Raw genomic sequence first — 57,671 nt, forward strand, 5'->3', positions numbered from 1 at the left:
AAGTTTGCTGGCTAAAATCGAACTTCGATCCGCCTGTATTATCCACAAATCCGTTTCTATGGCTGTACCTGCCGCTCAAAATAGTTGCCCGCGAAGGGCCGCAAATCGAGTTGGTAACCATGCACTGGTTGAACAGCATTCCCCCGCTGGCCAAACGATCAATGTTGGGCGTAGGAGCCAACTCCGCCAGCGGACCGCCATAAGCACTTATGGCCTGAAACGCGTGATCGTCACTCATGATAAAAACGATATTGGGGCGTTGCGCTGACTGCTTTTCGGTCACCGGATTACAGGCAGTAAAAACAACACTGATCAGCAACACGAAATAGCTTGACTTCAATGACAATAAAACAGACTTCATTTGATTAAATTTTTTGGATTCAACTTTATTGGCACTTTCCAATAAGGTTCCATTCTTATAAAATATTTCTTTTCTCCATTCGGGTAAATGATCCAATCATTTACAAAAGACAATCCTTGATGCGTTACAAATTTATTACTTATTCTAATCCGGCGGTTTCTTTGCTGATCTTATTTTGAATCGATTCGTACCGCTGCCTTACTTCTTCCGGCACGGTTTTATATTCCGAAATACCCACCGGGTTCTCCAATTCTTCAGGGTCGTTCGCGTGTTCGTTATGGAACATGACACTTCGTTTATTGAAATATTTTAACCGATCGTGTCCGGAAATAATTTAAATTCAATACTTTTATGTAAAGCAACAGAAATGAAACAAGCATGTAATTCATGCCCAAGAGGATGATTATCCGTCAACTGACGGGTTATCTTAGATAATTTACAATTATAAACAGATGAAAGTAGGAATTTTAAGAGAAGGTAAAACTCCCCCCGATAAAAGAGTACCCTTAACCCCGGAACAATGCCTGGAAGTAATGGAGAAATTTCCATCGGTAAAAGTGGTGGTTCAACCCAGTCCTATCCGTAGTTTTAAGGATGATAACTATACCAGCATCGGCATTGAACTACAGGAAGATTTGAGCGACTGCGACGTCCTGCTAGGTGTGAAAGAAGTGCGTATCCAGGATTTTATTCCCGGAAAGATCTACTTGTTTTTCTCGCACACCATCAAAAAACAAGCCTACAACCGGAAGTTGCTGCAAACGGTTTTGGAAAAGAACATCCAGCTGGTGGATTACGAAGTGCTGACCAATAAAGAAGGTTTCCGCATCATTGGTTTCGGGCGATTTGCCGGATTGGTAGGTGTCTACAACGGGCTGCGGGCTTTCGGCTTACGAAATAATATTTTCAACTTAAAACCGGCGCACCAGTGTCACGACCTTGCAGAAATGCTGCAAATACTCGACGGCATCCAACTGCCCCCGGTTAAAATAGCGGTTACCGGAGACGGAAGAGTGGCGGGCGGCGTTCTGGAAATACTGAACCACATGAACATCGTCCGGGTTACTCCAGCCAGTTTTTTGAGCGAAACAGATCCCAAGGAGGCGATTTACACCCAGCTGCTTCCGAATAATTATGCCCAAAGAAAAGACGGAGAAGCATTTGAGTTGATGCACTTTTTCAACCATCCGGAAATGTATGAAAATGCATTCGAAGCCTACACAAAAGCTACCGATCTGCTGATTGCCGCTGCTTACTGGGATCCAAAAGCACCGGTACTCTTTACGGCAGAAGATGCCCGGTCCGAAGATTTCCGAATCAGCGTTATCTCCGATATTACCTGCGACATCGAAGGTTCCATTCCTTCCACCAAACGGGCTTCCTTGATCGACGATCCGTTTTACGATTACAATCCGGAAACAGGCGAGCTGGAAGCAGCGTTTTCTAATCCACGAAATATTTCGGTACAGGCGGTTGACAACCTGCCCTGCGAATTACCCAAAGACGCCTCGCTCGACTTTGGAAGAAACCTGATCGACAAAGTGTTCCCAAGCCTGTTTGGAGAAGATATCGATGGTATCGTTCAACGAGCTTCGATTACGAAAGGCGGGAAACTAACCGAGCGATTTGCTTATTTACAGGATTTTGCGGAGGGGAAGTGAGTCAAAGTTATTGGTAGAGTTTGATAGTGATTTATTGCAATGGGTTGTTGACTTATGAATCGTCAAAGTTGTCAGTCACAGTCTCAGTGTACAGTCTTCTTTTGGGGAGCTTGCAATTTGGCAATTCCGCAATTTAGCAGTTTGCTATTAACGCATTTATCCATTACTCAATCCTTTAACAAATCAGTCCTTCAATCCATCTCCCCTTCAGTCCCTAATAAAAAAACGCCGATCCATCCGTCGATTGACGGACAGACCGGCGTCAGTTCTCACTCTTCCTTGACCGGATTGTTATGCACAATCCTATTTTATCAGTTCTACACTTCGTTTTACAAATTTGTCGAGGTCGGCACCTTTTAGCAAACCGTTGGCCAGCAATGCCAGGTCAACCATTTGTTTGGCCAGTTTATTGCTTTTGCCAAATTCAGTCAGCTGCCCTCTCTTTTCTTCTTCCAGTTTCACCAGCTCACTGTTCAATGTGTCCAGCTTTTCTTTGTCAGCCTGCGGAATTTCTTCGTCTTTTTTGCCTTCTTTGGCTTTCTCCAACTCTGCAATCTCGTCTTTTTTCACCGCAAGAGAAGCAGTGAGTTCCTCCAGGTTTTTGCCCAGTTTCTTGTCCTTGGCATCCAGCACCGTCTTCACCAACGGATGCGAAGTATTCACCACCAGACTTAGGTTTTCCGGCATATCGCCATAGAAGTTCATTCCTCCCTGCATCGCGCTCATGTCCTTCATCCGGCGCATAAACTCGTTACGGGTAATCACCATTGGCGATCCGCTTTCTCCCAAATCCTTGAAGTCAACGATAAAAGAATAATCAGTAGCTTCGGGACAAACTGCCTGGAAGATCGGTGACAATTCCTGTTTCTGCTCCCACGAAAGCTCTTCCTTGGCTGAATCTTCTTTTCGGATCAGGTGCTCCACCACATCCGAGTCAACACGCACAAAACGTTTGTCGGTGTATTGCTGCTCAAACTTATTGATCAGGTGAGGAGTCAGCACATCATCCAGCACCAGCACATCGTACCCTTTGTTTTTGGCCTCTTCCACAAAGGTATACTGCTCTGTAACATTGGTGGTGTACAAATAAATGGTGTTGTTATCCTTGTCGGTCTGGTTCTCTTTTACCAGTTTCTCGTATTCTTCCCAGGTGAAGTATTTGTTCTCCGCATTTTTCAGCAGGAAGAAATTCATGGCCCGGTCGTGGAATTTTTCTTCGGTGAGCATGCCGTATTCGATAAAGATCTTCAGATCGTCCCATTTCTTTTCGAAGTCTTCGCGGTTGTCTTTGAACAACTGGTGTAAACGGTCGGCCACTTTTTTATTGATATGGCTGCTGATCTTTTTCACGTTTGAATCGCTCTGCAAATACGAACGCGAAACGTTCAGCGGAATATCCGGAGAATCGATCACACCGTGCAAAAGTGTCAGAAATTCGGGAACAATGCCTTCCACCGAATCGGTCACAAAAACCTGGTTGCAATACAACTGGATTTTATTTTTTTGAACCTCAAAGTTGCTTTTGATTTTTGGGAAGTAAAGAATCCCGGTGAGGTTAAACGGATAATCCACATTCAGGTGAATGTTGAACAAAGGCTCTTCGCCAAAGGGGTACAGCTGACGATAGAAGTTTTTGTAGTCTTCGTCTTTCAGATCAGCAGGTGCTTTTGTCCAGGCCGGTGTTGTATCGTTTACCTGGTTGTCTTCCTCCGTATCTACCTGCTGACCGTCTTTCCAGTCTTTTTTCTTTCCGAAAACCACCGGAATCGGCAGAAACTTACAGTACTTATTCAGAATCTCTGAAATTTTCTGATCATCCAGGAAGCCTTTCTCCTCTTCACTGATGTGCATCACGATGTCGGTACCTACGCCATCTTTTTCAACTTCTTCGAGCGTGTATTCTGGGCTTCCGGTACAGCTCCACTTCACTGCTTTTGCCCCGTCTTTATACGATTTGGTGATGACATCCACCTTTTCGGAAACCATGAATGAGCTGTAAAAACCCAATCCAAAATGACCGATAATGGCATGGGCGTCTTCTTTGTATTTATCCAAAAACTCGTTGGCTCCCGAGAAAGCGATCTGGTTGATGTACTTTTCCACTTCTTCGGCTGTCATACCGATACCTTTGTCAGAAACGGTGATGGTTTTTGCGTCTTTGTCGAGTTTTACAACCACTTTTGCTCCGCTCAAATCGCCGCTGTACTCACCTTTCGATGCCAGTGTTTTTAGCTTTTGAGTTGCATCAACGGCGTTCGAAACAATCTCGCGTAAAAAAATGTCGTGGTCAGAATAAAGAAATTTTTTGATTACCGGAAACAGATTTTCGCTGGTAACTCCAATTTTTCCTGTCTGCATATTCAATATATTTTTATGTTATTTTTTCTGTTCGAGGGGCAAAAAGTCAAACCCTGTGCCAACCGGTCTTTTAGTGACGAATTGACAGCAGCACTTTTAGAAATCAGACAGAATGGTATAGAATTGATTTCATCTATTCAGCTCTTTATTCTAATTTTGAACTATTCACTTCATCAAATGGAACTGGTTTTAAAATTAAACAAGAAACAGTTGAAGATCTTTACGGATCTGGCGGATAAACTGAACATCAAACACTTTGTTGTGAATGATCAAGAGGAAGATGCCGCGATGTACCGTGCTATGCAGGACGGCGACCAGAATATTTTGGAAGATCCCGATTTAACCGACTTTGAGAATTGGCTCAAAGAATGAAAACGCTCTATACCAAATAATTCGAAAAAGATGTAAGGAAATACCCTGAATACAGAACTCAGGTTCTTGAGGTAATCAGGCGTTTTAAGGATGCTTCCTCTCTTGATGAACTTTCAAACATAAAAAAACTTCAGTCTGAAGGAAAAAGATTTTCGGCTTAGGCTTGGAAACTTTCGTTTGGGCTTTTCTGTCGTCGATGAAACCATCGTTTTTAAACGATTTCTCCATCGGAAAGATATCTACAAATATTTCCCATAAAGGCTGGATCTGATCCTTACCTTTAAAATTTTATGACATTTCCCCTTTTTTTTATTCCGCCAAAGTCGCTTATTTTGCGTCACTTATGATTTATCAGGAAAGCATGCTGGAGAAGTATTTCGAAAAGTTCAGGAAAAATATTGTTGGGATCGACCAGGAATTTGAAACGCCTTACGGTAACAAGAAAATTGTTTATGGCGACTGGATCGCCAGCGGAAGGTTGTACCAACCTATTGAAGACCGAATCACCAACGATCTTGGGCCGTTTGTTGGAAATACACACACCGAAACCAGCGAAACAGGCATTCGGATGACGCATGCTTACCACCTTTCACACAAACTGATCAAACAACACGTAAACGCCTGTCCCGATGATGTGATTCTCACCGCAGGTTTTGGGATGACTGCCGTTATTAATAAATTCCAGCGAATTCTCGGGCTGAAATACTGCGGTAAAATAGGCGGTAAAAGTTGTATCGCCGAACGCGAGCGGCCCGTGGTATTTATCACGCACATGGAACATCACTCCAACCAAACATCGTGGTACGAAACCAGTGCCGATGTGGTGGTGGTTGAGCCCGGAGAAGGCCTGCTGATAAATACCGACAACCTCCGGAAAGCACTGGAGCAGTACAAAGACAGAACGTTTAAGATCGGATCGTTCACAGCCTGCTCCAACGTAACCGGTGTTCGCACGCCCTACCACGAAATGGCCAGAATAATGCACGAATACGGCGGGGTTTGTTTTATTGATTTTGCTGCGTCGGCTCCTTACGACGAAATAAATATGCACCCCGAAGATCCGATGGAAAAACTGGATGCGGTTATGTTTTCGCCCCATAAATTCCTGGGTGGACCGGGTTCTTCCGGCGTGATTGTTTTTGATGCATCGATGTACAAAAACGAAGTGCCCGATCAGCCGGGTGGAGGAACGGTTGACTGGACCAATCCGTGGGGAAAGTATAAATATGTCGACGACATTGAAGCCCGGGAAGACGGCGGAACTCCGGGATTCCTTCAATCAATCCGCACCGCGCTGTGTTTCGAGTTGAAAGACAAAATGGGCGTGGACAATATCCGCCAACGCGAAGAAGAATTACTCGAAAGAGCTTTTGCCGGGCTGGATAAAATACCGGGCCTGAATATCCTTGCCAACAATGTTCGCGACCGGCTGGGTGTAATCTCCTTTTATGTGGAGGGAATTCACTACAACCTGTTGGTACGCCTGTTGAACGATCTATACGGAATCCAAACCCGTGGTGGCTGTGCCTGTGCCGGAACCTACGGGCATTTCCTGCTCGAAGTATCGTATGAAAAATCGGAGGAGATAACAGATAAGATCAGCCATGGCGACCTTTCTGAGAAACCGGGCTGGGTGCGCTGGTCGTTACACCCAACAATGACCGATGCAGAAGTTGATTTAATGATGGAAGCATTGGCCGACATTGTTTCGAACATTGGAGAATACCAGAAAGACTATCAGTACCTGAACCGTAAGAATCTGTACATGCACAAAGACGATCAGGGCGATGATGAACTGATGCAAAGATGGTTTACGCTGGATTAAGCGTTTTTATGCAGTCATGGTTTGTTCCGAAGAAAAGCGGAATAGCAATCACAAACTTTCAATAAATTACATATTCCGATTCTTGCAAAGCATCGCTTTTGTATCTTTATCGCTATGTCAAAAAAATACAACACCGGCTTGGTACTTAGCGGCGGCGGAACCAGAGGATTCGCCCATATAGGTGTAATTGCCGCCCTCAACGACCTGGGTATAAAACCCGATGTTATATCAGGAGTAAGCGCGGGTGCAATTGCAGGCGCTTTTATTGCTGCCGGAACACCCCCCGAACGGATCGTGGAAATCTTTAAAAAAGGCTGGTTCTTTCAATATACCAAAATTCATATTCCGGTGGATGGACTCTTAAAACTGGATGGACTTAAAGAGATCATCGAGAAAGAGATTGACGTGAAAAAGATCGAAGATTTAGAAGTGCCTTTTTTTGTGGGAGTTTCAAACCTCAACAAAGGTACGGTTGAATATAAAAACAAGGGGCCGCTTGGAAAAACGGTGCTGGCTTCATCATCTATTCCGGTATTATTTGCCCCGGTAACGCTTGGACGCGATTTATACGTGGATGGCGGGCTGGTAGACAATGTCCCGATTGAGCCGATAAAAAACGACTGCGAACAAATCATCGTTTCCAACATTAGCCCCATTAACCCAAAAGCCAAACTGAAAAACCTCGTCCAGATTGCCACGCGCACAGTTTACATGAGCGTAAATGCCAAAATTGAAGAGATAAAAAAACAGGCTACTTATTACATTGAACCCCGCGGCATTGATGAATACGATATCTTTCTTCGGAAACACGCCGACGAACTTTACGAAATGGGTTACAAAGCCACTAAAAAAGCGTTTCAATAAAACGAAGAATGAAAGCAGATTTATTGTAGAATGCTGACCCTTTCTCCTGTCTTTCCCTTACGCAAGGGAAAGACGATCAGTCTCAAAAAGAAACAATAGTCGCAATACTTGATTTTGATCTGCTTTGAACTACTTGACAGTCATCCTTCCTTACTTGTAGAGAAGGATAAGAGGATGGGTATAAATGAAAATGTACTATTACCTTTTTATTTAAACAGGTTTTCGTCACGAATGATCATCAGTATGGCCGAATGCGGAACAATGATGTACTTCTCGTTGTTAAACTCAATTTCGTGCCCGCTTTTGTTTAAATAAATGGCCAGGTCGCCAATATGCGTTTGCAACGGAACGTATTTAACCGTCTCCTTGCTTTCCTTCCACACTTCGTCTTCTTCACTCACTGCCGGGATCGGGTATCCAGGCCCTACTTTCACAATATAACCACTTTGTACCTGCTCGTTTTCCTGCACAGTGGGCGGCAAATACAAGCCCGATTTTGTTTTTCCGCTGCGATTCTTCGGCTTTACCAAAACCCTGTCGCCAACCATTATAAATTTTTCGAGATCCTTTTCTTCAATTACTAATGACATATTCTTTCCTTTTTCAATCAAATAAATAAAATTATTCCGATTCCGAATAACAAAAATTCTCTTCGCCAATTGATTTTACGGGTATAAAAATAGCAAAGAATCAAAAAACACCATGTATTTCCCCTAATCATGAAAAAAAAAAACGAAATTACACAAACCAAATAAACCACTAAAATACAAGCAGTTAAAACAAAACACTGAAAATACTTTAAACTTTTACACTACTATGTATTGCATGGTATTATCTTTTATTTATATATTTGCAATACAATGTTCAATGTTTAGTACAGTACATTTTTAAAAAAAGTTCTAAAAATTTGTAACGAAACAAAAACTTGATCGTCTTAATAGCAGAAAACAAAAAAACAAGCAAAGCAAGAAACAAGAAAACAAGAAGCAGGAGGAAAGAGTCATGAAAACAAGAAACAATGTTCAGAAAGCAGTTACCAAAACAATGGCAGTCATCATGAGCCTGGTTTTATTAAGCATTACCGTAAACGCTCAGGAGTTTTGGAAAAACATTTTGAGAAACAACAGCTTTAGCCAAATAGCTTATGCAATGGCTGAAGAAAGCACTGAAGCAACTATTTACCCGACAGAAGCAGTAGTTGCCGATTACGCCGACATGGCTTCCCTTTTTGTAGCAGAAGCTGAACCTTCCCTTCAGGTGGAATCATGGATGTTAGATGTGAACAGATTTTCAGCTACCACTTCTATTCTAACAGAAACAGAAAGTGCACTTGAACTGGAAGACTGGATGGTAAACGAAAGTTTTTTCAGCAACACAGCCAGTTTGCTGACAGTGGACAAAGACACAGCATTGGAACTGGAAGGCTGGATGACCGACGAGGCAAACTTTAAAACCGGCACTTTGAAAGTGGAAAACGAAGTAGAAAGCAAACTGGAAGTAAAAGACTGGATGACAAACAACTTAGCCTGGAAATTTTAAACAGCGAATAACTCATTTTTTAACCGTTGTCTTTCGAAAGAGAGACAGCGGTTTTTTTATGCCAAATTTTCACCGATTAGATTTTATACCCATCCTCATATCCTTCCGTCTTACAGCTCCCCTTTTACTTACTCTTTTGGCTATTTGAATTTGAAGAAAATACAAATGATTTGAATAAGAAACATCGAATAAGGAATAAGAAATCAGGAAATAAAACTGATCGTCTCTCCATTCCTTAAGGGAGATACAGGAAAGTGGGTTAATAAAACAGAATCAAAAATACTTTGAAGGACGATCTACGTAATCGGATATTCGTTGTGAATATCGGTCAGTACTTCGCAACCGGTGGCGGTTACCAAAACCGTATGCTCAAACTGTGCCGACAGTTTATTATCGATGGTACGCGCTGTCCAGCCGTCATTCTTGTCGATGCTTGCCTTGGGTTTTCCCTGGTTGATCATCGGCTCAATGGTAAAAATCATTCCGGGTCGCATTTCCGGCCCTGAGTTACGGCGGGCAGCGTGGTCTACCTGTGGTTCTTCGTGAAAGTCGATGCCCACACCATGACCACAAAACTCATACACCACACTAAATCCCTGGGCTTTGGCATAACGGCTGATCACAAAACCAATGTTCCCGAAACGGTTCCCGGGTTTTACCTGCTCAATCCCCAGGTCAAGACAATGCAAGGTCACGTCAATCAGTTCGTCAGCATCTGAACTGATCTGTCCTACCGTAAACATTCTTGAGGTATCGCCATAATAACCATCCAGAATGGTGGTGATGTCAATGTTCAGGATATCTCCGGGTTTCAGAATTGTAGTTTTTGAAGGTATTCCGTGGCAAATAACATTGTTCAACGAAATGCAGCTCGATTTGGGATACCCGTTGTATCCTTTGGTCGCGGGAATAGCTCCATGGGAACGAATAAATTCTTCGATCTTGTCGTCAATAAACTCTGTGTTTACACCTTCTTTTACAAATTGCCCGGCATAATCCAGGGCCTGAGCAGCCAGTTTGGCACTTTTTCGGATGCCGTCGATCTGCTCCGGTGTTTTAATTACAATCTTTCCCATAAACCTTAAATATGCACGCAAAATTGAACATTTGTTACCGATTTTCAAAACCGAACAATAAATTTGCAAAAAAGTTTACCCGCCCATTAAGCTTGTGTAAACCGAATCGTTTGTATAAATCGAAAACCATGAGTACAATCGTCAATATTCACCGACAGGAACTGTCTACCAAATCGTATTTTGTAAACCGGTTCGCAGAACTGTCTACTTCCTATTTATTCTGGCAAATCCAGGAGATTGCCTGGGAACATGCCGAGATGCTGGGAGTGGGTTTTGAAAATCTTCAGCAGGATAAACAGTTTTGGGTACTGTCGCGCCTGCTGGTAAAAATTGACCGGCGTCCGCGGTGGGGCGAGAAATTCCGATTGGAAACATGGCCCGCCGGAACCGACGGGTTTTTAGCGCACCGCGATATTCGTTTTATTGACGAGAGCGGAACAACCATTATAAGGGCCACCACAAGCTGGCTGGTACTTGATCTGAAAACCAAACGTATTCTTCGTTTCGACAGTTTTAATAATTTTCCGTTTCACGACGAGCGGGTTTTTGATGGATTTGCCGGAAAGGTACCATCGCCAAAATCAGAAAAGGAGCTTGTATTTACGCCCGTACTCCTAAATGAAATCGACGTAAACCAGCATTTCAACAGTGGCCGCTACCTCGAACGGATCATTGACAGCTACGACTTTGATTTTCACGACAAAAACAGGCTGATAGAGTTTGAGATCAATTTTGCCAAGGAAGGTATTCCGGGTGATTTTCTGTCAGTAAAAAAGCAATTCACCGACGCTCAAAATCATCTTTGCAGTGTCGTCAGAGAAAGCGACGGGGCAGAATTAATCAGGGCTCGTTTGCTTTGGGCCTCGAGGTAACGACCGAAAGTTTGGCTTTAACTTTAAAAAAATGGGACTGCCAGTATCTGACAATCCCATCTTCTGCAAAAAGAATCAATTTTAGTAGCCGGGATTCTGATCCAATTCCGGGTTCGCATCCAATGCTGTTTGCGGAATCGGGAACAACAAACATTTTTCGGGAGTAACACCTTTCCATCCTGGTATTTCATCCAGGAAAGTGCCAAAGCGAATCATATCCTGACGCGCACTGCTCTCCCACGCCAGTTCAAAACGTCTTTCCTTGTATATATCTTCAAGCGTTGTGCTGCTTAGCAACTTGCTCGCATTGTCAAAAGCACGTCCTCTGATCAGGTTAACCAGGCGGGTGGCTTCATCGTTTTCTTTTCCTAAACGAACCAAAGCTTCTGCTTTCATCAGGTACACATCCGCCAAACGGAAAATAGCCATATCGTTCTCCATATCGCCGTTCAAACCGCTTTCGAATTCCCATTTCGAGCAACGTCCACCTTCTTCCTGTTCTACCTGCCCCCAACCATCTTCGTCAAGGTTGTATTTAAGCTCAATATCCACGGAGTGAATCAGCTGGCGGCCATGTGCCGTGATCAGAATACTGCCGTCGGTATTGTACATCGGGCCAAGCAGGAACGACCAAGCTACCCGCTTGTCTTCCGCATCGTAGTCTTTTATGTATTGAGGCATCGCACTTACACCGTTCCAGGTACCTACTTTCAGGTTCAACGGAATGGGATCCAGGTAGTGCAAAGTTCTTTTGTGAATATGGTTGCCACCGTCGGCAGTACTAAATACAACCGGGAAGATAATTTCCTTCGAATTCTGGTTCTGCACCACAAAACTGGCTTTAAAATTGGGTTCAAAAACATATCCCAGCTCCATTACCTCATCGCAGGCATCGGCGCATTCCTGCCATTTCGCGCCTCCTTCAGGGTACCATACCAATGCATTCAGGTACATTTTGGCGAGCAAAGTATACACTACACCTTTGGTAATTTTCCCGTAACTGGCTGCAGTAACATCTTCGCGCACCACATCTTTGATCGCATTCAGTTCAGTCAGCACAAACTCGTAAACTTCGCTTCTGGATTTGGTAACCGGATTGGAAGAGTCTTTAAAATCAGTTACAATCGGCACATTTCCGTAATAGTCGAGCAAAAGATAATACCAGAAAGCACGCACTCCCCTGATTTCAGCCAAAATAACGTCTTTGTTGCCGATGCTTTCATTTTCTTCGATCATCGAATAAATCTTGTTGCAACTCGAAATACTTTCCATGGCTGCGTTGTACGAACTCCTGACCAGGCTTGTGTTAGGCGTCCAAGTGTGGAATCTTAGCTCTTTAAACTGACCACCGTCCCACCAGTCGCCACCTTTGCGGGTAGGAGTAACAGCCATGTCAGCAGAACATTCGCTTAAAAGAAAATAGTTCGATGGAAATACATTCTTCAGGGTGCGATATATCGGGGCAATCAGTGAATTTATCTGCGATTCGGTATTGCCAAATTCATCCACGGGCAGTTTATCAAAAACTTCTTCGTCCAGGTTGGTACATCCCTGATAAAGGAAAGAAAATGCAATGACGAAGACCAGTGATAATATTTTCTTGTTTTTCATAATTCAAAGTTGTTTAAGTTTAAAAACTAACATTTACACCCAGGGAAATAGTCCTTGATTTTGGATAGTACTCCCGTCCTTCAATACCCGGATCGAGTCCAGCCATTTCAATTTCAGGATCAAGGCCTGTATAGTTGGTGATGGTAAACAGGTTTTGTCCGGTTACATACACCCTTACTTTCCTGATCTCTTCAATTTTCGACACATCGAAAGTGTAACTCAGGCTGATGTTGTCCAACTTCAGGAACGAGCCTTTTTCGATATAATAGCTACAGTACTTTGGATTGTCGGCCAACCCGATGGTTAAAGCGTCGTGCAAAACATTGGCACCCGGCAACCACTGGGTGGTAGCATACGACATTTTCGAGAAGTTCAGCAGATCGTTGCCATAAACACCTCTGAAAAAGAAATTCAAATCCCAGTTTTTATAGGAAATCGTATTGGAAATACCATAAGTCAGTTTAGGCTGAGCCGAACCGATGTAAGTACGGTCGTCGTTGGTAAGTCCGGGTTTTCCGTCAATCATATCGTCCATGATGTACATTCCGTCCTCGTCCAAACCTTTGCACAACCAACCATAGAAAGTTCCCACTTCGCGGCCTTCTTCCACAATGTGAGTGGTATTGCTGGAACCTCCGCGAATCCACGCATCACCCGTAAGAATGGAACTGGTAGAAAACTCATCGCTGGAGAGTTTGGTAATTTTGTTTTTGTTGTGCGCCAGGTTTACAGAAGCCGTCCAACGCAGCTTATCTTTCCGAATGATGTCGCCGGTAATCAACATCTCGATCCCTTTGTTCGACATCTCCCCTACGTTGGCCAGCATATCGGGATAAAGGAACGGAGGTACCGGAACTTTATAGGTGTACAACAAGTCTTTGGTTCGTTTGTCGTAGTATTCAATGGTACCACTGATCCGGCTGTTCAGGATGTTGTAATCCACCCCAATGTTGAACATCGAAGTTTCTTCCCATTTCAGGTTTTCGTTGGCATTCTGGCTGATCTGGTAAGCCCTGTACCATTTACCGTTGTCGTAGTACTGACCCGAGTTGCCATAAAGCTGTAACGATTTGTAAGGATCAATACCGTCCTGGTTACCCGACACACCGTAACCGGCTCTGATTTTCAAATCATCCAGGAAGGTCAGGCCTTGCATAAACGACTCTTCGTTGATACGCCAGGCACCCGAAACCGATGGGAAAGTAGCCCATTTGTGGTTGTCTCCAAATTTTGAAGAACCGTCGTAACGCATCGAAAGCGTCAGGATGTACTTCATTTTGTAATTGTAGTTAGCCCTTCCGAAGAAAGAAACCAGCTTGTTCATGTTTTTACCCGACCACACATCCGAAGGACGCAGGTTTTCGCCTGCCCCCAGATTATTGTATCCAAAGAAGTCGGTTACAAACTGACGGTTCTGGGCTCCTGAATTCTGGTAATAGTTTTCTTCGTAAGAATAACCACCCAGCAATGCTATTTTATGATCGTTGATTGATTTTTCGTAGTTAACCGTTGTTTCCAGCAATTCTTTGTCACTGGTCCAGTTTTCGCGCTTGGCAAAACCCTGGTCGTTCCGTCCCCGTTCCGTATCAGAATCGTAATATTGTCCGTAATCGTTGGTGGCTCTTTGCTTGTGTAATTTAATTCCGGCGGTAAACCCTTCAAACAGGTTTAACTGAGCGTCTACGTTTCCGAAATACAGCGAATTTTTATGCAAACTGCTGTTGTATTCGATATTTCTAACCGGGTTTCCCTGGTCGTACTCCTGTGTATCGTACCAGGTTCCATCGTCCTTTTTAATCGGTACAACCGGAATCATGTTGTAAGCCAATACGAAATTCCGTGTGTCGGTTGGAGAATAGTCGCGGCTGGTAATGGCACCGGTAAACGAAACATTCAATTTGTCGTCCAGTGCTTTCTGATTAAACGAAAAACGAACGTTGTAACGCTTCATCTCATTGTCTTTCACCACCCCTTTCTGGTCGAGATAGGAAACCGACGCGCGGTAGTTGCTGTTGCGTCCGCCGCCAGAGAAAGATACATTGTGGTTCTGGCTGACACCGGTTCTCATAATGGCATCAAACCAATCGGTGTTGGCGCCTAAATCCAGCCCTTCGGTGTTAATGCTGTTGGCAGCTGCGTAATCGCGCCATTCTTTGGCTGTTAAAACATCCGGTACATTGGTAACCGTACTGGCTGCCAGATAGCCGTCGTATTCAATAACAGTTCCGTAGTCTTTTCCTTTTTTAGTAGTGATCAGAATTACACCGCTGGCCGAACGCGAACCATAAATAGCCGCGGCAGAAGCATCTTTTAACACACTGATCGATTCAATATCCTGAGGTGCAACCGATGAAAGGCTCATTCCCGGAACTCCGTCGATTACAATAAAAGGCTGGCTGCTTCCGGTAAGCGAAGAAGTACCTCTCAAACGGATGGTTTGCTCTTTGGTAACATCGCCGCTTCCCAAAGTAATCGACAAGCCAGCCACTTTTCCTTTTAGCAGGTCCACCGCATCTTTGGTCAAACCTTTGTTGAACTCATCTTCCGAAACATTGCTGATCGATCCGCTCACCTCTCTTTTTTGCTGAACACCGTAACCGATGGCCACTACTTCGTCGAGTTGCATTATGTCTTCCCGCAGTACGATGTTGAACATGCTTTGCGAGCCAATTTCAACTTCCTGGGTCTGGAAACCAACAAACGACAAGGAAAGCACTCCTCCACTGGCCGGAACATCCATGGTGAATTTTCCGTCGGCATCGCTTACCGTACCGGTCATCGTACCTCTCAGCACAATGGTAACCCCTGTCAAAGGTTCGCCTTTTGAGTCGTTTACAATACCGGTAACGGTTTTCTTCTCTTGCGGAATAGTTAGCATATTCCCTGCTTTTTTCATCACCGCAATCTGGCGGTCACTAATTTTATAAGTCAGATCCGTTTCCTGCAATGCCTGTTCCAGCAGGTTGTCAACCGTTACTTCGCTAACACTTACGTCAACTTTCTGATTGACGTTCACCAGGTCGTCGGAGTAGACAATAATAAATTCACTGTTTTTTTCAATCTCATGAAACACCTGCTTTAGGGTAACATTACTCAGTTTCATCGAGAATTTTGCAGTCTGGGAATAGCTGTTTGCCGCTGAAGCAAACATAACTGAAAGTAATAGGATGATAGTTAGCCTCATGACAAGGAAAGTTTTTTTGACCCACTGCGAGTACACAGCAAAGCCATTCTTACAAATTTTATTCATAAATTTAAGCGTTTAATTAAGCATTGTAATTAATTAATCTCAGGACCGGCGGGTGGTACGAACACTCTCCGGTTCTTTTTTCATACGTTAGCGCGATTAGTTTTACAGAATTGTTACATAGGCATTTAGATTAGTTTGGTTGGACAATAAAATAATCTCCGTTTTGTTGTTTACCCCAGTCAATCGGGACAAAAGCCTGAAGCACATCCAGCACTTCCGATATATCGCTTTTAAGGTCGAGTTTACCGGATATTTTGTACGTACCCAGCATCGGGTCTTTTATGTGAATTCTTTTGTTGTAATACCTTTCCAGCCTCCGTACCACGCGGTTCATGTCCAGCCTGTCGCAGTTAAGCATGCCTTCTTTCCACGAAACATACGAAGCCACATCTACCTTGTTTACATAATTTACTCCACTTGAACGATCAAGCAAAAACATCTCGTTGGGGTGAAGTGTGTTGGTTTTCTTTCCTTTCAACAAGCCATGCTCGCTGATCTTTACATCTACCTTCCCGCTTACCAGCACTGTGTGGAAGATATTGTCATCGGGGTAGGCCGACACATCAAAAGTGGTCCCCAAAACAACGACATCTGCCGGTTCGGTGCGCACTACAAAAGGTTTCTGCGCGTCTTTCACCACCTCAAAAAAGGCCTCGCCAATCAGCAATACTTCGCGTTGTTTTTTATCAAAAACCGAAGGATACATGAGCTGGCTACCCGCGTTTAACCATACTTTGGTTCCGTCGCTCAGCGTAAGATTTGAGCTTTTGCCATAGGGAATAATTACGTGGTTGGTGCTGTTTACTTTCTCTGATACCTGCTGCCGGATGGTGTCGTTGTCGATGATCACCTGTTCCCCGCTGGCGTCGTATTTAATGTTGGATTCTTTTGATTCAAGCGGAACCGACTTGCCATCAGCCAGAATAATCCGTGCATCGGTAAAATTGGCGGGCACGGTCTCCGCCATGCTAAACTCGTTGCAATCCTTGTCTTTGCTGTAGAAATAATAGCTGAGGCCACCGCTGGCAAATACGAAAATAAAAATGGCGGCATACTTCAGCAGGCTTATGAACCTGTTCTTCCGTGGTGCTGCCGTGCGGTGCTTCACGCTGTCCCACAATTCAAAGACTTCCGCAATCGAAAGCTCTTCGTTCTTGAAACGGAAATAGTTAAAAATCTCGATTGCCTCATCTATCTCTTCCTTTTTATCGGGATTCTCTGCCAGAAAGTTTTCCCAGAAAACTTCGGACGCCTGATTGGTTTTCAACAACCACTGAAGAAACGATTCTTCGTTCAAAAAGTCGGTAGAGTTATATGTCTTGAATTGGTTCATTCTGAAAGTTTCTCAATTCTATAAGACATGAACTTCCAAAGTGTAGATACTTTTTTCGAAAAAAATTCAAGAAAAAATTACTCACCCAACTTATCTTACTGATTTAATGAGAGAAAACAGGATCATTTTTCCCGTACAGAAACAGAAAACAATGCCAAAAGAAAATTGGAAACACGCTTTTTATCGCTTTTAATAATGCTGCGGACTTTATTAACTGCCCGACTGATCAGCGAACGCGAAGACTGCTCTTCGAGCTCAAGCACTTCTGCAATTTCCTTGTGGCTCAGCCCAAAATAGAAACGCAGATACAGAGCCTCTTTCTGTCGGCTGGTCAGCGACTCAACCGCCGACCGCACAATCAGTAGTTTTTTGGAATAATGATCGTTCTCGAAATCCTCGCGGTTCAGGTCCTCCAAACCGGTCTCAAAACGATAATCACCCGTTTTCATGATTTCTTCGAGCTTACTGGAGCGTAAGGACTCCCTGAAAATCATCCGCTTCAGGGAAGCAAACAGGTAAGCTTTCACATTATCGGTGGCCGAAAGTTTGCCCCGCGATTGAATAAGGGTTACAAACAGCTCCTGTATACAGTCTTTTACCAGCGACCGGTCGACCGTAAATTTACAGCCGTACGCAAACAAATCGTTTACGTTGTTCAGGTAAATGGTAGAAAGGGCAGTTTGGCTTCCTTCCAGAAAATCCATCCACAGGAATTTGTCTTTCTCTTGATTGGGATACATTACCGGGCCGTTTAAGTTTAGTAAGTATAGCTCCCTAAAATTAGGATTATTATTATGAATACAAAAGAAATTGCACGGGCACTTTGTCTGTTTCAATGTCGCGTATTAAAATGACACCAATATCAAACAACCCGTGATTACCGATAATTCAGCTACTCCAAAAGATTTAGTATTTCCTCCACTTTCTCGTTCATCGGCAGGTGTCCGTTTACCCAGTGAATTTTGGTGCCGCGTTTTTCCATGCCCCGAAACCAGGTCATCTGGCGTTTGGCAAACTGGTGAATCGCAATTTCCAGCTGCCGGAACATTTCATCGTAACTCAGTTCGCCAATCAGGTGTAATGTCAGAAACTTATATTCCAGGCCGTAATAAATCAACTGGTCCGGGGTGAGTCCCGAGTCGAGCAGCTTTTGCACCTCATCGAGCATGCCTTCTTCCAGGCGCTGCTTCAGGCGCAGCGTAATTCGCTGGCGGCGCATTTCGCGGTCAAAATCAATCCCGATATTCAGGCTGCGGATCTCCGGCATTTCCGAAGCTTCCTGCGCATGCTCGGCGTAGTATTTTTCAATTTCGATGGCACGAACAGCCCGGCGGTCGGTTTCCACATCCGTATCGTTGTGCAGGCGGGGCTTCATACTTTTTAAAATTCCGGTCAGCTCCTCCAGCGTTTTCCCTTCCAGCTCCTTGCGTAGTTCCCGGTTGGGCGGGACTTCAATCAAGCGGTAGTTTTTCAAAACAGCCTCGAGGTACAAGCCGCTGCCCCCGCATAAAACCGGGAATTTCCCCCGCGATTGGATCTCATTGTAAACCCGGATAAAATCGGTTTGAAAACGATATACATTGTAATGCACACCTGCTGCCTCAATATCCACCAAATGCGACGGCACTTCCACACCATCCACAAAATAATCGGCATAATCTTTCCCGGTGCCCAGGTCCATTCCGCGGTACACCTGGCGCGAGTCCGCCGAAATTATTTCTCCCTTCAAACGAGCCGTAACATGTGCCGCCAGTCCGGTTTTGCCCGTAGCTGTTGGCCCCAATATGGTAAGCAGATTGTATTTCAATTTAAATCGATTTTGAAAACAAAGAAACAAATATTTAAGTGTTTTGCCCGAATATTCAAGTAATAAAGAAAATTCTTGAAGTTAACTATCCCTGTAAAAGGCAAGTGGTATCTTTATTCCGCAAGCGGAATAAAACGGCACACAGATAACGCAGATTTACGCAGAAAATGATGTCATCCAAATGGCGAAATAAAATTTGCGGCAATCAGCGAAATTAGCGGGAAATAAAAAGTGTTTGCAGAACGATGAAGGTATTACTCTAACTTTATTTCAGAAAAAAGCTAAAAATCAAATTTTCGTTGTTTCCCCCCTCTCCATCCGTCAGCTGACGGATGATATCTCTCATGAGGTTCAGGGAGAATAGAAGGATACCCCTTGGCAAGCCCGGGAATTTTATATGACTAAAACCCGGCAGACTTTTTAAAATTTTTCGATTATTCTTAAAAGTTTCAAAGACGAAGCCTCAATTCTTTATCTTTGAGAGATAGAATCAATACCGGTTTATTTTATGATAAAGGAAGCATGTGTAGAATCGCTGAAAGAAGCAAAAATGGCAGCCGAAAGAGGTGCCAACCGCATTGAGTTATGCGCCGACCTGGCCGAGGACGGACTCACCCCCTCATTCGAATTAATGAAGCAGGCCTGTTCGGAGCTGCCCATCCCGGTTATGACCATGGCACGCCCGCGGGGTGGTAATTTTGTTCATACTGCGGAAGAGGTGGAACAAATGAAAGTGGCCATCGACCAGGCCAAAGCAGCCGGTGCACACGGAGTGGTTTTTGGCTTGCTGACCCCGGACAATAAAATCGATGAAAAAAACACCCGGCTTTTGGCTGAATATGCACAGCCTCTACCGGTAACTTTCCACAAAGCCATCGACGAAATGGACGACCCCGTGGAAGGCGTACGTGTTTTGAAAACCATTCCGGGAATCAAACGTATCCTCACTTCGGGAGGTAAAGCTACCGCACTGGAAGGACAGGAAACCATCCGGAAAATGATACAGGAAGCCGAAGGACAGATCATCATTTTAGTGGCCGGGAAAGTGCTGGACTCGAACGTGGAAGAAATCAGCCGGCTGACCGGAGCCAGCGAACTGCACGGAAGAAAAATTGTAGGGGAGCTGATTTAGCCCTTCCGCATTCTGTTTTAATTGACAATCAAAATTCTAAACATTATAGTATCATGAAAAAATTAACCTTTATTGTTCCGCTTCTGTTTGCCTTTTTTGCACAGGCGCAGCTGGAACACGAAATAACCGACTATGTGTGGCCTACCGACGAAAAAGTGCTGCAAAAACTCGAAGACTGGCAAGACCTGAAATTTGGTTTGCTGATGCACTGGGGAACCTACAGCCAGTGGGGAGTTGTTGAATCGTGGTCGATTTGCCCCGAAGACGAAGGCTGGTGTGCCCGTAAAAAAGGAAGTAATCCGGACGATTATTTTACCTACAAGAAAGAATACGAAAACCTGAAACTTTCTTTTAACCCCGTCAACTTCGAGCCCGGGAAATGGGCAAAGGCAGCCAGCAATGCCGGGATGAAATACGTGGTTTTTACCACCAAGCACCACGATGGCTTTTGCATGTTCGATTCGAAATACACCGACTACAAAATCACGGACAAAGACTGTCCGTTTAGTATAAATCCGAAAGCCAATGTTGCCAAAGAGGTTTTTGATGCTTTCCGCACCGAAGGCATGTGGGCAGGGGCTTATTTCTCGAAACCCGACTGGAACAACCCCAACTACTGGGACCCGAAGTTTCCGCCGCTCGACCGGAACGTAAATTACGATCCGGATCTTCATCCTGAAAAATGGGAGAAGTTTGTCGACTTTACCCACAACCAGATTATGGAGTTGCTGACCGACTACGGAAAGATTGACATTTTGTGGCTCGATGGCGGCTGGGTTTGCAAGCAATCGGACGAAGCGCTGAAAGCCTATTACGAAGGACGCCACGCCAAAGCACCCAGTGGTTTTATCAAAAACCGGGTGATCAGCCAGGATATCCGCATGGACGAACTGGCAGCCAAGGCCCGCGAGAAACAACCCGGACTTATTGTGGTTGACCGCGCGGTAAAAGGCCCCAACCAAAACTACCTGACACCCGAAAACCGGGTTCCGGATACACAGCTTCCTTACCCGTGGGAGTCGTGCATTATTGCCGGAGGAGGCTGGTCGTGGGTGCCCAATCCGCAATACATGACACCCAAACAAGCCATTCATATGCTCATCGACATTGTGGCCAAAGGGGGCAACCTTCTTTACAACATTGGCCCGGCACCCGATGGTTCGTGGCCCGAAGATGCCTACAAACTGCTCGATGCCATGGGAAAATGGATTGACGTAAACGGCGAAGCGATTTACTCGACACGTGCCATTGCACCTTTCAAAACCGACAATATTTGCCTGACCCAGCAAAAAGACAGCAAAGCGGTTTACGCGCTTTACCTGGAGCAGGAAGACGGTGCAGGATTGCCCGCTTCGTTTACCGTTAAAGGAATAAAAGCTGCCAAAGGTGCCAAACTTAGCATGCTCGGCGCCTCCGGAACGCTGAAATGGGAAAATACTGCAGAAGGAGTAAAAGTGTATGTTCCGCAAAAAATAAGAACCAAGCTGCCTTGCGACCTTGCCTGGGCGGTAAAAATATCGGCGGTGGAATAAAACACCGATCCGGCAAGTTATAAAACAGGCCATTTCTCACAAAAGAAATGGCCTGTTTTGGTTTTATTATCGATGAATAACTGACTAAACCTCTATGCATTGAAATACAATGATACCAGATGATTCATTCTATTGCTTCTTCTTATTCTTCAACTTCTTTTCGGTATCGTTTACCTGTTCCAGAAAATGTTTTTCTACTTCCGAAATCTCATTTTTCTTCAACTCCTTGTATTTCTCATATTCAACATGAGCTCTTTTCAACGCTTGTTCATGACTGATTGTTCCTGAATGGGTTAATATATCTTTCCTTGTCATTTTCAGAAATGTATCCAATTGCTCAATCCAGTCTTTCATATACATTGGTTCCTGGTTGAGTGCCTGAAGCTCGGCAAGTTCCAGATATGCAGTAACAATCCGGTTTAAAATATCCAGTTCGCTTTCAGTGAGGTAATTTTTGGCTATGACCGTTTCTTGTTTGGTAGGTTTCTTCCCTCTAAAACTACTTAACCCGAGGTGGGGCTTACCTGAATCTACCCGCTGATAAATAATCTCCGCAGCAGTATGTCCGTGCGCTGCCCAATGCATTTTATTTTGTATGGTCTTGAAAAACACCACCGACATTTCCAACGATGGATCGTAATCGATACTTGTCGCATAAATATCAAGGACTTTTCGCCAAAACACTTTTTCTGATGAACGAATATCCCGTATACGGGCTAATAACTCATCGAAGTAATTTCCTCCACCGGCTTGCTTTAACAAGTCGTCGTTCATGGTAAATCCCTTCACGATGTATTCTTTTAACCGTGCAGTTGCCCATTGGCGGAATTTTGTCCCCTGATGGCTTTTAACCCTGTAACCAACCGAAATTATTACATCTAAACTGAAAAATTTTACAGGCCGGTCTGACCCACTAATGTGCAAAATTTGCACATTGCTTTTTTCTTCCAGTTCGCCTTCATTAAAAATGTTATTGATATGTTTCGTTATTACCGACCGTTCTTTCTGAAACAGCTGGCCCATTTGTGCCTGCGAAAGCCAAACCGTTTCCTCTTCCAGTCTGACATCAATTTTGGTTTGTCCGTCTTCAGTCTGATAAAGAAGTATTTCTGAATTAGTATCCATTTTTATGAAGTTGTCAAAAGTCGAATATTGAAAAGAACGAACAAAACCAGCTTGTTGACAATCAAGACTAGCTGCCATTCTTTGAATAAAATGATTGATAAAAGTATAATAAAAAAGCGAGAACTATCCGCACAGAAAAGATTGACAACTGTGCGAATACTTAATTTCCATTTTTATGCTGAAGGCCTCCAATTACCTTCCGGCGTTATTTGCTTTTAGCAGTTTGGCGCCAAAAACAAACAGACACACGGTTTTTATAAGTTCCAGGGCGACGTAAACAAAATGCAGTTTCGAGTCCGGAACCTCCTGCCCTTCCATCATCATTACGGCACGTTCGTCAAGTGCCGGAAGGAGCCAGACGGTTTGAAGTACCAGCACCCCAAGTGCAACCAAAAACAGGACGCCGCCTTTCCGGTGGAGCGGTATTTTTTGCCACAAAAAATTTACGATCACAACGACCGCCAGCACCATTTCGATTTTGTTGAGCACCTGAAACACCAGACGCCCAATGCCAAGACCCAGCGCAACCGTTATCCCGGGCGCCCTGAACTTAAGCCAGGCCTCCATAAAACTAATGGCCCCCACAAAACCGATCCAGATAAATACGGCCGCAATGGCCCAGGCGTAATTTTTGTCTTTCATATTTTATTCATTTTCATTCGGTCAGCATCAAAAGGCTGCACTTTCGGCACGATAAATCAACCAGGCTTCCGAACCAGGTCAGGGCTTGCCTTCAATCCGGCTAAAAAAGGCCGCCGGGTTGGCCGGCAATGGTAACTCGACTTCGTGCAGCACAAAACGTTCATCCGGAAGACACGCTGCCACGTACCTGCGCAATTCTTCCGCTGTAAACTGTGTTTTAAAGTCGTTTCGCAAACCCCGGTCGCCGGCAAAACATACATTCACGTCCCCGGTTTCGGCGCTAAAAACCATTTGCAAACGCTGCTCCATCAAACGCAAAAAGCTTTTTTGCCAGGGCAAATGCACCAATTCAGGCAAACTAAATTCCCGCCTGCCCTCGGCACATACAAACACATCGCTTAACCGCACTTTATCTTGCATAACTTTTGTTTACCCGGGTGAATTCCATCCTTCAGAATTGTTTCACGAAAAAACAACACAATTGGAAATACAGTAGCATAACACCCCGCTGATGTTTTTAGTTCTTACCAGGCAACAACCACTTTCGCCAGGGCAAACAATAAGCTAAAAAGGAATTACAGCCTGCGCCCCGTCAGTGCCGGATACCCGTTTTTTCTCCGAAACCCCAAAAACAGCTAACTAACTGATTTAAAGAAGCCGCCGCAGTTGAGAGTAATGAAATCCTGACCTTTTGCAAACGTCCCGCAACTCAGAGAAGTATCATCCTGAGGTCAGGATAACGTTTCTCTGTTCAGAAATATAACATCCTGACCCTTTGCAAACGTCCCGCAACTGAGAGTAGTATCATCCTGACCTTTTACAAACACCTCGCAAATCAGAAATGCATCATCCTGAGGTCAGGATAACGTTTCTCTGTTCAGAAATATAACATCCTGACCCTTTGCAAACGTCCCGCAAATGAGAGTAGTATCATCCTGACCCTTTGCAAACACCTCGCAAATCAGAAATGTATCATCCTGAGGTCAGGATAACGTTTCTCTGTTCAGAAATATAACATCCTGACCCTTTGCAAACGTCCCGCAACTGAGAGTAGTATCATCCTGACCNTTTTGCAAACACGTCGCAAATCAGAAATGCATCATCCTGAGGTCAGGATAACGTTTCTCTGTTCAGAAATATAATATCCTGACCCTTTGCAAACGTCCCGCAGCTGAGAGTAGTATCATCCTGACCTTTTGCAAACGTCCCGCAGCTGAGAGTAGTATCATCCTGACCCTTTGCAAACCTGCCGCCAATCCGAAAAGTAATATCCGGCGGGCTTCCTTACTAAACAACGGACAGAGAAGAACAACGCATACCGGCTGCCTTCCAACGGCTTAAAAACAAAGAGTCAGGCACTTTACCTCTACATTAACAATCCCCGAAAAAACATGCTCAACAACATATTCCCGGGATTAAGCCCTATTTTCGCGCGCTGATTCAAAAAACATCACATTACAAATATTCAGCGAACGGACAGCCGCACAATCAGCAAACAATCTGCTGCGGGCCAACACAGGCAACCGTTCCGCCAAAACGATTACCTATGAAGTTTCAATTTCAGTTTATCGATAAAAAACAAGGAAGTGTTAAAGACGACCTGCTTTCGGGACTAACCGTTTCGCTGGCATTGGTACCCGAGGCCGTGGCATTTGCGTTTGTGGCGGGAGTTTCGCCCATTGTTGGCTTGTACGGTGCCTTTATGATGGGGCTGGTGACCTCGCTCATTGGCGGCCGCCCGGGAATGATCTCGGGAGCTACCGGCGCCATGGCGGTGGTGATGGTAAGCCTGGTGCAAAAAGGAAATGCCATGGGCGAAATGCAGGGCCTGCAATACCTGTTCGCCGCCCTCATCCTGACCGGGATCATCCAAAACCTCTTTGGCATTTTTAAACTCGGAAAGTTTATTCGCCTGGTGCCGCATTCGGTCATGATGGGCTTTGTAAACGGCCTCGCCATTGTGATCTTTCTTTCGCAGCTGAACATGTTCAAAGCGGGTGGCGAGTGGCTCAGCGGCGCGCCCCTGTTCACCATGCTTGGCCTGGTGGCGCTCACCATGGCCATTATGATTGTGCTGCCCAAAATCAGCAAAGCCATACCGGCCGCGCTGGCGGGGATACTGGTGGTTTCGGCCCTTGTTATTTTTGGAAACATCGAAACCGAGACCGTAAAATCCTTTATCCAGTCGGGCGGCGGCGAAGGCATCAAAGCCGGGCTCCCCACGTTTAATGTCCCGCTGATTCCCTTTAGCCTCGAAACCCTGAAACTGATTTTGCCTTACTCGCTGATCCTGGCGGGCGTGGGTTTAATTGAATCGCTGATGACGCTGAACCTGGTGGACGAACTCACCGAAACACGCGGCAGCGGCAACCGCGAGTGCGTGGCACAGGGAACGGCCAACATCATCAACGGTTTTTTTGGAGGAATGGGTGGTTGCGCCATGATCGGGCAAAGCATCATCAACATTAAATCGGGCGGCCGCGGTCGCCTCTCCGGAATTGTTGCTGCCATTATGCTACTTATGTTTATTCTTTTTGCGTCGGGTTACATTGAAATGATACCGATTGCCGCCCTGGTGGGGGTGATGTTTATGGTGGTGATCGGCACTTTTGCTTGGAGCACCTTCAACATCATCAATAAAATTCCGGTGTCTGATTTAATTGTGATTGTACTGGTGACCGGGTTAACCGTTCTTTTCGACCTGGCTGTGGCGGTTTTATCGGGCGTAATTGTTTCGGCGCTTGTTTTCTCGTGGGAAAATGCCAAACGCATCCGGGCGCGCAAAAGCACCGACGAACACGGAATCAAACATTACGAGATTTTTGGCCCCCTTTTTTTTGGATCGACGACCCTTTTTCAAACCAAGTTCGATGTTCAAAACGATCCGGATGAAGTGATTGTCGATTTCAAGGAATCACGCATCATGGACCAGTCGGCCATTGAAGCCATCAACAAACTCGCCGAGCGCTACCAGAAAGTGGGGAAAAACATTCACCTGCGCCACCTGAGCAAGGACTGCATCAAGCTGGTAAAGAAAGCCGAAAAAATCTGCGATGTAAATGTGCTGGAAGACCCCAACTATTTTGTGGCCATCGACCATTACAATCGCTTGTTGAAGCAGAAAGCCTGAGAGCGGAGTTTCCCCGGCTAACACAAGCGTGTTTACAACTTTAGCACCCGGATGAACGTTCGTTGCACGATGCAGCGTAATTTTCGGATAATTTTCCACCTCAGAAAAACAGGACAACATTGACAGCAGAAAAACGCACAAAACGTAAAAAACGCCGGCTCAAAAAGAAATACAAGATCCGCTTAATTGTACTGGCCGTAATAGCCATTGCAGCGCTCGTTCTTTATTTTCCGGCCAAAAAGAAGGTAACCGAAATGCTTCACCCGGCTCCCATCGGCACGGTAAAAGTAGATTGGTACAAAGACCTGAACCAAAAACACCTGAAATACGCCCAACAGAACGGGATAGCACGCTTCAAAACCAACGAAGAGCTGGAAGCCGGTGTTCCGGAACTGCTGAAAACCGGGAAACTGGAACACATTTCTGACAACGGTTATTACCGCATTTGTCCGCTCACTCATTCACATCCCTACCTCACACCTTCTGCCAAAAATTTCCTGGAAGAACTGGGCAAGCGCTTCTCGCAAAAACTGGACGAGCACGATCTGCCGCATTACTATTACCAGGTAAGTTCGCTGCTGCGCACCACCGAAAACCAGAAAAAGCTAAGCCGCAGCAACGGAAATGCGTCACCCAATACCTCGCATTTGTATGCCACTACTTTTGATATTCCGTATTTCACGGTGGTAAAACGTACGCTTTTGTGGAACGAGGCGGAAGTGACCGACGGCCGGGCCAGTAAATTACTTTCCGAAGCCATTGGCGAATTGCGGGAAGAAGGCCGCTGCGTGGTGGTTACCGAACGCAACGAACGCTGTTTTCACATCACGGTCACCGATTAACCCGCGCCTCATCCTGACACACAAAAAGGTTCACGCAAAGCAAATAAGAAAACGCAAAGACCGCAAAACAGTCATTACAGAATGCCTCTTTAAGCGTCATAAACAAACCACTGCGATGTTTTCGCTGATAGTTAAGCGTCTATTCGCTTTAATTTTTTTCTGAAAGTCAATCTTAAAAAATATCCAATTCTCAATTTTGAATGTAAAATATCCAACAAAATGCAGGAAATTGGATATTGGGAATTCTACATTGGATATCCTGCATTAAAAATCAAAAACAAATCCCGGACAGGAGTATACATTTTAACTTTCATTTCTGTTGGTGATTCCTCAGAATTATGTTTGTTTTGTTTCGCTGATGAAAATGCTTGGAGTCTCCCCATTCGCCGTAGCCAATTTCGGCACCGGCTAAACTAATGCGCGCTTCGAGGCAGTTCCTGCACAGCTCAGCATCTTCGTCGAGGCAAGGTTTGTTCTCGTACAGTTGGTATTCTTCGCGGTATTCGCAGGGAGTAAGGTTGGGCATGATCACATTGGCCCCCACAGCCAGCGCTTTTTCGCGCCCCGCCGGATCAATGGCCTGCAAAGCCGTAGCCGCCGCAATGTTGATGTCGGGCATCAGCAAACGCAGAACCGCCACCATGTTCAGCGCCAGGTCAAAACGTTCCTGCTTGCTCATCAGCACATGCCGGTGTTCGTAAAGCGGTGTGTCGGCGTGTTCGATGTACGGACCCATTCCGCACATATCGATGTCGATTTTTTTGAAAAACAGCAGATCATCGGCCAGGTGTTCATACGTTTGAAACGGCAGCCCGATCATTACACCTGTTCCCACCTGGTAACCCGCCTGTTTAAGAGAAGCCAGTGCTTCCAGTCTTTTCTCAAACGAATGATGATCGTTTTCGGGATGGATCTTGTAGTACAATTCCCGGGTTGATGATTCGATCCGCAAGAGGTAACGGTGCGCACCGCTTTCAAACCAGCGGCGGTAAGTTTCGAGCGACTGCTCGCCGCAACTCAGCGTAATTCCCAACTCGTTGTTCGAAAGTTGCTTGATCTTTTTCAGCAGATCGTCCACGCGCTTCACAAAAGCAGGCGACGACAATTCGCCCGATTGCAACACCACCGAAGCAAAACGGTTCTCCCACGCAAAGCGGCAGGCATTCAGTATTTCATCGTCTTTGGCATCGTAGCGCAACACTTTTTCGTTGCCTTTCCGGATACCGCAGTACAAACAATCTTTCGAGCACACATTCGAGAATTCGATCAACCCCCGAAAGTAAACCTTGTTGCCTACTTCTTTGATTTTCACTTCGCGGGCACGTTGCAACAGAGCTGTGCGTTCCGTACCTTTCAGTTTCAACAATTGTATGATCTCTTGTCTTTCCAATGCTTTTGAATGTGCAGCAAAAATAGTTTTTTCTGACTAAAACTCTTCCTAAGATTTGTCTCCCTATTGAAAGAATTTACTTTTGTACATAAAAACATAACCTACTAATGAACTACCGAATCCTACTTTTCGTCCTACTGCTTTCAATCTCATTTTTAAACGCAAATTCGCAATATTATACCGGGGACAAAATTTTACAACTGAATCTCCACCCCTTAGACAGTCAAAAGTTTATTGTAAAACTGTTTTCTAAATCAACGTTACAACTATCTGAACTTTGGGAAATGGGAGCAAGGGTATCGGATATAGATGAAAACAACTACAATGACCTGCTACAAAGACATCTGATTTTCCCTAACGGCAAGTGTTATCGTCTCTATTCGTCAACACGGGTAAAAGCCGAGGTTCCCTATGTAAACGGACAGCAACATGGAGAGAAAAAAGGATATTACTTAACAGGAGAAACAATGTTTACATCAACGCCTGGTGATGATTCCAGTATAAAGACAGATGTATTTTTCAAAAATGGAAAAATCAGGAAAACACAGTTTTTCACGAATGCCCTGCCCAATTGGGAAGAAAATGCGTTTTATGAGAATGAACAAAAGAAATGGTCAGCCACCTATGAAAATAACAAGCTAAATGGCAGGTATCAATCGTTTTACAAAAATGGCAAGACACTGCGAAAGGCTAAATTCGAAAAAGGTTATTTAACTTCGACAACATGTTACGATAAAAACGGGAACGAGATTGCTTGTCCTGATTTTTCCTCTCCACCAACCTATCCGGGAGGTTTGGAGGCTATAAAAAAAGAACTGGAAAATATCGACTGGAGTTTTAACCAAACGAATACCGATACCCTAACCTTCAGATTAGTACTTGATATAGACACGCTGGGCCAGGCAAAACTTGAAATGTATCGTTTCAGACATTCTGATTGCATCGAACCAATAATCAACGAATGGCTGGCTACTCTCAATGACTTCACTGCTTTCCAATACGATGGTTTTCCCAGAAACAGCTACCTGGATATATCCTTCCCGGTTTGCAGCAACCGGATCATATGGTTTGATGCCTGCCGCTCGGGATTAGATATGATAAATACCTCCTGGAATCCGGAAAAAAAGCCTTGCTATTTTCTCGAATTTCCATCCCCCGCCAGCGATGAAGTATTTTTCATAGTAGATAACATGCCCGAGTTTTCGGGCGACAGTGAAGCACTTAGACGATATTTAGCCAATAGGGTACAATATCCGATGGAGGCCCTGCAGAAAGGTATCCAGGGAACAGTATACGTCTCTTTCATCATTGAGAAGGATGGCTCGGTTAGTAGTGCCAAAATAATAAAAAGCGTACATCCCGTTCTTGATCGTGAAGCATTGCGGGTAATAAGAAACATGCCAACCTGGCAGCACCCCGGCACTCACCGCGGAAAACCCGTCAGGGTAGCGTACACGGCTCCGATTAATTTTGAACTTCGTTGGGATAAATAACATCTCTCAAAAACGACAAAACTCATATAGTTTTCTTGAAAAAGTAAATACTTTTGCATCAGATTCCTGCGGGAAGGCTGCGGCTGACTTTAGGGAAAATACAAATCATCTAATCAGAAAGAATTATTGATTCTTCTGATTTCCGTGTATTCCCGCAGTTTTATTTGTTTAATCCGTTTTAGTCTGATCGTTCAGGACTAAAACTTAAGTATTCAATAAAATGAAACGTTTGGGTTTTGTTGGCATTATCATCGATGACCGCGAAAAATGTGCGGCACGGGTAAATGCCATATTAAGCGATTTTTCGGAACTGATACTGGCACGCACCGGTCTTCCGAAAGTAAAAGAGAATGCTTCGGTGATTACTCTCGTAATCGATGCCACTACCGACGAACTGGGGCAAATGACCGGAAAACTGGGCAACATTCCGGGAGTTTCAGTAAAATCAGGACTTGCCAAACAATAACATCCACTTTAAACATTTAAGTACCATGTATAACGTACCTGCCGATTTTATCAACGAACAAAAAGTTTGGGATGCACTGGAAAACAACCAGCACCCGGATCCATCCAGAATTCGCGAAATACTGGCCCGCGCCACCGAAATGAAAGGCCTCACACTCGACGAAGTGGCCGTCCTTACCTGTATCCAAGAGCCGGAAATGCTGGAAGAGCTTTACAATACCGCCAACCGGGTAAAAGACACCATTTACGGAAAGCGCCTGGTTTTGTTTGCGCCGCTTTACATTTCAAACCTTTGTGCCAACGAATGTCTGTACTGTGCTTTTCGTGCTTCAAACAAAGGCATTAACCGCCATGCCTTGTCGCAGGAACACATTGCCCGCGAGGTGGAGGTGCTGATCAAACAGGGACACAAACGCATTTTGCTGGTAGCCGGCGAATCGTACCCAAAAGAAGGCTTGCAATATGTGCTGGATTCGGTAAAGACTATCTACAGTGTAAAATCGGAACATGGAGAGATAAGACGTGTAAATGTAAATGTGGCGCCGCTTTCCCTGGATGAGTTCAAGCAACTAAAAAGCACAAATATTGGCACGTACCAGATTTTCCAGGAAACCTACCACCGCGAAACTTACGCCAAGGTACACAAGGGCGGGAAAAAGAAAGACTACAACTGGCGTGTTTGGGCGCTGCACCGTGCCATGGAAGCAGGAATCGACGATGTGGGCATCGGCGTTTTATTTGGCTTGTTTGATTATCGTTTTGAAATTCTGGCGATGATTCAGCACATCAACGAACTGGAAGATAAATTCGGAGTCGGGCCCCACACCATCAGCGTTCCGCGTATGGAACCGGCCACCAACAGCGATATGGCCTCCAATCCGCCTTACCCGGTTTCGGATGCCGATTTCAAAAAGATCGTTGCGATTCTTCGCCTGGCAGTGCCTTACACCGGCATCATCATGTCGACACGCGAAACGGCCAAAATGCGCCGCGAAACCTTTGCCATGGGTGTTAGCCAGATCTCTGCCGGAAGTAAAACCAATCCGGGTGGCTACGAGGAAGAAGACGATATTTCCGGACAATTCAGTCTGGGCGATCACCGCTCGCTCGACGAAGTAATTCGCGATGTCGCTGCAATGGGCTATATCCCGTCGTTCTGCACCGCTTGTTACCGGCTTGGCCGCACCGGGCAGGATTTTATGGACCTGGCCAAACCCGGTGATATTAAGCTGCACTGTGGCCCCAATGCTGTAAGTTCGTTCAAAGAGTACCTGCAAAACTTTGCCTCTCCCGAAACGGTTGAAGTAGGAAATCAGCTTATTCAGCAAACCATCGACAGCATGTCGGGCGTGGCACGTCAGCGTGCTGAAAAACTGGTGAAGCGGGTAGAAGCCGGAAGAGACGATGTTTATTGCTAACAAAAGTCTGAACCCTGATTTCAAGGATTTTCCTGATTGCCTGATTAATCCTAACTTTATGGGAAATCAGGCAGAATATGGAACACGAAGAACTTACCCATAAAATAATAGGTTGTGTCATGCAAGTTCACCGGGCTCTCGGAAATCGTTTTCAGGAAGTAATTTACTGAAGAGTTTTAGCTATTGAATTCGATCATCAAAATATAAATTTTGGAGCTAATAGCCTCCAATTCAAAAGGGTTCACACTAACAAAATCCTTTCATCCTAAAATCAGGTGAATCATGGTACAGACAAGAATAGAAACTGATCTGCTTGGCACCCAGCAAATTCCCGCCGATGCTTTGTGGGGAATCCACACTGCAAGAGCCGTGGAGAACTTCCCCGTGTCCGGGAGACCGGTTCATCCTGAATTGATAAAGGCTTACGGCGAAGTAAAGCTGGCCTGTGCGCAGATCAATCATCAATTGGGGTACTGGGAAGATGAAGCCAAAGCGGATGCCATTGAAAAAGCCTGTTGCGAAATGTCGGCAGGATTGCTGAATGAACATATTTTAGTAGACGCCATGCAGGGTGGCGCCGGCACTTCCACGAACATGAATGTGAATGAAGTGATTGCCAACCGCGTTTTGCAGATCATGAATAAAGCTCCGGGCAATTACGAAGCAGTTTCACCTCTCGACGATGTCAACCTCCACCAAAGCACTAACGACACCTATCCAACTGCGCTAAAAATAGCAGCCATTCGTCTGCTTCGAATACTGGAGCAAAACATACTCGCTTTACAGGACGCCTTTCAGCAAAAGGAAAAGGAATTTGCAGATGTAGTTAAAATCGGACGTACACAGTTACAGGATGCCCTACTAACGACCTTGGGACGCGAAATGAGTGCTTACGCGGAAGCCTTTAACCGTGACCGGTGGCGCATCTACAAATGCGAAGAGCGTTTGCGGGTGGTAAACCTGGGAGGAACAGCGATTGGAACCGGAATGGGGGCGCCGCGGCAGTTTATTTTCAGGGTAACCGACAAACTTCGCGAAAACACCAACATCGGTCTCGCACGCAGTGAAAACCTGATCGATGGCACTCAAAATACCGATGTATTTGTGGAGGTCTCCGGTATTTTAAAAGCTTGTGCTACCAACTTGCTTAAAGTCAGCAATGATCTTCGGCTCTTAGCCAGCGGGCCACATGCCGGGTTGGGCGAAATAAACCTTCCCGCGTTACAGGCCGGATCATCCATCATGCCCGGTAAAGTCAATCCTGTTATTCCCGAAGCTGTGGCACAGGCTGCCATAAAAATAATGGGGAACGACCAGGTAATTACACTTGCTTGTAGTTCCGGAAATCTCGAGTTAAATCAGTTCATGCCCTTAATTGCCGACTCCCTGTTGAATTCGCTGGACCTCTTGTCGCATGCTGCGCTGATTTTCACTCAAAAATGTATCACAGGCATTACCGCAAACCGTGTGGTATGCAAAAACAACATCGAAAGTTCAACCGCTACCATTACTGCCCTACTCCCTGCCATCGGCTATGAGAAAGCCAGTAAAATTGCAACGCTTTGCAAAGAACAGGGAAAAACGGTAAAAGCTGCAGCCATTGAATCGGGGTATTTAACAGAACAAGAATTTGAAGGATATACCAGTCCCGAAGCTGTATGCAAACTAGGCAACTAATTGATCAATTGGCATTAACAGGTCATTAACACTTTCCAACCAACTGATATCCAGCTCCAAATAAAAACAACCTTGTTTAATATAAAAATATCTTAATATTCATTTGGATTTTTATTTGAATCTTATTAATATTGAATCTAAATTAAAACAGATAGAATTATTTCATTTTATAACTTAAAAATTGATGATCATGAAAAAAGTATTTTTAGCACTTGCATTTGTTGCAGTATATGGCTTGTCGATGGCAATGACTTCGGCTCCTGTTGTAAATTACGACGATAACGCAACAGTTGTAGTTGAAGGAAAAAAGAACGTTGAAGCAGAGAAAGAGAAAAAAGCTGCCAAATCGGAAGCCAAGTCAGAAGGTTGTGCGACTGCCAAATCGGAAGGATGCGCAACTGCCAAATCAAAAGATTGTTCTGGCGCGAAAGCTGAAGGATGTGCAGACAAATCTGCTAAGTCAGAAGCTTGCGCTGGAAAGAAAAGCGCTGATTGCAGCAAATCTTGCGGCGACAAGAAAAAGTAAGAAAGCTTTTCCTATACAAAAAGAGGCTATTTGTCGATTCGGCAGGTGGCCTTTTTTTATGGGGTTTTGAATGCCTCTCCGTTGATTTTCAGGAAAAAATCGTATATTTCCCGACAACTAAAATTCAAAAAATCATTCATTTTAAACTAATGTAAAAAATCAAATATCATTAACCTTAAATTAAATTCACAATGAAGAAAATTTTCTTGATCCTTGCCTTGGTCGCAGTCTACGGTGTATCAATAGCAAACAGCTCAACCAATGTTGCTTCAACAGAAAAAGATGCTGTTACAATTGTAGCTGACGACGACAATAATTCTGCAATTTCAGAAGAAGAGAAAGACAAAAAGAAAACTGAAAAGAAAAAAGCAGAAGTAAAAGAAAAAGATGCAAAAAAAGCAACCGGCTGCACGGAAACACAAAAGAAAAGCTGTGCTGCTTCCGGAAAAACCTGCGGTTCTGAAAAACAGGAAGCTCCGGCTAAAAAAGGCTGCTGCGGAACAAAGAAGTAATCGAAGAACGATTATAATTCTGAAAGGGGTGCGAACAGCGCCCTTTTTTTGGCTATCATTGCAACACAATTCTGGTTACAATCCATAAAAACAATAGATTAAACATGAGGGCACCAAAAACATTTCGTTTACACATTGGCATTTTTGGACGAAGAAATGCGGGAAAATCGAGTATTTTGAATGCCCTTACACAACAGGAGGTTTCCATCGTTTCGGAAGTGGCCGGAACCACTACCGACCCTGTTGAAAAACCCATGGAGTTGCTCCCGCTGGGCCCGGTTTTGTTCATCGATACTGCCGGGATTGACGATGTGGGCGACCTCGGAGAAAAACGAGTTGCTAAAACACTGGCTGTTTTCGACCGCACTGACCTTGGACTGATTGTTACCAATTTTCAGGATTTTGGAGAATACGAGCAAAAGTTAATGGATGAGCTGAAAGACCGCGACATTCCTTTTATCATCGTTTTCAACAAATGCGACCTGCACGCCGAGAATCTATCGTTAACCGCAGATTTTGATTCGGTAAAAGTCAACTATGTACAGACTTCGGTTGCAACCGGTGCCGGCATGTCCGATTTAAGACAAAAGCTTTTGCGTTCGGCTCCCGACGATTACATCAACCGCCCCAGTATCCTGGGTGATTTGGTAGGCCCGGGTGAAGCCGCCGTTCTGGTCGTGCCGATCGACAAAGAAGCTCCCAAAGGAAGATTGATCCTTCCCCAGGTACAAAGCATCCGCGATCTGCTGGACAACGATTGTTTTTCGGTGGTGGTAAAGGAACGGGAATTAAGAGAAGCTTTATCGCGGTTCAACAAGCCGCCCAAACTGGTGGTAACCGATTCGCAGGCGTTTTTAAAAGTGGCCGCCGACACGCCACCGGAAATCCCGTTGACTTCGTTTTCGATTCTTTTCGCGCGCTTCCAGGGTGATCTTACCGAAATGGTACGAGGCGCCATGGCGATTGATCAGCTAAAAGCCGGGGACAAAGTACTGATTGCCGAAGCCTGTTCGCATCATCCGATCGGAGAAGACATCGGCACGGTAAAAATTCCCCGCTGGCTGACGCAGTACGTGGGAGGAAAACTGCAGATTGACAACATGCGCGGGCACGATTTCCCAAAAAATGTTTCGGAATACAAACTAATTATTCATTGCGGAGCCTGCATGTGGAACAGAAGAGAAATGCTCAGCCGCATTATGAAAGCCCGGCAGGCCGGAGTACCCATCACCAATTACGGATTAACCATTGCGTATTCTTTGGGGATTTTTGAACGGGCGCTGCAACCTTTTCCGGCTGCATTGGAGCTATACAAAAGTAAATCCTGCTAACCGTTCAGTTTAATTTCTGAGTATCAGCCACAGGTTTAAAGAATCCAAAAAATTCGATCATTCCCCTTTCATCTTTTTTCAGGAGCTTGAGATTGCCTTTTTCAAAAGCAAACTGAAATTCAACATTGTTGCGAAAATTTGCCGGATCGATAAAGGTGATAAAGTTTTTTGCAATATTCCACCGCCCCTTTTTCAGCTGCTGAATCAAAGGGATTGAAATTTGAGCGTTCACCTCAAATTCATCGTTGGCGAAAGTTATCACTACCTTTTGGTTTTCACGGCGAAGGTCAATTTCACGCATATGAACAAGCTCTTCTCGCTCATCCATGTAGTATTCAAAAAGGAGCCATGTACCAACGAGATTCTTTGAAGCACTCCCAAAAACTTCCGGCGAGCTCAGCCACGAAATGAATTTTGAAAACAGTGAATGTTGTTTCATACCGTTTGATCTGAGGATTGGACGCGAAACACGCCCGAAAGTTTAATAGTCAACCTGCAAAAGCAGCCAACCTGTTTCAAAACATTCGAATAATAATCAGGGGAATAGTTTGGTTTTGATTGGAAAAGGCAAGCATGATCGGCAGGCGTAGAAAAAGGGCAGCTCACCAGCCACCCCTAACTCTAATTAATGATAAAAAATAAGGGTACTACAATAATACTAACTCAAGCTCTCAAAAAAGAGTATTTACATGTGTAGTTATTAACATATCTTGGTGAATATCCTCGAAACCAACCACTAACAAAAACATATTCCTTTCTGTTCTCTTTGATCGGCTGGCCTTATTCTAGTTTGAGAGCTACAATATTCTGAGAATTATCTGTTTGTAAATCAAAATCTTTTGCCTATTTTTGCGCCGAATTAATTTTAAGTCGTTGTAATTGATAGCGATGCTGCGACTTAAAGATTGTATAACAAAAACAAGTTCTTTAAAATGTATTTAACAGCAGAAAAAAAGCAAGAGCTTTTTGCTCAACACGGCAAAAGCGCAACCAACACAGGAAGTGCTGAAGGTCAGATCGCATTGTTCACATTCAGAATCAATCACCTGACTGAACACCTGAAACAAAACAAAAAAGACCACAGCACTCGTCGTGCATTGATTAGATTGGTTGGTAAACGCAGAAGTTTACTTGACTACCTGATCAAAAAAGATATCGAACGTTACCGTGCGATCATCAAAGAATTGAACTTACGTAAGTAATTCATATGGAAAGGCAATGCAATGAGTGTTGCCTTTCTTTTTTTAGTAAATTGCAAAACCTCACCACCCATTGTAATTTAATATTTAAAGATTTAGTTTAAAATTATGGTAAACGCAACAGTTAAAACAATCGAACTTGCCGATGGCAGGACGATTACCATTGAAACCGGGAAGTTGGCCAAACAGGCTGATGGTTCGGTAGTGGTACGAATGGGTGACACCATGTTGCTGGCTACGGTTGTTTCAGCCAAAGAAGCCAAAGAAGACGTTGATTTTATGCCGGTATCAGTGGATTACCGCGAAAAATTCTCGGCCGCAGGCCGTTTCCCCGGCGGGTTTATGAAGAGAGAAGCTCGTCCGAGCGATGACGAAATTCTGGTGGCACGTCTGGTTGACCGTGCACTCCGTCCGCTTTTCCCTGACGACTATCACGCTGAAACAGCTGTAATGATTTCATTGATTTCTTCGGGAAAAGATGAAATGCCTGATCAACTGGCAGGTTTGGCAGCATCAGCCGCCATCGCAGTTTCTGACGTTCCCTTCGTAACTCCTATCTCGGAAGTTCGCGTGGTTCGTGTAAACGGCGAATTCATTATCAACCCAACTTACTCTCAACTGGCAGAAGCCGACCTTGACATTATGGTGGGTGCATCGCACGACAACATCATGATGGTAGAAGGCGAAATGAAAGAAGTTTCGGAAGAAGTAATGCTGGAAGCAATTAAAGTAGCACACGAAGAAATCAAGAAACACTGTAAAGTTCAGGAAGAACTAGCAGCAGAATTGGGCGTCGTAAAACGTGAATACTGTCATGAAAACAATGACGAGGAGCTTCGCAGTCGCGTAAAATCTGAGCTCTACGAACAGTGCTATGCAATTGCAACGCAACAAATCACTAATAAAAGTGAACGTTACGGAGCTTTCGAAGCCCTTCGCGACGAGTGGATTGAAAAGTTTAAAGCAGAAAATGCAGAAGACGAAGAGCTGGATAAAAAAGTTAACCTGATCAAAAGATACTACCACGATGTGGAAAAAGAAGCGATGCGCCGCATGATCCTCGACGAAGGCATGCGTCTGGATGGCAGAAAAACCCACGAAATTCGCCCAATTTGGGGAGAAGTGGATTACCTTCCGGGAGCACACGGTTCTTCTATTTTCACCCGTGGCGAAACCCAGGCACTGACTTCAGTAACCATGGGTACCAAAATGGATGAAAAGATTATTGATGGTGTAACCGTACAAGGAAAAGAGAAATTCCTGTTGCACTACAACTTCCCTCCGTTTAGTGTAGGCGAACCTAAAACACCACGTGGTGTGGGACGTCGCGAGATTGGTCACGGAAACCTGGCGCTTCGTGCACTGAAAAATATGATGCCGGAAGAATTCCCTTATGTGGTTCGTATCGTAACCGACATCCTGGAATCAAACGGTTCATCGTCGATGGCAACCGTTTGTTCGGGCACAATGGCCATGATGGATTCGGGTATCAAAATGAAGAAACCTGTATCGGGTATTGCCATGGGATTGATTACTGATAAAGGCTCCAATAAATTTGCAGTTCTTTCTGACATCCTTGGAGACGAAGACCACCTGGGAGACATGGACTTTAAAGTAACCGGAAGTGCCGAAGGTATTACCGCTACCCAGATGGACATTAAAGTAGACGGTCTTTCGTACGAAGTGTTGTCGCAGGCGCTGCAACAGGCAAAAGAAGGACGTTTGCACATTTTGGGAAAAATGATGGAAGTAATTTCTGAACCACGCGAAGATTACAAACCAAATGTACCACGTATCGAAACTATTCAGATACCGAAAGACATGATTGGTGCCGTGATTGGACCGGGTGGAAAAGTTATCCAGGCTATCCAGGAAGAAACCCAGACCGTGATCGTGATCGAGGAAGTGGGAGACTTGGGTATGGTGCAGGTTTCAGGTGCCGGCAAGGAACCAATTGAAGCTGCAAAAGCTAAAATCAAAGCTATTACTGCCATTCCTGAAGTAGGCGAAGTTTACACAGGAAAAGTTAAATCGGTTGTGTCGTTTGGTGCTTTCATCGAAATTATGCCCGGAAAAGAAGCCTTGCTTCATGTTTCGGAAATGGATTGGAACCGCGTGGAACAAGCCGAAGATTTCTGCAAAGAAGGAGAAATGATGGAAGTGAAACTGATCGGTGTAGATGAAAAAACCGGTAAACTGAAACTTTCGCGCAAAGTGCTTCTTCCAAAACCCGAAGGTTATGTAGAGCGTCCTCCAAGAGAGCCTCGCTCGGATAGCCGTGGTGGTGATCGCAGAGGTGGTGACCGCAGGGATTTCCGTGGCGGCGACCGTAGAGGTGGCGATCGCAGAGACGACCGTCGTGGTGGTGGCGACCGCAGAGAGTTCCGCCCACGCCGCGAAGAATAGTTGAATTATTATTCAAAAAGCATATAAAAACGCTCCGCCGATTGGTGGGGCGTTTTTTGTTAGATTGAAGGGCTGAAGGACTGAAGGAAAGAATGCTTTAGTGACGAACTTTTAAACTGCTAAATTGTAAAATTGCAAACAACCAATTAGAAACTGCAAACTCCTCCGAACATTGAACTCTGAACCCTGAACTATTTTCCATTCCTTTTCCTACCTTCGCTATCTAAATTCATTGGTATGGAATCCTGGTCATCAGAAATTATACAAACAATTGATTCGAAACTCGAAAATGAAAAAGACCGCGAGCTTCGGTTTTTCCGGATCGAGGAATTCAAAAGAAACATCGGGCGCGTGGATCAATTCTCGACAACCTGTCCTTTGTGCCAGAAAGAACAGATCAATATTAAGGAAGCTGTTGACTCGATTGACGAGGCTGTTGGAGTACCCGGAAGAACGCGCCGCAACTACGACCGGTTGATCAGTCGCCTATCAAAACACATGCAAAAGGAACATGGATTCTATCCGCCCTTCCATTTTAGTTACCAGCATGCGCTTTATGGATTGGTAGCAGGATTTCTGGTTGGATTCGCACTGATGAAACTGGTGCCTGCTTACGGCTTCGAGCTGATGGCCACAGCTGTCAGTATCGGGTTGATTATTACCTACATCACCGGGAGTATCAAAGACAAGCAGATCCGACACGAAAAAAGAATCATGTAGTTTTCAACAAAAAAAGGCCAATTCGTAAAAAGCTTCTAATTTTAGGAGCTGTTTGGGAACCACGAGTAAAAATCAGATGCAGTTTCTTGTTATAGAAGGAAATATCGGTGCAGGGAAAACAACCCTCACCAAAATGATTGCAGAAGAATACAATGCCAAACTGGTATTGGAACAATTTGCTGACAACCCTTTTCTTCCCAAGTTTTACGAAGACCAGGAACGTTATTCCTTTCCGCTCGAGTTATCATTTTTAGCCGACCGGTATACACAAATCAAAAACGAGGTACTGAACCTCGATTTGTTTCACTCTTTCCTGGTAGCGGATTACTATTTTGCGAAAACCGCCATTTTTGCCCAAAACACGTTGAAGTCGGATGAGTACAGGCTGTTCCGCCAGATTTTTGACATTGTTTTTGAGTCGATGCCCAAGCCCGATCTCTATGTTTACCTGCATGCAAACGTAGACCGGCTCATGAATAATATTGCCAATCGGGGCCGCGATTACGAAAAACACATCACTCCTTCCTACCTCGACAACATTGCCAAAGGCTATTTTAATTTTTTTAAACAAATAAACTCATTTCCCATGCTGATAATCGACACAAATGGCATTGATTTTGTGAAAAACCCGCGGGATTATGAGACGCTAAAATCAGCAATTTTTGACACTAAATATAAATCTGGCATCAACCGTTTAATATTGTGACAAAAAAAGCTTTAGCTACTTTCAAAAACTAAAAAGCTTATTATTTTTGTGGGCTTACTAATAATTTTAAAATCACTGAAATATTATCTGTTATGAAGAGGATCAACTTTAAACCTTCTGTCCTGATTCTAGCGGCTGCTGTGGTGTTGTCGGGCTGTTCAGGGCTTAATAAAATGAAAAAAAATGCCGATCAGATTAACTTCAAGGTTACTCCCGAAGTTCTGGAGTCGCACGCCAGCGAAGTTGATGTGGCAATCAATGGCCGTTTCCCCGCCAAATACTTCCACAAAAAAGTTACGTTAACCGCTACTCCGGTATTGAAATACGAAGGTGGCGAAACGGAATACCAACCCGTAACTGTACAGGGAGAAAGTGTTCAGGCCAACAACAAAGTAATTTCGTACAACGGTGGTAGCGTATCTTACAAAGATGCCGTTCCGTTCAAAAAAGACATGTCAAAATCGGAGTTGTATGTAAACATTACTGCAACGCAAGGTGCGAAGTCGGTTGATTTTGCTCCGATCAAAGTTGCTGACGGTGTACTGGCAACCAGCGAAAGAGTGGCAAGCGTTCCAAAACCGATCATGGGTGTTGTTCGCGAAGCCAATACTTCGGGCAAATACGATCCGAACATCGACGCTTTCCAAAGAATTGTTCCGGACGAAATGATGGCTGACATCAAATACCTCATCAACCGCTCGAACCTGAGAAAAGATGAAACAGAAAAAAGCGAAGTAAAAGCGTTACAGGACTATACCAAAAAAGCCAACGAAAACGATCGCATTGATCTGAAAGACGTGGAAGTATCAGCTTATGCATCTCCTGACGGAAGCATTGATCTGAACACAGAACTGGCTGCAGAAAGAAAGAATACCTCTTCAGCATTTTTGGCTAAAAAATTAAAAGAAGCCGGTGTAAATGTTGAACTGAAAACAAAATACACTCCGGAAGACTGGGAAGGATTCAAGGAATTGATGGAAAAATCAAACATCCAGGACAAAGAACTCATCCTTCGCGTACTTTCTATGTACAACGATCCTGAAGTTCGTGAACGCGAAATCCGTAACCTGAGTGAAACGTTTACCGATGTTGCTGCTGACATTCTTCCGCAACTGCGTCGTGCAAAAATGATCACTTCGGTTGACCTGATCGGAAAAACAGACGAAGAGCTGAAAGCTGCTGCAAAAGCAGATCCAGCTTCTTTGACTCCTGCTGAGTTGATTTATGCAGCTACTTTGTTTGAAGACCTGAACGACCAACTGGAAATTTTCCAATCGTTTGTAAAAGTTTATCCGAACGACTGGAGAGGTCCGAACAACGTAGGTTATGTACTGGCTAAACAAATGAAATATGCCGACGCAAAACCTCATTTCGAAAAAGCTGAAAAACTGAAAAACAGCGAGCCGATCGTGAAAAACAACGTTGGTGCCATTGCATTGGTTGAAGGCGACGTTGCCAAGGCTGAGTCATTGTTTGGTGCTGCTTCGGGAGCAGGCGAAGAAGTGAACTACAACCTGGGTATTGTAAGCGTTAAAAAAGCAGAATACGACCGCGCGGTTCGTTACTACGGTAAATACCAGGATCCGAACACAGGTTTGGCAAAAATTCTGGCTGGTGACAACAACGGAGCATTGAAAGATCTGGATGCTTGTGAAATTCCAAATTGCTGGATGACTGAATACCTGAAAGCAGTAATCGGTGCACGCACAGCCAAAGAAAGCTTGTTGTTCGACAGCTTGAAAACAGCTTGCGACATCAACCCAAGTTTGAAAGCCGAAGCAAAAGTGGATATGGAATTCGCTAAATATTTCAGCGATCCTAAATTCAAAGCAATTGTTGACTAAGTAAGTATCGACAAAATACCAAAAGGCAATCCGGAGTTCCGGGTTGCCTTTTTTGTTGCCATTGAAATATTATCTCCTGATATCTGATTATAGAATCCCATACCGTGTCTTTGCCTCAGCCTTAGCCTTTTTAAACTTCTTTTATGACAAAATCACTTTGTTAACCCGCCGAAAAACCCTATTTTCCACGCTCATAAAAAACTGCACTATTATGGAATATATCAATAAATACGTTGAAGAAAACAAAGACCGTTTTCTGGAAGATCTTTTTGGATTGATCCGGATTCCGTCGATCAGTTCAGAAAAAAGCCACAAGGAAGACATGTACAAGGCTGCCGAATACTGGAAGCAAACCTTGCTTTCGGCAGGGGCCGACAAAGCCGAAGTATATGAAACCAAAGGTAACCCGGTTACTTACGGCGAAAAAATAATCGATCCGGCATTGCCTACTGTTTTGGTGTATGCCCACATGGATGTTATGCCGGTTGATCCGGTTAACCTGTGGAAGTCGCCGCCGTTTGAACCCGAAATCCGTGAAGGTAAAATATGGGCGCGCGGTGCCGACGACGATAAAGGGCAAAGCATGATGCATGCAAAAGCGTTTGAGCTGATGGTAAAAACCAATACGCTACCCTGCAACGTAAAATTCATGATTGAAGGTGAAGAGGAGATTGGATCACCCAATTTACCTGCCTGGTGCGAAGCCAACAAGGAAATGCTGAAAGCCGATGTGATTCTTGTTTCCGACACTTCGATGATCGCACCTGACAAACCATCGATTACTACCGGTTTGCGCGGACTGGCGTATTGGCAGGTGGAAGTAACCGGCCCCAACCGCGACCTGCACTCCGGTTTGTTTGGCGGGACAGTTGCCAACCCAATCAATGTGCTTTCGAAAATGATTGCACAAATGACCGATGAAAACGGCCGGATTACCATCCCCGGATTCTATGACGATGTACTGGAGGTTTCGGCAGAAGAACGTGAACTGCTCGGACGCGCTCCGTTTAATGTTGATGAATACAAAAAAGCCATTGACGTAGAAGAGCTGGCCGGTGAAAAAGGATTTACAACGATGGAACACACCGGAATCCGTCCTTCGTTTGATGTTTGCGGAATATGGGGAGGTTATACCGGAGAAGGAGCAAAAACCGTACTCCCGTCCAAAGCATTTGCCAAAATATCAACTCGTTTGGTGCCCGATCAGGACCACGAAAAAATTGCGGTTCTATTCAAGGAGCATTTTGAAAGCATTGGCCCCAAATCAGTAAAAGTAGAGGTGACTTCGCTGCACGGCGGTCCGGCTTATGTTTGCCCGATTGATATTCCGGCTTACCAGGCTGCCGAAAAAGCGTACACCGATGTGTACGGCAAACGTCCGGTTCCGGTACGTTCAGGCGGCAGTATCCCGATTATTTCTTCGTTTGAAAAAATCCTGGGTATCAAATCGGTGCTGATGGGATTTGGTTTGGAGTCGGATGCGATTCACTCACCCAACGAAAACTATCCGCTGGAACAGTTTTACAACGGCATTAAAACCATTCCGCTGTTCTACAAGTATTTTGCGGAAATGAATAAATAGATCAAAACATTTTAGGATGATACAGGAGCCGTTCTTGAACAAGAGCGGCTCCTTATTTTTTTGATCATTGCTTTATCAATTCCAAGTACATCAACTCCATTCCGTTCCAGTTGGAAGCTTCCGGTTTTAGCCCGATAAGCTGATCTCCGGCCTCTCCAATGGTAATGGTCCCCAGGTTGACCACATCAAAGCGATCACCGGTTGCCGCAATATTTGCCTGAAGCTTATTGTCTCCGATGGATATATTCAGCGTGTTATCCTGTTCACATTTTACCAGCGCCTCCAGTTTATAGGTACCCGTTTCTGCGCATGTAAACACCCACTCTAAACGGGCATTTCTGTCTACCCAACCTGTGATAACCGATTCGGTGCCTTTCCCTTTCAGCACGGCATGCTGTCCGTAACCGGGGTTGTAAATGTCGGCAAAGTCAGCCGGGAGCAACACCCGTCCTTCCACTAATTTGGGTTGGTTGCTATTTACTTTTATTCCACCTTTGGTTTTCACCACCACCACGGTATTTATTTCATCGAAGATAACCGAAGGAGCATGAATGTTCAGGTTTCCGTCTTCAAATTTCCAGGCAAATGACTGTTTGGGATTGGCAAGCAAATACACATTACTTACCCGTGTATCCAGCCCGGGAACGGTTAAGATACCATCCTTCGGCCAGTCGAAAACGTGCAGGTAAAGATTGGTTCCGCCTTTGGTTTCTTTCATGGTGCATCTTCCCCAGGGGAGTTTAAAAAACGGGCTGGCCGAAGTTCCGTATATCGATTCTCCGTTTTGCTGCATCCAACTTCCTATTTCTTTTAACCGTTCGATGCTGGGTTCCGGAAATTCACCTTCAGCCGTTGGGCCCACGTTTAGGAGAAGATTGCCTCCTTTACTCGCAATATCCACCAGCATTTTAATCAACTCTTCACCCGATTTCCAATTATCATCGTACCACTTGTACCCCCAGCTGGTGTTCATGGTCATACAAACCTCCCAATCGTAATCGAGCCCCGTTGGCGGCACATGCTGCTCCGGAGTAGAGAAATCGCCGGGCCAGGGTCTGTAAAGCCGGTTGTTGGTAATCAAGTCCGGATAATCATTCACCACATTCTGAAGCGTTTGGGCAGCTTCTTCGGTCATTTCCCAAGGCGTATCCCACCAAAGAATATCAAGGCCTCCGTAGTTTTCCAGGATTTCCTTTACCTGTGGCAAAGCTTTCGAATCAATATAATCCATCAGCGGAGCTTTTGTCATCTCCGGATCCCAGTGAGGCTGCTTGTCACTGTTTCGGTAAGTTCCACCGGGTTCGTGCCAGTCTTGCGCCTGCGAGTAATAAAAACCGAGCCTTATCCCGTGTTTCTTACAGGCGTCCGCCAGTTCTTTTAACGGATCGCGGTCAAAAGGTGTAGCATCTACAATGTTGTATTTGCTAGCCTTTGAATGAAACATGGCAAATCCGTCGTGATGTTTCGAAGTGATCACAATGTATTTCATCCCCGCATATTTGGCGAGCTTTACCCATTCTTCAGCATTGTACTTTACCGGGTTAAAGGTCTCAGCCAGCTTTTCATAATCTTTTACCGGAATTTTTGCATTGCACATAATCCACTCACTGATTCCCGGAATGCGTTCTCCTTTCCACTCGCCGGCCGGTTCGGCATAAAGTCCCCAATGAATGAACATTCCGAAACGCGCATCGCGCCACCACTCCATTTTTTGATCGTGTTTTAAAGTCGCTTCATCTTTTTGCAGTTCTTTGTTACGGGGAGAGCAGGCCATCAGAACAAGTATCAATCCAAGAGCAAGTGGTAATTTCATTCCGGTAGTCGTTTGTTTATAAATTAATAGTCTTGATTTTGACTTAAAATTACAAAATCAATCTGTCTGAATATCAATATTGAGCTACCTAAAATGAAAAGGCCGGATAATAATTATCCGGCCTTTTCATCGAAACGTATGTTTTTGTTTTTAAAGTTCAGCACCTGCCCCTTGCACACGGGCTGTTGGTTATAAAGAACCCCAGAAAAGCACCTACTCCAACACTTTGTATTATATCGCCCGTTGGCATAACATCCCTGCTAATACCCTCGGAAACATAATAAAATACGAATCCTCCAACGGCACCGATTGCCATATAAATAAGTGTTTTTCGGAAGTGCGGATTCCTCAGTTTGCGCTGAATCCAGTTTCCTTCTTCTTTTATTTCCAGCTTTTTGAATTCCATTTCAAATATCTAAATATTTACATACAAAGATATAAGTTTTGAGTTTTGAAAAAAGAAATCCAGCGAAAATCAGCTTAGCAGCGCTTTTTAGGAAACCTTTTTGGTAACCAGCGTGGCATCTTCCATGATTACATCGTAGAAATAGCCAGCACCAAAATCTTTTTCAAGCGTAAGTTTTCCTTTAAAAGTTACTTCGCTGCCCACTTCCACTTCGGCCTGTGTTGTTATGGTTAAATCAAACTTATCGCCGCTTGACGTGCCGTCCTGGATATGCACCCAGTTTTTCCCCATTACCTGTTCATTTACCTTTACAACCTTTCCGCGAATTTCAAATTCCTCACTGGTCAAATCAGCTCTTTTGGCAAAAACATCGGCAATGGTAAGTTCGCCTTCGGCTTTTTCCATTTCCACTTCTTCGCTGTGGACGCTTACTTTCCCGCTGTGACTGGCCGGCATTTCAGCAGCCATAGCTTGTCCACCCTCGCCTCCCAGCGGAGTTTTGCTTATTTGATTTACAAAATAGATCACTTCGAAGGTACGATCGATCTCTTTGCTGTGGAAATTGGTCATCTGAAGCGCTTCATCGTAATAAAATACATCACCCGGCTTTGCTTCCTGGTAGCTAACTGCCACCCAGCGGTCGGCCATGTTTTCCTTTACATTCAGATAGGTATAGGTTTTACCCTGAACCACCTCTGTCACTTCAAAAAGATTTTGATTGGCTTGCGCCACACTCTGCGCCTGCTGAGGGTTTTTATTCTGAACGCATGCACCCAGCACAAAAACGGCCAGTACGATTAACGAGATTAGTCTTAACTTGTACATCATTTTTTAATTTATTCTGTTTGTGATATTGATTCAAAACTTTTTTCTCAGGCTTAAATATAATCGATTATAAATATCTTCTTTCTGAACAGTTGCTTCAAAATTAACAGACAGATAGATTTTTTTGTTGAAGCGATAACTAAAATCCAGCTCTCCAATATGCTGAATAAGTGTAGAAAGACTGTTTACGTACTTAAAATCCACCCAGCGATAATGCAGCATCATGCTCATTTTCTGCGAGAAATCCTTTGTCAGGCGGGCTCCGTAAACCTGTCCGTCGAGGTAGGAAGTTTGCATCAGGTTTGCTGAAATATTCAGCGAGGCATCCAGTACAGGAACACGCGACCACGTTGCAAAAGCATTGTAGGTATTCGTGTTTCGCGGGTCATCTTTTGTAAATCTCGTTCCGGCCGACGCCCCAAACAAGAGGTAATCCAAAGGCCGGTAATGGATCCTTCCGCGTATTCCCTGACGGCTCGCCTGTGTTAAAACCTCATCAGCATAACTCCGGAAAGTCTCGTAGTAGATCACATTTTTCCGGTTATCGTAAGAACCCGACAGCGAAACTTTCCTCGAAAATAGGTAATTCAACGAAAAATAAAAACCAATGAGACTTAAGGAATTCGTGGGCTGATCATTTTCCAGCTTGTACAGATCGAGCTCAACCGACGTAAAAAGATTCAGGTTTTTTACCAACGAATTGGTGTGTTGAAAATACAGAAAGCGCCGATCGATGTTTCCCGAATTCCGTTGCTCGAAAAAGGCCAGCGACGACTGCACATAGCCATTCGTCGTTTTTTGACTATGCCCCAGGTAAGCGCCGTATTCAAATAGATGACTATTAAATCCATAATCCAGATAATCGGGTCGTGATCCCGCAACAACTCCAACAAACAGACTTTTAAAAGCATATTCCAACTGAATCCCGTCAATCGCCCCAACGTTGGCAATCCGGGGATTGATCTTTCGACCCAACCAAACCGAAGCCTGCTTGTTCACATCGTATTTTACAGCAAGGGCATAGATTTTCAGGGCATCGTTCAGATTATCCCTTACAACCTGCCACTCGTTCAATTTATGCGTAAACGAAACATAGCTTTCAAAGGATATTTTTGAATGACCGATGTTGGAATAATTCGATGAAAAGGTATACCGAAACCGGTGCGAATCGCTTCCCTGCTTACTAAAGTTCGAATACGAAGAAAGCATTAACCTGCCAGAGAAGCTGGGCGTATTTGTCGTTTCCCGATTGGATTGCGGAGCGGTGAGTACCTCTTCGCTTACATCTTTTTCAGGAACCGCCTCTTCGGGTATCGTCTTTTGAGAGATGGACCGGCTTTGTTTTGAGCGGGCAAAAACGGAATCCGAAACCTTTATTGTTGCTTCAGTAATCGAATTACACAAACACGATATGGAAGATTTATGCTGAACCAGAAGCGCTGGGAAAAGCCCTTCTGCATTTCGGACATAAAGCGTATCTCCGCTTTCAATGCCTTCGGTACTTTCAAATCTCACATAAATATTCTCTCCCGAAAGATACGAAACACGCCCCTCTGTCAAATCCCCTGATTCCTGGGCTTTGCAAACGAATGTCCCTGAAATAAAAAAGAACAGAAACATCAACAACCTGATATGTTTTCCCGGATCAATCATCTTCGGCAAATCCAGTGGGGTGACAGGAATAACAGCTCGTTGCCGTATAAGTATAAGCATTCACTTCACGGTGGTGGCTGTCTGTTTCGGCTTGATTATGCTCGTGGCAGGTGATACAGGAGAAAGCCGCATACGAAGCAGGTTGTGTATGACAATCGGCGCAATTGTTCCATTCTCCGCGGTGCTTTCCCGAATAAACGGGAAAATAGTAATCATCGTGAATGTCAAATTTCGCAGGCTTCCAATCCGGATCGGTGGTGTGGCAATCGGTACACTGGGTCGTGAATCCGGCATTGTTATGTGCTGGATTGGTGGCCGAAGCAAAATCATTCTGATGACAGCTGTAACAATCGGTTGATACAGGTTCAAACACCCCGCTTGTATGGCAGGCAGTACAACTATTTAGTTCGTGTCCTTTTGTAAGCGGAAAAAAGTCGTGGTTAAATCCCTTTGAAGTCCAGCTAAAAGCATCGATCCTGTGGCATTCAAAGCAGTTTACGGATATCCCGGATTGTTGATGGTTGGGATTGGTAGTGGCCAGGTAATCCTGACGGTGGCAATCGATACATTCCACACCCAGCGGTTGAAACTCGAGGTTGGAAACGGAAATATGACAGTCGAAACAATCAGCAGTATTATGCGCTCCCAGCAAGGGAAAGCGACTGCCTTGATGCAACTCCGTGATGTTGGCAACCAGCCACGATTTGGGGGTGTGACACCTGGCACAATCCATCCCGACCGTTGTATTGTGCATATCGGTGTGGCAATCCACACAGTTGGACTTCGCCTGCGAAAAAACCAGCAAGGTATGGCACGATTTGCAGTCAGTAGTTTGATGTTCGCCTTCGAGCCGGAAGGTAGTTTGATCGTGACTGAATTTTGCTGTTGAGGCCGAGAAGATCCATCCTTCCGTAGAGTGGCAATCCAGGCAATCAACCTTCAGATCATCACCGTGCGGACTGTCCTGTGCATTTAGTCCGCTAACAGTTAACAGCATTCCCAGTATTAATGACAACTTGCGCATGATATGTCTTCAAATTTGTAAACGATGTAATTCCGGATCAAATCATCGGTCGGTTGGTGGCAGGCCACACATTGCAGGCCGCTGTGTTTTCCGTCGAGTTTGAACCGTGCATTGTCATGATTGAATTTGTCGGGCAACCAGTTGTTAAACGTGTGGCACCGCGTACAATCATTTTTCCCCAGAGCTTCAAATTGATTGAAATGAATATCCTCGTGGCAGTTCTCGCAGCTTCCAGCCAGGCTCGAGAATTGCTGCGTTACAACTCCGTTATCCTGCCTGAAATGACAATCGCGACAACCAACCGTAGTATGTTTCCCGCTTAATTTAAACGACGTTTGATCGTGGTTGAACGCAATCAATTTCCAGCTTTCAACCGAATGGCACGAACGGCATTCTGAATCCGGCATGTATTTTTCAGCCAAGGCATTTTTATGAACGTTTTCGTGGCAGTCGGCACAGCGTTGTGCCGGAAGTTTAAAATTCCATTTCTCCCCGGTTTTATGACAGGCCAAACAAGGCGTGGCCAAATGTGCACCTTCGAGTTTAAATCCCGACTGATTGTGTCGTTCAATGGAAAAAGAAGCAGGCGAAAACCCATTGACAGAGTGGCATGCCGAACAGTCGGGCGAAACGCCGTTTTTCTGAAATTGCTTTTCATGGTAATCGCTGTGGCAATCGGTGCAGCGCTGGTGTTTCAAAGCCCTGGTATAACTTCCGCTGGTGTGGCACTTTCTGCAATCCACCGCTACATGTTTTCCTTTTAGTGGAAAATCAGTGAGATCGTGATTGAAACCGGTGGTGGTTTTGGTTTGTGTGAATGAAAATTCGTTGTGGCATTTCCGGCAATCGTTGCCAAATTTATTTTGATGTACATCCTCGTGACAATTGCTACAATTATCGAACTTCACCCTGGCGAATTGCTGATAGTTTTTGCCGTTCCTCACCTCTTTTAAATGACATTTGGCGCAATCGACCGATTGATGTTTCCCAACCAACTGAAACCGGGTTTTGGAATGATCAAAACCGCTAGCAGGCCGGAAGGCATCCTGGTTGTGGCACGACAAACAATTGTTGGAAAGCGTATTCTGATGCACATCTTCGTGACAATCCACACAGTTTGTTCCCAGCCCAAGGAAGGTGCCGCCTTGCTTTTTCTGAGATATATGATTCCGGATCAGCTCCGCCTTGTGGCAATCATTACAATTGATGGTGCCATGTTTTCCTTCCAACTTAAAACCGGCTAATTGATGATCAAATTTTTCAGCATCAAAGCGAATCAATTTGTAATCTTTGCCAAGGTGTTCACCGTGGCAGGAAGCACACTTCTGTCCTTTAACTTCAGCTGAAGCATGATACCCTTTCTTCTGATCCATCAGGGCTTTGATTTCCTTGTGGCATTCCAAACATTTCGATGTCGTTTCCTTTTCACCCAAAATATGACATTGGGTGCATTTCTTCAATCCTTCGAGATGAGCATGAACCTGGCTCAATTCACCCGGTGAAATCTGCGCCAAAAGCATCCCGCCGGTCAACATAAAACCAGCGAGAAGCAGCACATATTTCAATTTTCTGTTCATGCTCAGCGTCTTTCGTGTTTCAGAATGGCCTCACCAAACTTCCGGGTGATTGCGATTCCTGCATTTTTCAGAAACTCTGTGGGTAATTCTCCACCTGCAAAAATGTACACCAGGTCGTTCTGCATTTCCAACGCTTTACCGTCCTCAAATTGAAGTGAAACATCTGTCTCGCCAATCGATGTAACATTTGAATTCAGGAGCACATCCAGTTTCTTTTCGGAAATAGCTTCTTCCAGACTCTGTTTGTTTTTGGGCTTCAGGCGCGAGAACGTTTCCTTTCTGTACGATAAGGTTACCCTATTTTGCGGAGCAAGCAGCAACGCCGATTCAACCGCAGAATCACCACCACCCACTACCAGCACATCTTTGTCGGAAATAAATTCCGGTTCAAGCAAACGGTAATATACCTTAGGCAGATCTTCACCGGGAACATTCAGTTTTCGAGGTGTCCCACGGCGGCCAATCGCCAGCAGCACTTTTTGCGTGATGTATTCTTCTCCATCGTGACAAAACACCTTAAAATGACCGTTTCGTGCTTCGATTTTGTCCACCTTTTTATTTTCCTGAATGCTGATCCCGTTATCGGCAGTCACTTTTTGCCACAAATCCAGCAGCTCTGTTTTTTGGGTTTCAAACAACTTAACCTTTCCGTGAAGCGGCAAATCCATGGGCGAAGTCATTACTATTTTTGAACGGGGAAAGGAAGCAACGGTTCCTCCCAGCGTATCCTGTTCCAAGGTCACTGTTTTCAGATTCAGCCGACGGGCTTCGAGTGTGGCAGAAATACCAGCCGGACCTGCACCAACCACCACCAGATCATAATCGGCTTTACTGTCGTGCTGAATTCCCTTAGCCAGGTTGTTGACAGCCTGCCGGCCCTGCTCCACCGCATTTCTGATCAATCCCATTCCTCCCATCTCACCTGCTATGAAAATCCCCTTCACATTCGATTCAAAATATTGGTTGACATGCGGGAGGTCGACACCGCGCTTTTCGGTACCAATGAACAATGAAATTGCTTGGGTTGGACAGGCATGAAAACAGGCACCATGCCCAACACAGCGACTGGCATTAATAACCGTGGCTTTTCCGTTGCGAATACCCAAAATATCGTGTTCGGGACAGGCACGGATACAAGCACCGCTCTGAATGCACGAATTCACATCCACCACCGGATGAAGTGAAACAGGCTCGTGCAGCCCCTCTTCTTTGGCCACACGGATCTTCTCCTCTACCCTTTTCGATTCACGCCTCAGCTTCCGGATGTAGACATAAAGTACACCGATCAAAAAAAAGGCAACTCCTCCGTAAATCCATATTTTTTCCCAGAAACTCTCCATCTGCTAAAAAATCCATTTGTAGCCAAACAGCACCGCAACGATCACGTGAATGATCATAATTACCAGCATCACCAGTGCAAACGGCAAGTGCGCCACGTGCCAGTATCGCAGAAAATTCTGCATCGACGACAACCACGCAATTCTCCGGTTCAGAATGATCTTTGATTTGAAAATACGGACAGCACTCCGAAGGTGTTTCCCTTTGATGTTTTTTCTTCGGAGTTCTTGCCTGAACTGCCCAAGCAATTTATGCTCAAACACAAATCTCCGGTAAATCCGTACCAGGTAGTTGACTCCCTCCTTTTCACCTGTTTGGGCCAGTGCCACATTCATCGAAACAATCACTCCTGCATCTATCTGATGTTTGTTTTTCAATCCGGAAATAAGTTCCGATTCCATTGTGTTCAACTCATTCAAACTAAGTTCCCGCCCTTCGATGGTGTGCGGTATCTGCAAATAAATAAACCGGCCGATTATTCCACTAAAAACCACCGCGACCATGCTCCAAAAACTGACTGCCACCAAACCACCAAACTTAAAGGAAGTATGAAACAGCACCAGGATCGGCCCCAGCGTACACAAAAAAATATGGAATTCGAGCCAGTTTCTAAGCACGCCCAAGCGTGAAAGGCGACGGATACGTTTCCGGGCCATGTAACTAAAAACGCCGATGATCATAAAAGCCGATCCCAGCATTCCAATCCCGTGACCGATCAATCCGGTCGGTTTCAAAAGTTCATGTTTTGCATGAACAGGCCGGTCGTGCAAGCGTGTCAGGTAATAATCAGCACCGTAAAAAGTCAGCGTAAAAAACACAAGCAGGGTGACAAAGACCATAAAACCCAGGTAGACTTTGTGTGCGATCCGTCCCATACTATTAAGTTTGTTTCAGTTAAATTTAGTGATATTCCCATATCTATATACGTCAACACACTGTGAAAAAGTATTTTAGATCTTTTCCAAATTAAGTACTTAAGCAATTGTTGTTCAATCTGACAAGGGGCAAATTGGGAATTATGGTTCCGAGTATCTAGTCATTTAATGAGATACTTAGAGACGCAAAGACAGCGCATTCAAATGAATCGTTTAAAATCTCTCGCTACAGAAGTAGTAAAGGCTGCTCAAAAAAACAGCCGTTCATCTGCTAACGAGAAGCCTGGATATGGGAAGCACTAAGCGTAATGAAAAATCAGCATTGAGAATTCTAATGCTCTACTTATCAGAAGTGGAAGCTATTTCGCCGCCCGCTTCTGGAAGGATCAACTCATCGGCCCAGCGGATCTTTTCCAACTCGTTCATCATTGAGTCTTTCAGAACCATGTAGCGCGGCATGTTTTCTTCTTTTACCGGCTCAACCGGCGGTGCTTTTACGCGCAAAGGATCCACATAACTTCCGTTTTTTTGCACCCGGAAATCGAGGTGAGGTCCGGTAGCCAGCCCTGTGGCCCCCACGTAACCAATCACCTGCCCCTGTTTTACACGGCTGCCATTGGCAATGCCCTTGGCAAAGCCCTTGAGGTGCATGTAAGTAGTAGTATAAACCGAGTTGTGCTTGATCTTCAGGTAATTTCCGCCACCTTTTGCCTGGTACGCTTTGGCAACCACCGTTCCGTCGCCAATGGTTACTACCGGAGTACCGCTGGCGGCAGCATAATCAACACCGTGGTGCGGGCGACGAATGCGCAACACCGGGTGCAACCTGCTGTTTGAAAAGTGCGAACTTATCCGTGAAAACTGAAGCGGGGCTTTCAGGAATGCTTTTCGCAAACTCTGTCCTTTATCGTCGAAATAGTCGGCACGTTCATCCTGGTCAAACAAAAAGGCAAAATTCGACTCACCGTAGTGATCAAATTCTACCGCGTGAATAGTGCCAATCCCGATCCGCGTGGAATCCACATAAATTTCATCGTAAATTACGCGGAAACGGTCGCCTTTCTGGATTGCAAAAAAATCGATGGTCCAGGCAAAAATATCGGAAAGTTCGATCGCCAGCATCGGGTCCTGGTTGCTGTCGATCATGGCATTCCAAAGCGAAGATTTTACTTCTCCCTGCGCAAAGGTTCTGCGCGTTTCTACATCCTTTTTACTCTGGTAAATACCCAGCGAATCGAACAATTCGAACACGGTGTAATCAACCGCGGAATTTTCGTAAACAAAATAGCGGGCCTCGTTCAAGGTATCGGAAGTAGAAAAAATGGTGTACTTTCCTCCGCTCTTTATTTTCCGGACATCAAAAACTTCTTTCGATTTCCGGGCAATCCGGTCGATGGTAGCCATGCTCACCCCCCGCTCGTTCAGAATCTGACTGAGGTACTCGTTGTTGCGCACGATGCCATCTTCCAGGTTAAAAGAATCAACCGGCAAGCCATACTTCAGAACGGGTTCTTTGATGGTTGCGATTGTATCCGTAATCGTTGTTTCTTCTCTTGGTGGTGATTTTGGAGCACAGGCATTCATCATAAAAATAACAACGGCGCCCAACATTGTCATCCATACTTTCCAATTTTTCCTCATCCTGCTTCGCTTCATAAGTGGCAAAAATAAGAAAACTTAAAAAAGCACCCATTCATTGTGCAACTTTAAAAAAAGTGTCCCCAATTTAATTATTTAGAACGGATAGATTTATGTTCAATCCGTGTTCGGGGCTATATTTTGATCTTTTCAAAGCCCTTCCCGTAAACGCCCATTACGCTTCCCATGGAGATAAATGCATCGGGATCAATTTTTTTGATGTAACGGAAAATGGCACCGCTTTCTTTTTTTCGCACCACCGACATGATCACTTTCACCTCCTTGTTGGTGTACCAGCCCGAACCGTCGAGGAGCGTAACGCCTCTGACTGCTTCATGACTAATGTATTCCGCAATCTTTTTGTATTCTTTTGAAACGATAAACATTTGCGCCGACCGGTTGGCACCGCTCAGAAACGAATCGAGCGAGTACGAAACCACCCACATCACCACATAGCCATACACCAGCTTTTCAACCGATTGAAAAACAAAATATACCGAAGCAATGATCACCACGTCGCACAACATAATTACACGCCCGGGACTTACGTTGCGGTACTTGTTTACGATCATGGCAATAATATCGGTTCCTCCGGTACTGCCTCCCCGCGAGAAAACAACGCCCAATCCGGCGCCGCTGATCATCCCCCCGATAACCGACGAAAGAAACATGTCGTCTACCAAAGGTTCTTTTACCACGTTCTCGAAAATCACAAAAAAGGTAGTGACAACGCCAATACTAAAAATGGTTTTTACCCCAAAATTGGCTCCCAGAATTTTAATAGCTATCAATACCAACACCACATTGATGGCGAGGTAAGTAAGGCTCACCGGAAACCCGGTAGCATAGTAGACCACTGCAGACACACCGGTGATTCCACCACCTGTAATTTGTGCCGGGATAATAAAAACTTCCCATGCCATGGCAAACAAAAACAAGCCAAAGGTCATGATCGCATAATCTTCGATTACTTTCACCAGACTACGATTGGCTGCCAACATTTCTGTAAACATCGCTTAACTATTTTATGAGCTTAAATTTCGCCGCAAAAGAACATATGTAAAACTGAATAAATAGTGATGATTGTCAGGGATTATGGAATTAACCAATTGTTAAGATTCGACAAGAAATACCTATAAAAACACTAATTAACAATTACTTGCAAAAAGCACAAACTACTAAACAGGCTCTATTCTCCTTTGCCTCCTGCTTGCTTCCATTTCTCCATCACCTTTTCTTCTCCTTTAAAATATTGCACGGCCGTTTCTTTACTAAAAATTTCAAAAGAAGGGGCGAGCAATACTTTATTCGAATCAGGATATTCACATACGTCGTACCCGATAAAAGTTCTGACATCAAGGTAAATACAAGGCTCATCGCTATGGTTGTAAAACTGATGCCCCCCGGCTTCTCCCATTTCAAAGAAAATAAGGTCTCCCTTTTCAACAACTTCCATTCCCTCAGGACACCGAAGCGTCATTGTTCCGGAAACAATCATAAACAATTCTTCGGCATACCGGTGAAAGTGATAGGGTGCCGAAAACTGCCCGGGATTTAATTGCCGGAGATCAAAATTCAGGTTTTGAGGCTTTATTCCTTTTCGGCTTCTGGAGGTATCCGACATCAAACGAAAAGGATCGATTTTATTCGCATCTTCTCTAAACTCCCTGTCTTTACTTTTTAAGATACTTGCCATTTAATCTCTTTTTAGGTGTTATACATTCTAGTTGATCCTTTTAAATATATGCAGTTTATGCCAGATAAAAAACAGTTACCTGTCAGAATGATTTTCTCACCTGCTTTCAAGGAAAGAGGGCTATTTGAAAATTCCAATGTAAGTTTTCAGGAAGCCCTGCAAAGGTGCTTTTCTTTGATTTTAGACCTTAATGTCTTAAATTGTACTGAATCAAAAAAAGCGCGT

At 44.7% G+C, this 57,671-nt stretch carries 50 protein-coding genes (1 of these 50 only partly in view); 24 read left to right on the forward strand and 26 right to left on the reverse strand.

All coding sequences use genetic code 11. The features are described from left to right. On the reverse strand, nt 1–361 hold the start of the coding sequence (locus D1614_RS14620) for a sulfatase family protein (RefSeq protein WP_119438823.1). It extends 1,244 nt beyond the left edge of the window; only the first 361 of its 1,605 coding nucleotides appear in the window; its start codon is at nt 359–361; its stop codon lies beyond the left edge, outside the window. Between the two features lie 139 nt (nt 362–500). After that, nucleotides 501–647, reverse strand: coding sequence for a hypothetical protein (locus tag D1614_RS25665; protein ID WP_155523339.1), 147 nt, complete (start codon nt 645–647; stop codon nt 501–503). Nucleotides 648–813: 166 nt separating this feature from the next. Between D1614_RS25665 and D1614_RS14625 the strand changes: the two genes are divergently transcribed. Next, the gene (locus tag D1614_RS14625; protein WP_119438706.1) at nt 814–2,022 is read left to right on the forward strand and encodes an NAD(P)-dependent oxidoreductase; all 1,209 of its coding nucleotides are present in this window, start codon (nt 814–816) and stop codon (nt 2,020–2,022) included. Nucleotides 2,023–2,325: 303 nt separating this feature from the next. On the opposite strand, the gene htpG is transcribed toward D1614_RS14625, so the two are convergent. Next, a complete protein-coding gene (htpG, locus tag D1614_RS14630; RefSeq protein WP_119438707.1) occupies nt 2,326–4,380 on the reverse strand; it encodes a molecular chaperone HtpG in 2,055 nt (684 codons plus the stop codon). A 210-nt stretch (nt 4,381–4,590) separates the two neighbouring features. On the opposite strand from htpG, the gene D1614_RS25670 reads away from it, so the two are divergent. The 3 genes from D1614_RS25670 to D1614_RS14645 all read left to right on the forward strand — a co-directional run bounded on the left by D1614_RS25670 (nt 4,591) and on the right by D1614_RS14645 (nt 7,441). Further along, nucleotides 4,591–4,752 (forward strand): hypothetical protein, encoded by a 162-nt coding sequence (locus D1614_RS25670; protein WP_155523340.1) that lies wholly within the window; start codon nt 4,591–4,593, stop codon nt 4,750–4,752. Between the two features lie 343 nt (nt 4,753–5,095). Beyond that, nucleotides 5,096–6,577, forward strand: coding sequence for an aminotransferase class V-fold PLP-dependent enzyme (locus tag D1614_RS14640; protein WP_241558115.1), 1,482 nt, complete (start codon nt 5,096–5,098; stop codon nt 6,575–6,577). 114 nt (nt 6,578–6,691) lie between these two features. After that, entirely contained in the window at nt 6,692–7,441 is a 750-nt protein-coding gene (locus D1614_RS14645; protein WP_119438709.1) for a patatin-like phospholipase family protein, read from the forward strand. A gap of 206 nt (nt 7,442–7,647) precedes the next feature. On the opposite strand, the gene D1614_RS14650 is transcribed toward D1614_RS14645, so the two are convergent. Then, on the reverse strand, nt 7,648–8,031 hold the full coding sequence (locus D1614_RS14650) for a co-chaperone GroES (protein WP_119438825.1): 384 nt from the start codon (nt 8,029–8,031) through the stop codon (nt 7,648–7,650). A gap of 412 nt (nt 8,032–8,443) precedes the next feature. Here D1614_RS14650 and D1614_RS14655 point away from each other — a divergent pair, with 412 nt between their 5' ends. Continuing rightward, a complete protein-coding gene (locus tag D1614_RS14655) occupies nt 8,444–8,980 on the forward strand; it encodes a hypothetical protein (protein WP_119438710.1) in 537 nt (178 codons plus the stop codon). 296 nt (nt 8,981–9,276) lie between these two features. Here D1614_RS14655 and map read toward each other — a convergent pair whose 3' ends face one another. Beyond that, entirely contained in the window at nt 9,277–10,056 is a 780-nt protein-coding gene (map, locus tag D1614_RS14660; RefSeq protein WP_119438711.1) for a type I methionyl aminopeptidase, read from the reverse strand. A gap of 128 nt (nt 10,057–10,184) precedes the next feature. Between map and D1614_RS14665 the strand changes: the two genes are divergently transcribed. After that, nucleotides 10,185–10,928 carry an acyl-[acyl-carrier-protein] thioesterase gene (locus D1614_RS14665; RefSeq protein WP_147384233.1) on the forward strand — a complete coding sequence of 248 codons (744 nt, stop codon included), beginning with the start codon at nt 10,185–10,187 and terminating at the stop codon, nt 10,926–10,928. A gap of 81 nt (nt 10,929–11,009) precedes the next feature. Here D1614_RS14665 and D1614_RS14670 read toward each other — a convergent pair whose 3' ends face one another. The 5 genes from D1614_RS14670 to miaA form a co-directional block, all read right to left on the reverse strand. Continuing rightward, nucleotides 11,010–12,539 (reverse strand): RagB/SusD family nutrient uptake outer membrane protein, encoded by a 1,530-nt coding sequence (locus tag D1614_RS14670; RefSeq protein WP_119438713.1) that lies wholly within the window; start codon nt 12,537–12,539, stop codon nt 11,010–11,012. Between the two features lie 19 nt (nt 12,540–12,558). After that, nucleotides 12,559–15,723, reverse strand: a complete 3,165-nt coding sequence (locus D1614_RS14675; protein ID WP_119438826.1) for a TonB-dependent receptor — start codon at nt 15,721–15,723, stop codon at nt 12,559–12,561. A 196-nt stretch (nt 15,724–15,919) separates the two neighbouring features. Beyond that, nucleotides 15,920–17,122 carry a FecR family protein gene (locus D1614_RS14680; protein ID WP_119438714.1) on the reverse strand — a complete coding sequence of 401 codons (1,203 nt, stop codon included), beginning with the start codon at nt 17,120–17,122 and terminating at the stop codon, nt 15,920–15,922. Nucleotides 17,123–17,244: 122 nt separating this feature from the next. Continuing rightward, entirely contained in the window at nt 17,245–17,862 is a 618-nt protein-coding gene (locus tag D1614_RS14685; protein WP_119438715.1) for an RNA polymerase sigma factor, read from the reverse strand. A 152-nt stretch (nt 17,863–18,014) separates the two neighbouring features. Continuing rightward, nucleotides 18,015–18,929, reverse strand: coding sequence for a tRNA (adenosine(37)-N6)-dimethylallyltransferase MiaA (gene miaA, locus D1614_RS14690; protein WP_119438716.1), 915 nt, complete (start codon nt 18,927–18,929; stop codon nt 18,015–18,017). A gap of 508 nt (nt 18,930–19,437) precedes the next feature. On the opposite strand from miaA, the gene D1614_RS14695 reads away from it, so the two are divergent. Continuing rightward, a complete protein-coding gene (locus D1614_RS14695) occupies nt 19,438–20,061 on the forward strand; it encodes a copper homeostasis protein CutC (protein WP_119438717.1) in 624 nt (207 codons plus the stop codon). Between the two features lie 53 nt (nt 20,062–20,114). Next, nucleotides 20,115–21,593 (forward strand): alpha-L-fucosidase, encoded by a 1,479-nt coding sequence (locus tag D1614_RS14700; protein ID WP_119438718.1) that lies wholly within the window; start codon nt 20,115–20,117, stop codon nt 21,591–21,593. A gap of 129 nt (nt 21,594–21,722) precedes the next feature. Here D1614_RS14700 and D1614_RS14705 read toward each other — a convergent pair whose 3' ends face one another. The 3 genes from D1614_RS14705 to D1614_RS14715 form a co-directional block, all read right to left on the reverse strand. Further along, on the reverse strand, nt 21,723–22,718 hold the full coding sequence (locus tag D1614_RS14705) for a virulence RhuM family protein (RefSeq protein WP_119438719.1): 996 nt from the start codon (nt 22,716–22,718) through the stop codon (nt 21,723–21,725). 192 nt (nt 22,719–22,910) lie between these two features. Then, complete coding sequence (locus tag D1614_RS14710; RefSeq protein WP_119438720.1) at nt 22,911–23,360, reverse strand: hypothetical protein; 450 nt, start codon at nt 23,358–23,360, stop codon at nt 22,911–22,913. Nucleotides 23,361–23,438: 78 nt separating this feature from the next. Next, complete coding sequence (locus D1614_RS14715; RefSeq protein ID WP_119438721.1) at nt 23,439–23,780, reverse strand: hypothetical protein; 342 nt, start codon at nt 23,778–23,780, stop codon at nt 23,439–23,441. Nucleotides 23,781–24,906: 1,126 nt separating this feature from the next. On the opposite strand from D1614_RS14715, the gene D1614_RS14720 reads away from it, so the two are divergent. Next, entirely contained in the window at nt 24,907–26,490 is a 1,584-nt protein-coding gene (locus tag D1614_RS14720; RefSeq protein WP_119438722.1) for a SulP family inorganic anion transporter, read from the forward strand. Between the two features lie 119 nt (nt 26,491–26,609). Further along, nucleotides 26,610–27,332, forward strand: coding sequence for a DUF5715 family protein (locus D1614_RS14725; RefSeq protein WP_119438723.1), 723 nt, complete (start codon nt 26,610–26,612; stop codon nt 27,330–27,332). A gap of 310 nt (nt 27,333–27,642) precedes the next feature. Here the strand turns inward: D1614_RS14725 and hydE are convergent, their stop codons facing one another. Then, a complete protein-coding gene (hydE, locus tag D1614_RS14730) occupies nt 27,643–28,722 on the reverse strand; it encodes a [FeFe] hydrogenase H-cluster radical SAM maturase HydE (protein ID WP_241558116.1) in 1,080 nt (359 codons plus the stop codon). A gap of 284 nt (nt 28,723–29,006) precedes the next feature. Here hydE and D1614_RS14735 point away from each other — a divergent pair, with 284 nt between their 5' ends. The 8 genes from D1614_RS14735 (at nt 29,007) to hydF (ending at nt 36,144) form a co-directional block, all read left to right on the forward strand. After that, entirely contained in the window at nt 29,007–30,215 is a 1,209-nt protein-coding gene (locus tag D1614_RS14735; RefSeq protein WP_162304512.1) for an energy transducer TonB, read from the forward strand. A 220-nt stretch (nt 30,216–30,435) separates the two neighbouring features. Continuing rightward, nucleotides 30,436–30,681, forward strand: coding sequence for a TM1266 family iron-only hydrogenase system putative regulator (locus D1614_RS14740; RefSeq protein WP_119438726.1), 246 nt, complete (start codon nt 30,436–30,438; stop codon nt 30,679–30,681). 25 nt (nt 30,682–30,706) lie between these two features. Beyond that, nucleotides 30,707–32,098, forward strand: coding sequence for a [FeFe] hydrogenase H-cluster radical SAM maturase HydG (gene hydG, locus D1614_RS14745; protein WP_119438727.1), 1,392 nt, complete (start codon nt 30,707–30,709; stop codon nt 32,096–32,098). Between the two features lie 77 nt (nt 32,099–32,175). Beyond that, complete coding sequence (locus D1614_RS26365) at nt 32,176–32,268, forward strand: GxxExxY protein (protein WP_119438728.1); 93 nt, start codon at nt 32,176–32,178, stop codon at nt 32,266–32,268. Nucleotides 32,269–32,380: 112 nt separating this feature from the next. Then, nucleotides 32,381–33,775 (forward strand): aspartate ammonia-lyase, encoded by a 1,395-nt coding sequence (locus tag D1614_RS14755; protein WP_119438729.1) that lies wholly within the window; start codon nt 32,381–32,383, stop codon nt 33,773–33,775. A gap of 190 nt (nt 33,776–33,965) precedes the next feature. Continuing rightward, the gene (locus tag D1614_RS14760; protein WP_147384235.1) at nt 33,966–34,301 is read left to right on the forward strand and encodes a hypothetical protein; all 336 of its coding nucleotides are present in this window, start codon (nt 33,966–33,968) and stop codon (nt 34,299–34,301) included. 191 nt (nt 34,302–34,492) lie between these two features. Then, the gene (locus D1614_RS25675) at nt 34,493–34,813 is read left to right on the forward strand and encodes a hypothetical protein (protein ID WP_155523341.1); all 321 of its coding nucleotides are present in this window, start codon (nt 34,493–34,495) and stop codon (nt 34,811–34,813) included. Between the two features lie 104 nt (nt 34,814–34,917). Then, complete coding sequence (gene hydF / locus D1614_RS14770; RefSeq protein ID WP_119438732.1) at nt 34,918–36,144, forward strand: [FeFe] hydrogenase H-cluster maturation GTPase HydF; 1,227 nt, start codon at nt 34,918–34,920, stop codon at nt 36,142–36,144. A gap of 4 nt (nt 36,145–36,148) precedes the next feature. Here the strand turns inward: hydF and D1614_RS14775 are convergent, their stop codons facing one another. Beyond that, nucleotides 36,149–36,583, reverse strand: a complete 435-nt coding sequence (locus tag D1614_RS14775) for a hypothetical protein (RefSeq protein ID WP_119438733.1) — start codon at nt 36,581–36,583, stop codon at nt 36,149–36,151. Nucleotides 36,584–37,076: 493 nt separating this feature from the next. Between D1614_RS14775 and rpsO the strand changes: the two genes are divergently transcribed. The 6 genes from rpsO to D1614_RS14805 all read left to right on the forward strand — a co-directional run bounded on the left by rpsO (nt 37,077) and on the right by D1614_RS14805 (nt 44,601). Then, the gene (rpsO, locus tag D1614_RS14780; protein WP_119438734.1) at nt 37,077–37,346 is read left to right on the forward strand and encodes a 30S ribosomal protein S15; all 270 of its coding nucleotides are present in this window, start codon (nt 37,077–37,079) and stop codon (nt 37,344–37,346) included. Nucleotides 37,347–37,451: 105 nt separating this feature from the next. Continuing rightward, entirely contained in the window at nt 37,452–39,749 is a 2,298-nt protein-coding gene (gene pnp / locus D1614_RS14785) for a polyribonucleotide nucleotidyltransferase (protein WP_119438735.1), read from the forward strand. 237 nt (nt 39,750–39,986) lie between these two features. After that, complete coding sequence (locus D1614_RS14790) at nt 39,987–40,469, forward strand: hypothetical protein (RefSeq protein WP_119438736.1); 483 nt, start codon at nt 39,987–39,989, stop codon at nt 40,467–40,469. A 76-nt stretch (nt 40,470–40,545) separates the two neighbouring features. Continuing rightward, a complete protein-coding gene (locus tag D1614_RS14795; protein WP_119438737.1) occupies nt 40,546–41,175 on the forward strand; it encodes a deoxynucleoside kinase in 630 nt (209 codons plus the stop codon). Nucleotides 41,176–41,267: 92 nt separating this feature from the next. Beyond that, nucleotides 41,268–43,019, forward strand: a complete 1,752-nt coding sequence (locus D1614_RS14800) for a tetratricopeptide repeat protein (RefSeq protein ID WP_119438738.1) — start codon at nt 41,268–41,270, stop codon at nt 43,017–43,019. Between the two features lie 211 nt (nt 43,020–43,230). Beyond that, on the forward strand, nt 43,231–44,601 hold the full coding sequence (locus D1614_RS14805) for a dipeptidase (RefSeq protein WP_119438739.1): 1,371 nt from the start codon (nt 43,231–43,233) through the stop codon (nt 44,599–44,601). Between the two features lie 64 nt (nt 44,602–44,665). Here D1614_RS14805 and D1614_RS14810 read toward each other — a convergent pair whose 3' ends face one another. The 11 genes from D1614_RS14810 to D1614_RS14860 all read right to left on the reverse strand — a co-directional run bounded on the left by D1614_RS14810 (nt 44,666) and on the right by D1614_RS14860 (nt 57,446). After that, nucleotides 44,666–46,414: an alpha-L-fucosidase gene (locus D1614_RS14810; protein WP_119438740.1), complete on the reverse strand. Its 1,749-nt coding sequence runs from the start codon at nt 46,412–46,414 to the stop codon at nt 44,666–44,668. A 157-nt stretch (nt 46,415–46,571) separates the two neighbouring features. Then, on the reverse strand, nt 46,572–46,820 hold the full coding sequence (locus D1614_RS14815) for a hypothetical protein (protein ID WP_119438741.1): 249 nt from the start codon (nt 46,818–46,820) through the stop codon (nt 46,572–46,574). 87 nt (nt 46,821–46,907) lie between these two features. Next, on the reverse strand, nt 46,908–47,648 hold the full coding sequence (locus tag D1614_RS14820) for a hypothetical protein (protein ID WP_119438742.1): 741 nt from the start codon (nt 47,646–47,648) through the stop codon (nt 46,908–46,910). A gap of 30 nt (nt 47,649–47,678) precedes the next feature. Continuing rightward, on the reverse strand, nt 47,679–49,298 hold the full coding sequence (locus D1614_RS14825; protein WP_119438743.1) for a hypothetical protein: 1,620 nt from the start codon (nt 49,296–49,298) through the stop codon (nt 47,679–47,681). Then, nucleotides 49,291–50,322 (reverse strand): hypothetical protein, encoded by a 1,032-nt coding sequence (locus tag D1614_RS14830; protein WP_119438744.1) that lies wholly within the window; start codon nt 50,320–50,322, stop codon nt 49,291–49,293. The genes D1614_RS14825 and D1614_RS14830 overlap by 8 nt, the downstream gene beginning before the upstream one ends. Continuing rightward, on the reverse strand, nt 50,304–51,899 hold the full coding sequence (locus D1614_RS14835) for a cytochrome C (protein WP_119438745.1): 1,596 nt from the start codon (nt 51,897–51,899) through the stop codon (nt 50,304–50,306). Before D1614_RS14835 ends, D1614_RS14830 begins: the two co-directional genes overlap by 19 nt. 2 nt (nt 51,900–51,901) lie before the next feature. Next, on the reverse strand, nt 51,902–53,239 hold the full coding sequence (locus D1614_RS14840) for an NAD(P)-binding domain-containing protein (protein ID WP_119438746.1): 1,338 nt from the start codon (nt 53,237–53,239) through the stop codon (nt 51,902–51,904). 3 nt (nt 53,240–53,242) lie between these two features. After that, entirely contained in the window at nt 53,243–54,112 is an 870-nt protein-coding gene (locus tag D1614_RS14845; RefSeq protein WP_119438747.1) for a hypothetical protein, read from the reverse strand. A gap of 339 nt (nt 54,113–54,451) precedes the next feature. Further along, nucleotides 54,452–55,753 (reverse strand): M23 family metallopeptidase, encoded by a 1,302-nt coding sequence (locus D1614_RS14850; protein WP_119438748.1) that lies wholly within the window; start codon nt 55,751–55,753, stop codon nt 54,452–54,454. Nucleotides 55,754–55,884: 131 nt separating this feature from the next. Further along, the gene (locus D1614_RS14855; protein ID WP_206610035.1) at nt 55,885–56,763 is read right to left on the reverse strand and encodes a YitT family protein; all 879 of its coding nucleotides are present in this window, start codon (nt 56,761–56,763) and stop codon (nt 55,885–55,887) included. A 176-nt stretch (nt 56,764–56,939) separates the two neighbouring features. Next, on the reverse strand, nt 56,940–57,446 hold the full coding sequence (locus tag D1614_RS14860; RefSeq protein WP_119438749.1) for a cupin domain-containing protein: 507 nt from the start codon (nt 57,444–57,446) through the stop codon (nt 56,940–56,942). Between the last annotated feature and the right edge of the window lie 225 nt (nt 57,447–57,671).

The organism is Maribellus luteus (genome assembly GCF_003576475.1).
In the GTDB taxonomy this organism is placed as follows: Bacteria; Bacteroidota; Bacteroidia; order Bacteroidales; family Prolixibacteraceae; genus Draconibacterium; species Draconibacterium luteum.

What these genes read in the sequence shown, in the direction of transcription:
- D1614_RS14860 (WP_119438749.1), bottom strand. Translation starts at nt 57,446, where the DNA reads ATGGCAAGTATCTTAAAAAGTAAAGACAGGGAGTTTAGAGAAGATGCG.
- hydG (WP_119438727.1), top strand. Translation starts at nt 30,707, where the DNA reads ATGTATAACGTACCTGCCGATTTTATCAACGAACAAAAAGTTTGGGAT.
- D1614_RS14820 (WP_119438742.1), bottom strand. Translation starts at nt 47,648, where the DNA reads ATGATGTACAAGTTAAGACTAATCTCGTTAATCGTACTGGCCGTTTTT.
- D1614_RS14710 (WP_119438720.1), bottom strand. Translation starts at nt 23,360, where the DNA reads ATGAAAGACAAAAATTACGCCTGGGCCATTGCGGCCGTATTTATCTGG.
- D1614_RS14640 (WP_241558115.1), top strand. Translation starts at nt 5,096, where the DNA reads ATGATTTATCAGGAAAGCATGCTGGAGAAGTATTTCGAAAAGTTCAGG.
- D1614_RS14735 (WP_162304512.1), top strand. Translation starts at nt 29,007, where the DNA reads ATGGGAGCAAGGGTATCGGATATAGATGAAAACAACTACAATGACCTG.
- D1614_RS25675 (WP_155523341.1), top strand. Translation starts at nt 34,493, where the DNA reads ATGAAGAAAATTTTCTTGATCCTTGCCTTGGTCGCAGTCTACGGTGTA.
- D1614_RS14675 (WP_119438826.1), bottom strand. Translation starts at nt 15,723, where the DNA reads ATGAGGCTAACTATCATCCTATTACTTTCAGTTATGTTTGCTTCAGCG.
- htpG (WP_119438707.1), bottom strand. Translation starts at nt 4,380, where the DNA reads ATGCAGACAGGAAAAATTGGAGTTACCAGCGAAAATCTGTTTCCGGTA.
- rpsO (WP_119438734.1), top strand. Translation starts at nt 37,077, where the DNA reads ATGTATTTAACAGCAGAAAAAAAGCAAGAGCTTTTTGCTCAACACGGC.
- D1614_RS14695 (WP_119438717.1), top strand. Translation starts at nt 19,438, where the DNA reads ATGATAAAGGAAGCATGTGTAGAATCGCTGAAAGAAGCAAAAATGGCA.
- D1614_RS14815 (WP_119438741.1), bottom strand. Translation starts at nt 46,820, where the DNA reads ATGGAATTCAAAAAGCTGGAAATAAAAGAAGAAGGAAACTGGATTCAG.
- D1614_RS14720 (WP_119438722.1), top strand. Translation starts at nt 24,907, where the DNA reads ATGAAGTTTCAATTTCAGTTTATCGATAAAAAACAAGGAAGTGTTAAA.
- D1614_RS14810 (WP_119438740.1), bottom strand. Translation starts at nt 46,414, where the DNA reads ATGAAATTACCACTTGCTCTTGGATTGATACTTGTTCTGATGGCCTGC.
- D1614_RS14700 (WP_119438718.1), top strand. Translation starts at nt 20,115, where the DNA reads ATGAAAAAATTAACCTTTATTGTTCCGCTTCTGTTTGCCTTTTTTGCA.
- D1614_RS14670 (WP_119438713.1), bottom strand. Translation starts at nt 12,539, where the DNA reads ATGAAAAACAAGAAAATATTATCACTGGTCTTCGTCATTGCATTTTCT.
- D1614_RS14665 (WP_147384233.1), top strand. Translation starts at nt 10,185, where the DNA reads ATGAGTACAATCGTCAATATTCACCGACAGGAACTGTCTACCAAATCG.
- D1614_RS14655 (WP_119438710.1), top strand. Translation starts at nt 8,444, where the DNA reads ATGAAAACAAGAAACAATGTTCAGAAAGCAGTTACCAAAACAATGGCA.
- D1614_RS14830 (WP_119438744.1), bottom strand. Translation starts at nt 50,322, where the DNA reads ATGCGCAAGTTGTCATTAATACTGGGAATGCTGTTAACTGTTAGCGGA.
- D1614_RS14805 (WP_119438739.1), top strand. Translation starts at nt 43,231, where the DNA reads ATGGAATATATCAATAAATACGTTGAAGAAAACAAAGACCGTTTTCTG.
- D1614_RS14760 (WP_147384235.1), top strand. Translation starts at nt 33,966, where the DNA reads ATGAAAAAAGTATTTTTAGCACTTGCATTTGTTGCAGTATATGGCTTG.
- D1614_RS14755 (WP_119438729.1), top strand. Translation starts at nt 32,381, where the DNA reads ATGGTACAGACAAGAATAGAAACTGATCTGCTTGGCACCCAGCAAATT.
- D1614_RS14850 (WP_119438748.1), bottom strand. Translation starts at nt 55,753, where the DNA reads ATGAGGAAAAATTGGAAAGTATGGATGACAATGTTGGGCGCCGTTGTT.
- hydF (WP_119438732.1), top strand. Translation starts at nt 34,918, where the DNA reads ATGAGGGCACCAAAAACATTTCGTTTACACATTGGCATTTTTGGACGA.
- D1614_RS14800 (WP_119438738.1), top strand. Translation starts at nt 41,268, where the DNA reads ATGAAGAGGATCAACTTTAAACCTTCTGTCCTGATTCTAGCGGCTGCT.
- D1614_RS14835 (WP_119438745.1), bottom strand. Translation starts at nt 51,899, where the DNA reads ATGAACAGAAAATTGAAATATGTGCTGCTTCTCGCTGGTTTTATGTTG.
- D1614_RS14625 (WP_119438706.1), top strand. Translation starts at nt 814, where the DNA reads ATGAAAGTAGGAATTTTAAGAGAAGGTAAAACTCCCCCCGATAAAAGA.
- D1614_RS14740 (WP_119438726.1), top strand. Translation starts at nt 30,436, where the DNA reads ATGAAACGTTTGGGTTTTGTTGGCATTATCATCGATGACCGCGAAAAA.
- D1614_RS14790 (WP_119438736.1), top strand. Translation starts at nt 39,987, where the DNA reads ATGGAATCCTGGTCATCAGAAATTATACAAACAATTGATTCGAAACTC.
- D1614_RS26365 (WP_119438728.1), top strand. Translation starts at nt 32,176, where the DNA reads ATGGAACACGAAGAACTTACCCATAAAATAATAGGTTGTGTCATGCAA.
- D1614_RS14705 (WP_119438719.1), bottom strand. Translation starts at nt 22,718, where the DNA reads ATGGATACTAATTCAGAAATACTTCTTTATCAGACTGAAGACGGACAA.
- D1614_RS14855 (WP_206610035.1), bottom strand. Translation starts at nt 56,763, where the DNA reads ATGTTTACAGAAATGTTGGCAGCCAATCGTAGTCTGGTGAAAGTAATC.
- pnp (WP_119438735.1), top strand. Translation starts at nt 37,452, where the DNA reads ATGGTAAACGCAACAGTTAAAACAATCGAACTTGCCGATGGCAGGACG.
- D1614_RS14775 (WP_119438733.1), bottom strand. Translation starts at nt 36,583, where the DNA reads ATGAAACAACATTCACTGTTTTCAAAATTCATTTCGTGGCTGAGCTCG.
- map (WP_119438711.1), bottom strand. Translation starts at nt 10,056, where the DNA reads ATGGGAAAGATTGTAATTAAAACACCGGAGCAGATCGACGGCATCCGA.
- D1614_RS14715 (WP_119438721.1), bottom strand. Translation starts at nt 23,780, where the DNA reads ATGCAAGATAAAGTGCGGTTAAGCGATGTGTTTGTATGTGCCGAGGGC.
- D1614_RS25665 (WP_155523339.1), bottom strand. Translation starts at nt 647, where the DNA reads ATGTTCCATAACGAACACGCGAACGACCCTGAAGAATTGGAGAACCCG.
- D1614_RS14645 (WP_119438709.1), top strand. Translation starts at nt 6,692, where the DNA reads ATGTCAAAAAAATACAACACCGGCTTGGTACTTAGCGGCGGCGGAACC.
- D1614_RS14795 (WP_119438737.1), top strand. Translation starts at nt 40,546, where the DNA reads ATGCAGTTTCTTGTTATAGAAGGAAATATCGGTGCAGGGAAAACAACC.
- D1614_RS14825 (WP_119438743.1), bottom strand. Translation starts at nt 49,298, where the DNA reads ATGATTGATCCGGGAAAACATATCAGGTTGTTGATGTTTCTGTTCTTT.
- D1614_RS14650 (WP_119438825.1), bottom strand. Translation starts at nt 8,031, where the DNA reads ATGTCATTAGTAATTGAAGAAAAGGATCTCGAAAAATTTATAATGGTT.
- D1614_RS14840 (WP_119438746.1), bottom strand. Translation starts at nt 53,239, where the DNA reads ATGGAGAGTTTCTGGGAAAAAATATGGATTTACGGAGGAGTTGCCTTT.
- D1614_RS14680 (WP_119438714.1), bottom strand. Translation starts at nt 17,122, where the DNA reads ATGAACCAATTCAAGACATATAACTCTACCGACTTTTTGAACGAAGAA.
- D1614_RS14845 (WP_119438747.1), bottom strand. Translation starts at nt 54,112, where the DNA reads ATGGGACGGATCGCACACAAAGTCTACCTGGGTTTTATGGTCTTTGTC.
- D1614_RS14685 (WP_119438715.1), bottom strand. Translation starts at nt 17,862, where the DNA reads ATGTATCCCAATCAAGAGAAAGACAAATTCCTGTGGATGGATTTTCTG.